Below are 57671 nucleotides of genomic sequence, written 5' to 3'. Positions count from 1 at the left end.
AGTAATCAATACTGGATAGTACCTGATGCCAAGGGGGATAGCGGTATCCTCTATGTCATGTCGCCAGTTTATGCGTCAGGGAAATTTATTGCACTCATTGGTATTGAAAGGGCGATCCGATTGGAGTATTTTTCACCTACGAAAGATCGCGTTATCTCTATTCATCTTTTAAACAATAAAAATAATCCAGTCTTAAGTTATCCTGAAGAGAATAATTATCGCAGTGTAAGGGATGTACCGGATGTTAGTGCTCCTTACTTTGGTTTTGATGATGATTTTAGTGATTTAGTTGCAAAACGTAAGCTACTTCCTTCTTCTTTTAGTGTGGTCTATTCACTACCATTAAAACAAATTTTAAATGAATTTAAGTTTACTATTTTTAATGCCATTATTTTAAATATCATTTCGGCGATTGTTATCTTTATTTTCGTTTGGATTTTTGAGCGAAAAATATTTTCACCTGCAGAAAATAATGCTTCACGCTTAGAGGAGCATGAGCAGTTTAATCATAAAATAGTCGCGTCAGCCCCAGTAGGAATAAGTATCTTAAGAATACGCGATGGCATGATTATTTTAAGTAATGAGCTCGCCCATAATTATTTTCGCTTATTAAGCCATAGTGATAAACAAAATATTCTCTCTATTATTGCTGAAAAAAGTAGCAATATAGTGGATGTGGTCACTAATAATCATAATCATTTGCAAATTAGTTTTGTGAATTCACGTTATCAAAATGAAGATGTGGCGATTTGCGTATTAGTAGATATCAGCGCTCGTGTTAAAATGGAACGCTCTCTACAAAATATGGCAACGGCCGCAGAACAAGCAAACCAAGCTAAATCAATGTTCTTAGCGACAGTCAGCCATGAGCTGCGTACACCACTGTATGGCATTATTGGTAACTTAGAATTATTACAATCATTGACGCAAAATGAAGAGACTGCCAGATTATTAAAAACAATGGATAACTCTTCATCGCTGCTACTCAAAATTATCAGCGATATCCTCGATTTCTCGAAGATAGAATCGAAACAATTAAAAATTGACGTTAAGCCATTCAATTGTCGCCAAGTTGTCTCTTTTGTTATCTCTAACTATTTGCCGTTAATTGCTAAAAAAGATTTAGCTATTTACTGCTTTATTGAGCCGGATGTACCTAAAATCGTTAATAACGATCCGGTTCGTGTCCAACAAGTTATCTCTAATCTACTAAATAATAGTATTAAATTTACTACGACAGGATGTATTACTTTGCACTTGTATCGAGATGAATATTATCTCTATTTCGATATTCATGATACCGGCAGAGGGATAAATGAAAAAATGCTTCATCAGCTTTTTGAACCCTTCTTTCAGGTCTCGCAAAATACAGAAAGTGCTTCAGAAGGTACAGGATTAGGATTAGCGATTTGTGAAAAACTGATTAACTTGATGGATGGTGATATCAGTGTTGTTTCTCAAGAAAATGTAGGTAGTCGTTTTACTGTGCGGATCCCTTTATATGGCGCACTAAATTCGAGTGATGGACAAACCAAATATAATCTCTATAAAGAGAGTACTATTCGCTGCTTTATCAGTATTAAAAATCTCTATCTAGAAAGCTTTGTTGAACGATATCTAAGTTATGTAGGCTTACATTGTCAATTATTCACGGAAGTGACTCAGGTATCTGAGAATGATTTTATTATCACCGATCATGATGAATGTTTAGATAACTCTTGCCAATTTATCCGTATTTATGAACACTATTTTGAGCCTGCAAAGAAAATCTCTGAGAATAATTGGTTATGTAGTACATATAAATTAAATGAATTAATTAAGATTATCCTACAATTACCACAAACAAAATTAGAGTCTGATGACTCAGAGAATAATGCGTTAATGACGGATCACGATCTACAATTATTGACAGTACTCATTGTTGATGATCACCCTATCAATCGTTTATTGTTGACCGATCAACTGAAAAAAATTGGTTTTAATACCGCAACGGCAGAAGATGGTTGTGATGCTTTAGCCTTTATGCAAGAAAATCATGTCGATATTATTTTAACCGATGTCAATATGCCAAATATGAATGGCTATCAATTAGCGACAACAGTGCGTGAATTGAATCGCACTATTCCTATTATTGGCGTTACAGCAAATGCGATTGCCGAAGAAAAACAACGTTGTATTGATGCGGGAATGAATGATTGTGTCTCCAAGCCAGTCTCTCTTACTGTATTAAAAGACGTATTACTCACCTATGTGGCATAATCCAACGATTAATCTCGGAAAAGCGAGGTTTTTTCATGGTAGATCTGATTGAAAAATTTCGATATTACAGTGATAAATATTGTTGCTAGGTTGCCGGCTTAGGATGATAGGGGAAGAGAGGAAAACATTTTTTTGTTGCCAACGATGTGATGGCGAATAAAAAGTAATAAAAAAGCAGAGAAGCTCCCACAATGGGTATGAGCTTCCTGATTTTATCTATACAGCATAGAGAAGAAAAGTTAACGGGTTAGCTTTCTCCGTTAATTTCCTTATCAATAGTGACTGATGATAGGTAGTTAAGCAGAGCGATATCATTGTCGACACCGAGCTTCATCATGGCTGATTTTTTCTGACTACTGATAGTCTTGATACTACGATTGAGTTTTTTAGCAATCTCAGTGACAAGGAAACCTTCGGCAAATAAGCGCAACACTTCACTCTCTTTGGGGGATAGGCGTTTATCACCATAACCATTGGCATTCACTTTTTCTAACAGTTTAGCCACGCTTTCAGGCATAAATTTCTTGCCTTTTTGCAATGCTGCAAGTGCTTTAGGTAGATCAGCAGGTGCACCTTGTTTTAATACAATACCTTCGATTTCAAGGTCAAGAACAGCACTTAAGATAGCTGGGTTATTGTTCATAGTGAGTACAATAATAGACAAATTAGGATAATGTCTTTTGATGTACTTTATCAACGTAATACCATCACCATATTTATCACCAGGCATAGATAGGTCGGTGATAAGAGCATCTGCATTTAATTTAGATAAGTTATTGATAAGTGAAGTGGAATCTTCAAATTCACCAACAACATTAACCCATTCAATTTGTTCTAAAGATTTACGAATGCCGAATAAAACAATTGGATGATCATCGGCAATAATAATATTAAGGTTATTCATGTTTAATTGTTACCTTGCTACAGCAACTGTCGGATCCATTTATCCAGTTGATTGATACGTTCTTTTATCTCTAATTCATTATGATTTTTTATGTCATCTTCTAAATATTCGCAGTTCTCTCTGAGATATTCTAAATCTAACATAGCAAAAACCCCTTTCAGACGATGAGCTGTCTGAGCTAGAGAATGAAAGTCTTTATTAGTTGCTTCTAAGTGTAGTTTTTCAACATCAATGGGAACAGTATTGATAAATAGTTCCTTATAATCACTATCATTCAACTTCTTCCTATAATTATTAAGAATTACTTCGTGATGATCAAGGTTATTATTCTCATTGCGAATACTCGTTTGAGTTGTTTCAAGAGAAAGTTGTTCATTTTCTTCAATCAAATAAGTAATAGCCTCAATTAATGGATCACCGAAGTTATAGTTACACTTTATTAAATTTCTTGCTATTTTTTCAAATCCGGTAATAGAGCTAACTAATAATACTGTTGCTGATTCAGGATTATTATCCGGAGTGTCTCTAAGTATGATATCGTATTCTGAGTAAAGATTCTCTTTATTTTTATCAAAGTATGTAGCGCCATATTTATCAAGCTGTTGGCAGATTATTTTTTCTATTTCAGGGTTTTTTATGGCGAGTTTTGCAGTTATACCCTCTAATAATATGTCAAAAGAGCGCTCTTCTGTATCTATATGCTGGTATGGAAGTACGATACGGAAATGAGAGCCAATACTTTCTTGGCTTGTAATGGTCAAAGTGCCTTGTATTTTGTTACACAACAAATGACATAAATAAAAAATAATACCCGAGTTGGAATAATATTTATCACCCATAGCTTGACCTAAAAATGGATATTTAATATTAGCCAGATCTTGCGCTGTTAACCCACTGCCACTATCAATAATATCAATTACTATTTCTTCTTTATCATTATTTTTTTCTAAATTTAGATTGACGGTTATTTTTCCATAATTAGTCGTACTAATGGCATAATTAATCAATGATAAAATAATCTTACTTAATGCTGGGCCATCATTAAATAAAAGTAAACTAGGTTTAATATTATTATGGAAATAAAGTGTTAATCCCTTTCTTATCATAAATGGTGATGCGGTTATTAGAATAGATTCAACTAGCGTTGAAAGTTCAAATTCATCTTGATGTATTTTCCATTCTTGATTTTCTAACTTATTAATTAGCGTAATGTTTTCTATCCACTCAGAAATATAATTCGTTTTTTCTAATAGCAGACTCAGTAATTGTTGGTGAGTATCGTTAGGAAGTAGATCTTTAAATTGATATACCATCTCATTAATATCTTTAATTGGTCGTATGAGTTCTAACGACATATTGGATAAGATCTTGCGGCGTGCAATCGTATTTTTTTCATATTCTTGTTGTGCTAGCTGCAATTTCTTATTGATTAATGCTTCGTTGTCTTTATTCAGAAAAATGAATAGAGCAGTATTATCGATATTGCTGTTGCTACTCGTGCGGATCTCATAAATTTCGTTATCAATGGCCGTTTGGATTAAACCATTATGTTCAATCGCCATCTGGCGGATCTTAGATAAATCGATATGAGGTAATAGTTTCTCTGCGTGGCTATTACTAATAATTTTGTGGTTTGATGAAAAATTATACACCAATAGACCAATAGGAAGATTAGAAATGATATCGTTAGTCATCTCTTCTTTGATGCGAAGATTACGCGTCATCGAAATATAAGGGAATACATATTTATTACGAATATAGATATGGCCAAACACTGAAATCGAGATAAAAATGAGTAGGCTGATAAGTAACCAGATATTTTTATACACAATCTCATTGAAAATCGATTTTAGTGGATACTCATAAGATAAAGAGTAGGGTATTCCTGCAATGGGCTGTGAGAAGATGAGTGAAGTCCCATCCGTTGATACCTCAATATTGTTTTTATCATAAACACTCTGCTGTCCTGTGGGTAATAATCTTAAATATTGAGGTGATAGCTCAGCAGGTAGAAAATTATTTATGGGTAAATCAAAGGCAATAACACTGGTCAGTTGCCCTGGCACATTAAACATGGTGCGGTAGGTATAGTAATAAATATTTTCTGTCGGCATTTTCCTAATGGGAGAAAGGCTCTCTTTTTCATCTAATGCCGTTGATTGCATTAATAGCTCAGAACGTTTGTTTTCAGCCGTTAGTGTTAAATAGCTTTCTTTATAGCGCAATTCTGGTTTTAGTATTGAGTGGGTAGTAATAAGGATAAGATCATTGCCTTTACCATTAAGATAATAGAGAGAGCTATAGTTATTACGTACCCCCCAAATAATTTCTAACGCGTTTGCAAAATAACCGGCTAACTGAAAGGTTTGTTCATTCGATTTACCAAAAACAATTGCGTCAACGGTCTGATCGCGTCCTTCAAGCCAATAAACATCAGAGCGTAGTTTGACCGGATTGATTTTTAAAGGCAGAAAGAGGGTTGGATCATTAATTTTGTTTGATAACTGGAATAGTTGGTTAGCGTGATAGCGGTAATCTTCAACTTGAGATGCAAACTTATTAGTCGTGTTGTTAATGGCATTTTTTTTACTTTCTAGCCAAGTATCAAAATAGCTATAAGCATATAGAAAAAGGGATATGGCCATAAACAGAAGAAACAGAGCATATAAGCGAGTTAATGTATTTGGCTTTAATTGGGTCAGTGTACGCATTCAGTTTGCGAGCCTTTAAGAAATTAAGTCAATAAAAAAGAAAAAATTGGCTAAACAACCATCAGTATTAAGTCATTATATTAACAGGTTATTACTTTAAAAGGGATATTCGGGTGAAGTTTGAGCAAATAAACAAAAAAAGTCATTTTTTTTACGCTGAATGCTAGACAGCAAGCTCAGAGATAGGCATAATTTCGCGCTATGGAAGGATGGCCGAGTGGCTGAAGGCAGCGGTCTTGAAAACCGCCGATGGGAAACCATCCTAGAGTTCGAATCTCTATCCTTCCGCCAGAATTCGCCGGCTTAGCTCAGTTGGTAGAGCAACTGACTTGTAATCAGTAGGTCACCAGTTCGACTCCGGTAGCCGGCACCATATAAGAGCCCGTTATCTCGTAAGAGATAGCGGGTTTTTTCTTACCTTTTTCTCGCCTTTATTCATCGCTTTTATCTGTAAAGCACCATCATCACAAAGCAAAAACTCACAAAATTTAACCACTAAATTAATAAGTTATCGTTTTTTAGGCAAAATTCGACTGAAGTTTAAGCAAACAAACAAAAAAAACATTTTTTTTATCATCAGGACTAGACAGCAAGCTCAGAGATAGGCATAATTGCGCGCCATGGAAGGATGGCCGAGTGGCTGAAGGCAGCGGTCTTGAAAACCGCCGATGGGAAACCATCCTAGAGTTCGAATCTCTATCCTTCCGCCAGAATTCGCCGGCTTAGCTCAGTTGGTAGAGCAACTGACTTGTAATCAGTAGGTCACCAGTTCGACTCCGGTAGCCGGCACCATATAAGAACCCGTTATCTCGTAAGAGGTAACGGGTTTTTTCTTGTATTCACTTGTTGGGATAATGATGATCTTAGGATAATTTTTCTTGATTGACTTATAGATAAAACTGCTATACAACTAAATAAGTTAATAAGGAAAGATTGTGAATACAAGACCTCGCTCATTAAGATCAATTCAAAATTGGTGGCGCTTTATTTAAGCGGCACCTAGTCCTATTTATCTTTTATTTATATAAATAACACTATTGCCGCCAGAGCGCGGTGATGTTGTTTATGGCATTTCTCTGGCGGTATTTATCCCAACTAAGGAAATGCAATGAACAAACACCTCACTGAAAATAAATCGATAGTTTTAACAGGGGATCGGATCACTGGACCTTTACATCTTGGTCATTATATTGGTTCTCTTCAGCAACGTGTCGAATTTCAGAATAAAGCGACACAATATATCTTAATGGCTGATATGCAAGGGTTAACCGATAATGGCTCAACACCTGAAAAGGTCAGTAAATTTCTTTTTGATGTGGTGGCTGATTATTTAGCTGTTGGTATTGATCCGAAACTTTCCACATTATGCTTACAATCCGCACTACCGGCTTTATCAGAACTGACTATGCTGTATTTAAATATTGTCACAGTATCTCGCTTAGAGCGTAATCCAACAGTAAAACATGAGATTTTGCAAAAAAATCTTTCTCGTTCATTGCCGGCGGGATTTTTAACCTATCCTGTCAGTCAAGCGGCGGATATTACTGCATTTAGTGCAGATATTGTGCCCGCAGGAGAAGATCAATTGCCTATGATTGAGCAAACCAATGAAATCGTCACCAAAATAAATAGCTTAATAGGACAACCAGTATTGACAAGCTGTAAGGTCGTGGTAGGGCAAGTCGGTCGTTTACCTGGTACAGATGGTAGTGGGAAAATGTCTAAATCCTTAGGTAATACGATTAATTTATCATCCACAGCCGATGAAATTAAAAAAGCGGTTTATTCGATGTATACCGATCCGCAACATATTGATGTTGCATCACCAGGTCATATTGAAGGTAATGTGGTGTTCACCTATTTAGATGCTTTTTGCCAAGACAAAGCCATGGTGACAGCAATGAAGGCTCATTACCAAAGAGGAGGACTTGGTGATATGAAATGCAAAGCTATGCTTAATGATATCTTACAAGAGCTTCTGCAACCGATACGTGAAAAAAGAGCGCAACTTATTAATGATAAAGCTTATTTATTACAAGTGATCAAAGAAGGGAGCGATAAAGCGAAAGAAGTGACTCAACAAAAGCTTGATGAAGTAAAACGTGGTCTAGGATTATTGATCTTGTGAGCTATTGTATTTAAAAAAGCTAACATTAGGCTTAACGGTGAATGGCAGTAAGCCTAGTGTTAGCACTATTCACTTTTTCATTCACTTTTCCTAAAGCGATCACCAGCCCATCACCGACCAATTAAAAACACGCCCTAAGATTTTTACTTCTTCTAAGGTTGATTCTTCATCAGGATAATCAATCGTATTATAGCTACGAATAATGATTTTATTATTGGGTAAGCGGTGCAAGATTTTAACTCTTAACAAGTCACCTTGCTGAATAGCGTAAATACCACCATCAATAATCTTAGTATGCCCTGTACTGATGGTTACAATAGAGCTGTCAGGAATAACCGGTGACATACTGTCGCCATGCACTTTAAAAGCAACAGCATCACTTGGCTGTACACCATATTGATTAAATGTAGAACGAGAGAATCTCAATAATTCCACCTTTTGATTATCAGTGGTACAACTGCCAAAACCTGCGGCCAATTCAATTGTTGAATAAAATGGGATCTCCACTTCATCTCGCTCTATAGGAGTACTATTATCCCAATCATTAACAGGCATTATTTCATTAACTGAAATGCCATCATTTTTCTTGGCGCCTCTACCATATTCTAACCATTCAGCTCGAACATCTAGCCACTGACTTAAGGCTAAAATATTTGTTGAGTCAGGAACGGATTCACCATTTAACCATTTCCAGACAGCAGGCGCACTGACTTTTATTCCTTGTTTAGCCAATGCCTCTGTAATTCTTTTACCTAACCCTCTACCCGCAATCCCGGAGTCTAAGCAGGCTTCTTGTAGTCTTTTTGTGAATGCTAACTTATAGTCATTTTTAACCACTAGTTAATTTCCTTTTCTATCTTGACGTGACTTTAGTTACATACTAGCATTAACTAACAGTTAATAAAAGTATGTTAAACATATTTTGTTAACTAAATTAACCATGACGGATAGGTTGAGTATAAAATAGCATTGAGTGCATCAATACGCTAATGGTGATTTAAGCAGGCATGTAAGTGCCCCTAACTTGTTGTGGGATATGGATAAGCAAATAAGTCGTGACAGTAAATCAAAGGGAATATTGTATGAGATTAGCTGACTTACCTAAGTATTTTTCTCCAAAAAGTGTTGTATTAAGTGATGTTAGAACGCCTAAAGCTGTTGATTCATTATCCATTACTGATGTAATGGCTTCAATAAGCTTAGCGACACGTAAAGGGCGAATGGGAATAGAGCTATTTTTAGCGAAACACCACATTAACCGTCCCGAAGAAGCGATAGAAAGCCTGTATCAATGTGCATTAACTCAAGTTAACCAATATAAGATGATTGATAAGTTAGCTGAACATGATAAAGCTAAAGTTTTACATATTATCGCTGAATATGCTTTTCAGGATTATGCCAGAAGTGCAGCCAGCAAGAGAGCATGTCCTGATTGTGATGATGGCTTTATCGAAGTTGAAGTTTTTACCGCCAAATGCCATGGTCGAAAAACAACCCTGCAGGTTACTCAAAATGCCAAACCTCATCTAAAAACAACCTCATCAAATAAAGCTTCTTTTCGAGAGGTAAGGGAAGTAACACGCGTTATTTGCCCTACATGCAAAGGTAAAGCGGAAATTCGTTTAGCATGCCGTTGCCATGGACGAGGAAAAATTATTGATAAAAAACAGACTGAATTACAAGGAGTTGCCGTATTTAAACCTTGTCGCCAATGTGCTGGACGCGGTTATCCTCGCCTTAAGTTCAGCGAAGTCTTACAACAATTGCAACATGTGGTGAGTATTTCAAAAACGGCTGCTTATAGTCATTATAAACCGCTATTCGATTTTTTAGTGGCGGAATGCTTTAAAGAAGAGTCTTTATCAGATAAATTTCTACAAGAAGTTACTGTAAAATAATAATTTTCTATTTTTATTTATTTTCATGAAAAAATATTGTTGACTTAAAGGAAAAATAAGCATACTATAACTCCATAGTGAGAGATTTGTATCTAACAAGCTCTCAGCAAAATCTAAGAAGCCTCACTTTTGAAGTGGGGCTTTTTTGTTTTCAATATTTATCACTATCACACTGACCACTATATAAGCTTGGCGAGTTAATCGATCTCACTGCCAATAGGTTTATGTTATGGCATTTTTTATACTACGCTTTTATCTACATTTATTAGATAAATAAAACCGTCAATATATTCATATTAGCCTTGTGCTTAAAATTAGATATGAAGAATGAATATATTATTAATGACATTTCCTCTGATTGGAGGTAAGCCATAAGAAATAATGAAAGAAAATCCAGATCTATGGGAACAAATATGCATTGTTCTTTATTCAATGAAAGAGCAAGGTATATCAGCCTTACTCGCTGGGGGAATGGCTATTCTTCGAAGTTTATATAACGCAGGAGGATGGAAAAAAACTTTTTTAGATGGACTGATGTGTGCAATGTTTGCTTGGTTTATCAAAGATATTCTCCTTTTATTTAGTATTAATCATCAATTTGCTTACTTAGCCAGTGTCTTTATTGGTTATGTAGGCATTGAACCTGTAAGCAAACTTCTTATAAGGAAAAATAGGAGTTAAAAATGGCTAAAATAGCGCGGGGTGAACGTAATAATAACCCAGGTAATATACGCCATGGTGCAAAATGGCAAGGATTAGCAAGCACGCAAACAGATAAAGATTTTTGTCAATTTATTTCACCAGAATATGGCATCAGAGCGATTTATAAATTAATTCAAACCTATCAAAAAAAATATGGTTTAAATACAATTGAAACTATTATTTATCGCTATGCACCACCTAATGAGAATAATACATTAGGTTATATTGAGCGCGTATCAAAAGAAATAGGGGTTGAAAATAATAAACCTATTGATACCCAAATAAAAAATGTTTGTATATCTTTATCTATAGCCATTATTAATATTGAACTGGGTTATCAACCCTATGCAAAAAAAGTATTTGAAGATGCTTGGTTGTTATTATGAACCATCTTACAAAAATCATAATAATCATTATGTTATGTTTAATTGCTGGACTTTTTTGGGTTATTGATAGAAATAAAATATTAAAACAAAAATATGTGAAAATTAATGAAACACTGACGCAACAGATTGTAGAAAACAAAAACTATCAATTAAGAATAAAGCAATTATATCAAATGGATACTCAACGTTTACAGGAGTTAGCCAATGCTAAGAGCGAAATTAACCGGTTGCGTAGTTATGCTGAGCGTGATCCTGAGCGGGTGTACATCAGAGCCAGTTGTGCAAAAAACGACGCCAATTCCACCCCCCGCGTGGATGATGCAATCCGCGCCAGACCTACTGACGCCGCTATCCGAAATTATTGGATACTCAGAGAAAGAATTGCTCAGTCAGAGTCCATCATCTTAGGTCTACAAGATTATATTCGCCAAGAGTGTATTAATTAAAGTGATTAAAAAGGAGTGTAAAATAAAGGAGATGAAATGAATGATAATGATATTAATAAAGCTATTCGAGAGCAATTAACAAAACAATTAATAAAAACAGATATCAATGCTGACGTTATTACAGGATATCAACCGGAAGAAATCACTGATAATAATATTATTATGTTTTTTCCTATTAAGGAGGTGAGCCAAGGTTGGCAGAAAAGAAGTTATGATGTTCAAGGTAATAATGCCAATCACACTGAACAACAACTTGTTGAGTTAACTTATCAAGTTCAGAGCTTTACTAACAAACAATCTGATTTTACTGCAGGTGATTTAATTAGAACAACGCGAATGATCATCCATTCGCTGCCTTTTATTGAATCAATGAGAAAAAAAGGAATAGGAATACAACGTGCGACAGAAATTAGGCGTGCGCCAATAATTAATGAAGGAAATAGCTATGAACATAATCCTTCATTTGATTTTAATGTCACTTTTCCCAGCTCGTTATCTCTAAACACTGCAGCTACACATTTACTTATATCTAATCTATCTCGTATTTAAGGATAAATATGTCTATTAAACAAACACGCTATGTTGATATTGCGAGTGCGGTGATTGGTGCCTCTACTGCACCAATGCGTAAACTGACCGCACGTATTTTTTCAACAAACCCTAAAATTCCAGCAGGGAAAGTACTCGAATTTACTTCTGGTCAAGTTGATGCGTTTCTGGGAGCTGATTCTCCAGAAGCGCAATTTGCCCGCCAATATTTTAGTTATGTGAGTCCGGCTCCCGTCAGCAAGCCTAAAGAGCTACAAATTGCCTCTTATGAGCCAATGGGACGAGCGCCAACACTCTTTGGTGGGCCGGTTGCCACACTGGATAAATTAAAGCTGATTGAAGAGGGTGAGTTAACGCTGGTGATTGGCGATGTGACCAAAAAAATCAGTAAGCTCTCTCTTCAAGACGTGACGTCCTATAGTGATATTGCCTCTTTAATTCAAGCAAAACTCAATGCTGAAAGTGAGCCACAATTTGTCAGTTGTTATGTGACTTTTAATGCTATGGATAGTGCTTTCTTAATCAGTGGCGGTGTGCAAGAAAAAGCGCAGATTAGCGTCAACAACTCACCTCTTGCTGGTGCCTTAGGGTTAAGTCAGGGACAAACTTCTGAGGGTAATGCATCACAGACTGCCCTTGAAGCCTTTATGGCTGCAGAAGCTATTTCTGACTCATTTGGTAGTGCAACATTTTTAACCGAACTATCTATTGAGCAAAGTGTGGAACTGGCTGAATACGTAGCAGGTGAAAATGTCAAATACCAACTTTATTTATCGGTGCCAGATCAACAAGCTGAAATGTACAGCAAGGCATTAATGAATACAGCATCGACAGGGTTGAATTTAAAAACCGAGGAAAACTTTTTTGTGCAAGCGTTGCCTATGGCGATTATGGCAGCAACAGATTTTGAGCGTACTAATGCCACCACAAATTACATGTATCGACAATTTGGTATTACATTCCCATCGCAAGTTACCACAGATATGGTGGCCGATCGCTTAGATAAATTGCGCGTGAACTATTATGGTGAAACGGCGGTATCTGGCTCTGAGATCAGCTTCTATCAACGTGGCTTTTTATGTGGTAATGGTGCTAATCCAGTAGATATGAGCGTACATGCCAATGAGCAATGGCTAAAAGCGTATATTGCACAGCAGTGGCTTAGTTTACTACTGTCAACGCGCGGTATTCCTGCGAATAAAGATGGTGAAGCAAGAGCGATGATGATCATTGCTGGGGCAGTAACAAAGGCATTAAATAACGGCACTATTCAAACGGGTAAAGCATTAACAGAAGTACAAAAAATCGCAATTACAGATGCGGCAGGTGATGATTTAGCGTGGCACGATGTACAAAACAAAGGTTATTGGTACAACGCTGAAATCGTTGAACAAACAGGGCCAGGGAATTTACCGGAATACACCATGAAATATGTATTGATTTACGGTAAAGGCGATTGGGTTCGTAAAGTTGAAGGCTCACATAATTTAGTTTAAGGAACAAACAATGAACGATATTTCAGCAACAGGCTTAAGCCTTATTATTCAAGCAAGTAAAACATTTCCAGCGGGTATCCCGATCACCACCTTTTCTGATGAAGGTGATCCTTTAGATTTACCGACAGTTAATATTACACAAACAGCGGTAGATATTAATGGTAATTTGGTCAGTTGGTCTTCACCAACACCTCAAACGGTCACCATTAATGTGTTAGCGGGAAGTGAAGAAGACGAAAATCTAGCTATTTTGTTTGATGCTAATACTGCAAGACGGGGACGACGTCCTGCCAGTGATGTGATTACTTTAGTCGCTTCTTATGGCGATGGCTCTATTACCACGGCACGTAATGGACGTATTACTGACGGTTGCCGAGGTAATTCAGTCGCAGGGGCAGGACGCCTTAAATCTAAGCAGTACACTTTTATTTTCCAAGATTTTGACCGTGTTAGAGCGCGTTAATTATTAATCTTACTTTTTATCATGGCGACTTCGGTCGCCTTTTTTTATGGAGTTTTTATATGTTGATTAAGCCAAAAGAGATCACGGTGATTGATAGTGATCGTCAACAGCATACCTTTATTATTAGCCGGTTACCCGCCACAATTGGACGAGAGATCTTGGCTAAATACCCATTATCAAATGCCCCTAAAATCGGTGATTATGAAGTCAGTAAAGAGGCCATGTTAAAGATGATGGCGTATGTTGCTGTAGAAAAAGAAGGCCAAGAAATTTATTTAAAAACCAGTACATTAATTGATAATCACGTCCCTGATGGGGAAGCGTTAATTCGTCTTGAATTAGAAATGTTAAAGTACAACACCAGTTTTTTCGGCAACGGCGGGAGCCAAAATTTCCTTCAATACCTATTAGGCAAGCTCAGCGGTTCTCTCCCGTCGATTATAAAAACGCTGATGGCTTCTTTGCCGTCATCATCTCAGCCGGCTTCGCCTCTTTCACAGAACTCAAAACAACCATAGATTTAGAGGAAGCTTTTGATCTGTGGGAAATTGCGATTACCAATCGTTATAACGAGGCGCTAGCGGCGTCCAAGGAGAGATAATGTCGCTATTACCCGTATTTAGTCAGGTACTGACGTTAGACGCGGAGGTATCTGATAACGCATTAAATAATATCAGGAAATCGACCAACGAAATTCTTGAGGAAATGAAGAAAATAGAGCAGGGCGCATCAGCAGGTATTAATCGCTTTTTTGCCTTTGTTCAAGAAATAACCACCAGTTTTAACGAATTATCACTGGAGCCTGAAATAAACCTTTCGGTGGACAACCAAGAAATTATTCAAGCCTCTGAAACTGTTGAAAATTCGATACAAAAAATCGTTAAAACGGCACTTAGTAGTACTCAAGAATTTGATACTTTTTTACAAAATATCTTAACGGGGCTGACGAGTTTATCGCTTGATGAGCCCATAAATATTGAAATAAATAGTGGTGAAACACAAGAGAAGATCCATTCAATTACGTCAAGCATTGACGCTCTAAAAGATGCGATGTCAGTATTAAATTACACGAGAAATTTGCTTAGCAATGATGTGGATAGTGATGCAAATCATCTTGCGAATTTAAATGCTGAATATCAGGCAATGGAAGATCAGCTTGCTTCATTAAATAATGAATTAACTTTATTAACTGAGGCAGAAAAGAAAAATAAAGAAAATAAATTAGTTATTGATGAGGTGATTAAAAATCTAGGTGCCGATTACGATCAATTTATCAGCACCATGCAAACCCAAGGTATTAAAGCGGCAATAGAAGAAGCTCAAGCTCAACGTCGATTAAGCAGTAGTGTTGATGAAACCGGGAAAAGTTATCAGCAAACCGTCGATAAAATGAAAGATTTTATCCTAAACGCCATAGGTGCAACGGATATTATGGGGACGTTACAAAAGGTATTTTCTGCGTCACTTGAACGTTCTCAAGAAATCGAATCATTAGATAAACTCAGTAAAAAAATGGGTGTTGCGGCGATTGATATTGACGCTTTTTCAGGTGCGATGGCTGCAATTGGTGGCACGAAAGAAGCTGCTCAAGCGGATTTAGCCGCTATGGCAACTGCGTTTGATGATACGCAAGATCCCATAGAGCAGCTTTTACAGGTCGCTGATAACGTTAAAAATATGAGTTTTGATGATGCCCAAAAAGAGCTGGAAAAATTAGGTGTTGTTGATGATAAAACCATCGAATTAATGATGAAAGGTCGTCAAGAGCTAGAGCGTACGATGGGGGTACAAAAACAATTCTCAGGTATTAACGACGACAGTATTGAAAGTGCGATCCAACTCAATGCTACAATACATAAATTTAGTCAATTAGCGGCACAATTCAAAAATAACTTTTTAGATATGATTATTCCTACGCTGGCAAAAGGCATGGAATGGTTTGATAAATTAGTCGATTTTTGTGTGAAAAATAAAGATATTGTGATTAGCTTTTTCTCCGCCATCGGCGCCGCTGTTGCTATTTATTATTTACCCGTCATGATCTCTGCTGCCGCATCGACACTTGCCATGGCATTACCTATTATTGCTATTGCAACGGTGATTGGTTTATTAGGTGTCGCCTTTAAACTCGTCTATGACGATATTATGAATTTTATTAACGGTAACGATTCCATGATCGGCCGTATATTAGAAAAATACCCAGTATTAAAAAGTGTGATCATGACGATATGGCAGGCATGGCAATCATTCTTTGAATATTTAAAAGAGGCTGTCACTGTTGTTGCTGATTTTGTTATTGCTGCATGGGATTTAATATCTAACTCATTTAACCAATTTATACAGACTCTAGAAATAGGGATTAATAATCTTATTGCTTGGGGGCAATCCATTATTGATATCTTTATTTTTGTTTCTGATTCAGTGGTGAGCCTATTTGAATGGATGTGGGGCTGTGTTGAAAAGATATTGGATTTTGTCGATGAAAAAATCAACCTAATACAAGATATATGGCAATCAGCCAAAAGCTTTTTCGGTATGGACGACGAAGAAAAAGAAATTCGTGTGGTACAAAAGGTAGAGCGGCGATTAACAAATGAGGGTGAGCTTGACTATATCTTGCCACAATCTCAAACAGCGACACGATATTATAGTCCTATGCAGGAGGTTAAATCGTTAAATAACGGATTAGCAATATCGTCAAATAACAGTTTAAACCCGATGACCAGTCAAATGATCAGTAATCAATCAAGTATTAAAAATGAAAGTAATGTGCAAATTGGTGAGATCAAAATTGAAACTCAAGCCACAAATGGTGCGGAGGTGGTTAAAGAAATCAAGAAATCTTATACAGAGCAAGAGGCTAAAAATATATCGCAGAATCACTCTAGTGGCTGGAGGGTGTAATTATGATAACGGAAGTTAGAATTTTTGATTTAGCCTCTTTTACCACATTGTTTGATAGTGTTAACCCAACTCAAGTCACCATAGACGATAGCCACCAAGCGATTACATTTACGGTAGAAAATGGGGAAAGCCGCAGTGACCATGTGGTGATCAACCCTATCAGTATCAGTATCAGCTTATTGTTAACGGGCGATATTGCCAATGCTTATGCCACTATAAAACAGCTATATGACGAAAATACGTTAGTGGGTATTCAAACACGTGTTAGTACCTATCAACCAATGCTATTAGAAAGTCTTAGCCATGATGAAGATCCGTCAAAAGTAGACGCTATTGAGTTAAAACTGAAGTTTATTGAATGGAAAAGCATTGAGCCTGAATACAATAAAAAATCAGCTAAATCGACTAAAAAACCTAAGCAATCCTCAACGATTAATCGAGGAAATGTGAAAAGTAAAAAATCCATGCTAATAGAAAAAAAACAGGGCTAGGAGGTAGAAAAAATGCAAGAAATACCATTACAAGCCATTCCTAATCAACGATTTTCTGTAGCAATAGCCGGTGTGAATTGGCAATTAACGCTTAAAGTGGCTAATCAAACCATGTTTTGTGATATCGAGCGAGAAGGCGAAATACTTATTACAGGAATGCGCCTTGTTGCTAATACACCGATAATTCCTTATCGCTATTTAAATCAGGGAATTAATTTAATGTTTTTAACAGAGCATGATGCATTACCTTGGTATGAGGAATTTACCAAGACGCAATCATTAGTGTATTGGAGTGAGGAAGATGGATCTTCGACGAATAAGGCTCGGAATTGAAGTCGGAGAACGGCTTCAATGGTATGAAGGATTACGTATTTCAGCCAGTGGAACAAAGTATGCCAATCCATTACAAAATGAATGTAATGTCACTATCTCAGGGCTAAATGCACAAACAAGAGATTATCTGCTCACAGAAACCAGTCCCTATAATAACAATAAGCAAACGCGACGACTCTATTTGGAGGTCGGCCGAGTTAATACCGGATTACTCTCTTTATTTATTGGCGATATTGTCAGTGCTGAAATAGATTCACCTCCTGATGTGACGTTAACTTTATCGGCAAAAACCAGCCATCAAAGCGCGGGAAAAATTATTTCTTCCAGTGGCGGCACAATGCGCAGGCTGAGTGAAATAGCCTTGGCTATTGCTGATGATTGTGGGGTGAAACTAGATTTTCAAGCTACCGATAAGAATATTGCTAATTGGTATTATTGTGGCTCAGCATTGCATCAAATAGAACGTTTACAGGAAGCTGGGGACGTTAAAGCCTTTATTGATGATGATACGTTATTTGTAAAAGATGACGACAAAGCACTAAAAAGCCGTTTACGTATTTTAAATATGAATTCAGGCATGATTGGCATTCCCAAAGCGACAGAAAGTGGGTTAACCGTAAGTTACTTGATTGATAGCACCTCTGAGCTTGGTGGAATGCTTCGTCTTGAGAGTAAATTAAACCCTTCATTAAATGGTGATTATATCATTGAGCAATTGGCGTTTAGTGTTGCCTCACATGAGGCTGATTTCAACTATACCGCAATTTGTAAACGAGCTTAATTATGAGTAAACCCAATAACGATATTGCGAGTGTTGGTTCACTGGCAGGGGCTTTCTCGTCCGCATTTCGCCATTTGATGATGAATACGGATGATATGTTGCCCGCAACAGTCATTGATTATGATGAAAAAAGCAATCGAGCCGTGATCAAACCACTGGTGATGATGTTAACCACGGATAATCAAACTATTTCACGAGCACCCGTTGCAAATATTCCCGTATTTCGCTTTGGTGGCGGAGGTTTTTTTATTAGAGCACCGATTAAAGCGGGAGATTTTGGTTGGTTAAAAGCTAATGATCGTGATATTAGCCTTATTTTTCAACGCGGTGGTCTAGAGGATAGACCTAATACCACCCGATTACATACCTTTAGTGATGCGATGTTTTTTCCTGACACCTTAAAAGGTTGGGTGATCGACGGAAAAAATATTGATGCTTTGGTTATTCAGTCAATGGATGGTTCTGTCTGCTTTTCTCTTCATAACGATAAAGTTGTACTAGAAACCCCCAAGTATGAAATCAATGCCCCAGAAACGATATTTACCGGCAATGCCACAGTAAATGGTAATTATGCGGTAAATGGAAATAGTGATTCTCAAGGGGGCGTGATGCGTCACAACGGGAAAGATATCGGTTCAACCCATCGCCATAGTGGCATACAAGCAGGCAAAGATAACACAGGGAGTCCAATATGAGGACATTTGCTATAAACCAGCATAATGATCTGGTGATTGATGCTAAAGGTGATCTGCAAATTTGTGATAACGATGAAGCAGTAAAAAACCTTTGTCAGCATTTTATTAAAGCGGTTCGTGGTGAGATGTTGCATAAAAAAGATAAAGGTATTCCTTATTGGTCAGCAACATTTAGCCGTCAAGTTGATATTCCTTTATTTGAAATGGCTTTTCGACAACGTCTGGCTGAAATCGAGGAAGTTGTGGCTATCAGCCATTTTAATGCCTTTTTAGATAATGGCGTACTGAAATATCAGGCGGATATACGCACGATATATGGAGGATTTACATTACATGGCTGATTATCGATATATTAATAATAAAGGCGTTATTGTTCCTGATACGGCAGCGCTACGAAAGGAGGTAGAAGACGAATTTCGCACTGTCTTTGGGCAATCAATCAATTTATCGCCAGAAACGCCCCAAGGGGTTTTGGCAACAATGGAAATTGAAAATCGCGATGCCATTGTGCGTAATAATGCCGAACTTGCTAATCAAATTAATCCCGATATTGCTGGGGGGATTTTTCTTGATGCAATATGGGCGTTAATGGGAGGAGAGCGTATTAATGCCACACACTCCTATTTAAGTGATGTGGAATTTATGGGGGTGCCCGGCACCATTATCCCTAAAGGTTCACAAGCCCTAACGATAAATGGCGCAGTATTTGAAACATTAACCTCTCTTATTATCGCAGACACTGGAAAAATAACTGGGGATATGCGCGCTAAAGAGTACGGGCCTATCACTTGTGGTATTGGGCAATTAAATAAAGTGGCAAGTTCGGTATTAGGCTGGGAAAAAGTCAATAATACCACGCACGCTATTATTGGCCGTTATGCAGAATCTGATATTAAAGCCAGGCGTCGGCGTAAACAGACTCTCGCTAAAAATACCATCAGTGTTGCCCAAGCTATTACATCGTCCCTCTATGAATTAGCCGGGGTTAACTCTCTCTCTTTTCGAGAAAATTTCACTGATAAAACATTAACTATCGATGGTATTTCCTTATTGCCACATAGCATTTATGTCTGTGTTGAAGGGGGAGACAGCCATGAAATTGCCAATGTTTTATTAAGAACGAAAACAATAGGTGCGGCGTTTAATGGTGATATTGAAATAAATCTCTTAGAGCCAGCAAGTGGTCAAGCATATCCGATTAAATTTTCACGACCAAAAGAAGTGACGATTTTTTGCAAAGTTACCGTTAAAAAATCCTCTTTTGATGCACAAACCATTATTCCTGATGCACTAGAAAAATGGAGTCATGGAGAGATAGAGGGGGATAATGGGCTGGTGGTAGGGCGAGATGTCTCTCCTTTTGAGATTTCCGCTGCCGTCAATGCTGTGGAGCCACATTTATTTGTCACAAAAGTGGAGTTATCAACAGATGGAAAAAATTGGCATGTAGCATTAATTCCCATTGCCATTAATCAAATTGCCCGCTTACCTAAAGGGGCGATACAAGTGGTGATGGTATGAATATTCAACAGTTTGATTATCATTCCGATCTTTTACAAGCGATACTTTGGCAATATGAAAATGCCGATAAATTAAAATCACTGGCTCATTTTAAGGCAGACTATTTTCACCAATCCACCGTGTTATTTTGGCAAAATTGGTATCGCGATATATTTAATATTGATACCGCCAACGACTTTGGGTTAGCAGTCTGGGCGCGTATTTTAGATGTGCCTTTAGGCATTGATATTTCCCCAAGTGAGAAAACAAAAATAGGTTTTGGCTTTGGTAAAAAGAAAGCTAATTTTAACGCAAATTTTCGACGCAATACCGATTACACCTTATCACTGACGTTAGATCAAAAAAGAATGTTGATAAGAATGCGTTATTTTAATCTCACCCAAAGTCCGACGGTCACCAATATTAATCAATTTTTAAAACGTTTTTTCTGGCGAGGTGAAAGTAAAGTATTTGTACTTGATCCCTTTGATATGACGTATATGTATTACGTTTTTAATTTTAATCCCGATGAACGCTTACGTTTATTATTAGAAAACTTCGATTTAATGCCACGTCCTTCTGGCGTAGGCGTCAAATATCGCATCATAACTAAAAAAGCATTTGGTTATGGTTCATATCGTAAAAATTTCTTAAAGAGTAATTTCGGAGAATAAATCCTATGACTAAAATATTTAAAATCCCCTTTGCCACGCAAGGGGATAAAACAGTTGTGCCTGTTGAGATCCAAACAGATGGCTCAGTATCTTATACTCAAGGTTACGGTTATGATTATGAGCGTGACCAAGTCACTGATCCGGCTGCAAAAGATATTGAACGTGAAAAAATGAACAGCCTATTTCACGATATCACCGAGTCTATTGGTGAAATGCAATTACAAGGTTTTGCTAAATGGTCAGAAGCGGGCAAGCCCTATGCTATTCGTAGTGTGGTTTATCATAACAATAAGGTATGGCAGTCTAAAATTGAGAATAATAATGTTGAGCCTATTGCCGGTAATGCATGGGCTGAGTTAAAAGCTGATATCACCGCGAATGAAGTGGGTGCTTATAACAAAGCCGAGGCTGATAAGCGTTTTCAGCCGGTGGGTAAATATCAAGCGGAAGGTTATAGCTATGCAAAAGCGGAATCTGATACTAAATATCAACCCAAAGGCAATTATGCTCCTGCGGGAAATTATGCGAATAAAGGTGATAGCTATACCAAAGCGGAGTCTGATGGGAAATATCAACCTAAAGGCAATTATCAAGCTTCAGGAGATTATGCCACTAATACCAATTTAAAAAATGAGCTTAATAAAAAATTTGATAAGGGTAATATTTCTCAAGCGACCGGAACCTCAACGGCTCATGTTATTAGCCAAAAAGCCGCTACTGATGCTTTTCAGCCAAAAGGGAATTATCAACCCAAAGGGAATTATGCATTAGTGGGTGCATCCTATACTAAAACGGAATTTGATAATAAATATCAACCTAAAGGCAATTATTTGGCGACAGGTTATAGTTATTCTAAATCAGAGTCAGATGGTAAATATCAGCCTAAGGGGAATTATGCAATAGTTGATGCATCCTATACTAAAACTGAATCTGATAATAAATATCAATTTAAAGGAAATTATGTACCTACAAGTCGAAAAATTAATGGAAAGCAACTAAATACAGATATTAAATTAACAGCAGAAGATATAGGAGCTTTAACTCAAGCTCAAGCTGATGCTAGATATTTAATAGCAAGTAGTAATGATGTATTAGGTATAGGTAAATATGTTTTTGCTAAGTGTCATAATAGACGTAACGATTTTAAAGATAATTATTCGGGTTCTGAGTTAGAGTTGGCTACGCTTTATGTTGACACTGATAGTCACAGAGTGTCAACCAGTGAGTTAGGAATAAAAAATAGAATTGGCGTTGGAACTTGGAAATTATTAGGACCTTCGTATGATAGATTATTTTGCTCATTATTTATTAGAGTAGCTTAAGGGGGAATAATATGTTGTTTATAGAGAATATTAAAAATATAACAGAAATATATAATATAGATAAGAAAAAATCAGTTGATTGCGAGGTGAAATTTCAATGTTTTGATGAGTATTTACCCTACACAGCATCAATTAATGATAGTGAAGAGTTGGGGCGAAATATTTATAGACTCTGCCTATCAGGCAAATATGGAAAAATATATCCTCCAAAATTACCAACTAGAGATGATGAAGTAGTTAATTTAAGAGAGAAAAGAAAAATATTATTATTAGAATCAAATGAAATAATAGAACCTTTAAAAGATGCAAAGGAAGGTGGATATATAAATAAAGAAGATATTGATAAACTAGAAAGATGGAAAAAGTATCGTTATCAACTAACTAAAGTCAATGTTGAAGATGAAAATTTAGAATGGCCATCAAAGCCTGAGTAATAATTGTCATATAGATAGAAAGCCACCTATTACCTCTCTGGTGGCTTTAATTATTCAATTTAATACTATTTTATTGTAGTTTATATTGTTATTGCTAATAATTGTATTATTATATTTTATCTAAAATTACTCTAATAAAATATACTATGAAAATTACCCTCGCTAGCAACCGACATTTATCCATACTTGTTAAGCTTGATACCTATGCTCAACAAAATCCTTCTCGTATTGATGAGATCGACGTATGGTTAACTAATCAGGCCGTTTATCTGCTAGAGGTGAAAAGTGAAATTATTGGTTATGGTGTTGTCCATCGCCATTTTTTTGGTCAGCAATTTATTGAATTAGTGATGATAGCTAAAGAGCATAGGGGAAAAGGTTATGGCAAAAAACTAATTACTTATTTTCAGCAAAAAATAGCGACAGAAAAATTGTTTACTTCAGCCAATCAATCTAATTTACCCATGCAAAATTTACTTATTCAATTAGGCTTTGTTGAAAGTGGCTATATTGAAAACCTTGATGAAGGTGATGCTGAGCTTATTTTTTGTTTTATAAAAAATCATTGATAGCTTAGGCTAGAAACGCGCTAATAGATTAGTGAAAGACTAATATATTGAGTGAAATACATTTCAGTTTTTAGAATAGTTCTTAATTTTTAAGAGCCTCTCAATAAAGTGATTAAATAAAAATATTCTATATCAACCATCTTATTTTAATTTAATCAACCAAAAATAGAAAATATAATGGCCATTGGGAAACTCAATGGCCATGTTATTGCGATAAGAAAAGCACTCAGCAGGCGCATAGCTAAGCAGGGATCTTTAGTTAAAAAGAAGGTGATAATAAAAGAGAGTACAGCCCCAATTAGGTAGCCTATTCCAATAGTTGCAATAACAGACATAGTCGATCTTCAGTAAAAAAATTGCAGTAATTGTACGCTAATTTTGTTAAAGAAACAGACTAAGAAGAAAAAATTTTCAACAAATGTCATTAGCAATTGGTGTTTTTTTAGCATTTATTTCATTATTGATCGCATATTTTACTTAAGTAACATCCAACAAGCTTATAACAACTTTTCTTGTTTTGCCGCAGTCTTTGCTACTGTAAGTCTTTTTAATACCCTAACACTATTTTTTAAGCTTTATCCCTTTTAGGCTTTTATCTATTCTATTAACGATCCCAAAGGGGGTTATAGTAACAACATCCTTATTATATTGATTACTAAGTTACATATATCATTAACAACATTGTTTAGAGTATAACTTGCTCATGGATGGGTAACACTTAAAGGAGCTAAGTGTTAACTAGGACGTGATTAAAATCCTCTTGTTGCCTTTAAAGAGGATTTATTTTTTTGTTTTTTTAAAGAAGCTCGATCCCTGTAACCTTTTTCATACTATTCATAGGTTAAAAATCAGTATACTTTAGAGATAATATTTCTTATCAATTTATATAAGGTGGTTATCGCTATGGTTCCTTACCAACCCGTATTAACCTTTTGGTTTGAAGAATGTACCCCAAAACAGTGGTTTCAAAAGGATAGCGCTTTTGATAAAGAAATTAAGGATAGATTTGGTGAGCTATGTATTAGCGCAAGTCGTGCAGAGCTTGCCTCTTGGCGCGAGAGCATTGAAGGGCGGTTAGGGGAAATTATTATTCTAGACCAATTTTCACGTAATATTTGGCGTGATACACCAAAGGCTTTCGCCCAAGATAATATGGCGTTAATTCTTGCTCAAGAAGCCATTCGGTTACCCGAATATCTCACCCTAACACCAGTAAAACGCAAATTTCTGATCATGCCATTTATGCATTCAGAATCACAAAAAATCCATCAAGATGCTATTGCGCTGTTTTCACAATTAAATGATGACGACACTTATCAATATGAATTACGCCATAAAGAGATTATCGATAAATATGGTCGTTATCCTCATCGTAATGAAATTTTAGGCCGTACTTCCACACCAGAAGAGTTAGCGTTTTTACAACAACCCGGCTCCTCATTCTAAAAAGAAAAAATGCATATCTAAAAAGATATGCATTTTGTTTTTCGTTTCTTACCGATGACTATGCTTATGATGATAAATCAATAATGATAAAGCGTCATCGCACAGAAAACCCATATTACATGGTTATATGCCATAAGTTATAAAAGGCAATGCGACCAGATAATTCAGCAATTACGACCGCTGCGGCACAAGTTGCTAAGGTCACTTTTGAGGTTTGCGCTTTTAATGCACTAAACCCGACAACCACAATACCTAATGCTAATACTGCTAATTGGAAACCCCAAAACAGTGATTGCTCAGCACTTAATTCTGGGCCATTAAAGCTTAGGAAACTGACATAACCGGAGCGTGCGGCAAAGGTAATTATGGCACCGATAATAAAGGACAATGCCCCTAAACGTCTTGCACCACTGACCATTGCAAGTACTCCACCGCCAATTAATAGCGTCATCCAAAACTGTAACGTGGTGTAATCTGTATTCCAGTTAGCAATTGTTGGAATATGGTAAACTTGCGGAATTGACCAAACAAAAGCTAAACCAAAAATAACGGTAAATAGATTACAAATTTCACGTAATCCCCGCCATTTTTTCATAATAGTGAGTGCCACTGTTGCAAAAGCAAAACCAGTAAATACACCACTTAGAAAAGCTTCGTTACTCATTGGAGAACGGCCTACGCCTAATAACATATTGAAAAAGCGTAGTGGCTGACCTACGTGTAATCCACCAATACCTAAGCCCACAAGCATTAATATCAGAGCAAGAATATTGGCATTACGCAGTTGTTGTTCATCAATTTGACCTAACTTTTTACTGATATAAGCGATCAGAAACAGACCTGCTGCGCTAGAGCCTAAAACAGTAAAAAAGACAAGAGGAAGTTCATGCATGGTTTATACCTCCGCCGCATTTTGAACTGAGCCGGTTTTATCACCAGAAGGTTTTGCATCTTTATGTGCTTTTATCACGATATTTGGGTTAGTTAAGCTTGGATCTGGCATTGGTGCGATACCACACTCTGTACCATGTTTCGCTCTGATCACTTCAATATCATCAAAATCCAGTGCACGTTGTGGACAAGATTCAACACAGACCGGTTTCATACCTTGGGCGACACGCTCATAGCAACCATCACATTTTGACATCAATTTTTTCTTTTCATCAAACTGTGGTGCGCCATAAGGGCAGCGTAATTCACAATAACGGCATCCAACACAAACATCTTGATTAACAACCACTAAACCGTCTTCTTCACGTTTATGCATCGCGCCAGTAGGGCAACCTGCCACGCAAGTAGGGTTAGAGCAGTGGTTACAAGAAATTGATAAATAATAACTATAAATATTTTGTGTCCAGATACCGTCTTGTTTTGCCCAGCTACCACCGCCATATTCATAAACACGACGGAATTTAGGGCCTAAATCTAAATCTTTTTCGTCCTTGCAACTGACTTGACAGGTTTTACAGCCAGTGCATTTAGTGGAGTCAAAATAAAAACCATATTGCTTCATGAGTTAACTCCTTATGCACGTTTCACTTCAACAAGGTTAGTATGTTGTGGATTTCCTTTAGCAAACGGCGATGGGTGCCAGCTTGTTAATGTATTAATACATCCACCGGTATCTACACCTGTTGTATCAAGTGAACGCCATGCACCTTGTGGTACTGCTATCACACCAGGTAATACACGATCTGTCACTTTGACACGAATATGCAAGCGACCACGTTCGTTATAAATCTCAGCAATATCGCCAGATTTTAATCCACGCTGTGCCGCATCAACGGGGTTTAACCAAAATTGATGGGGAATAGCTTCACGTAACATTGCGACATTAAAATAGGTAGAGTGGACGTGACCTTTATCGTGGAAGCCCGTCATTTGCAGTGGGAACTTCTCTTTTAAGGTAACGTTTTCAACACCTTCTTCATTTTTACAATATTCTGGAATTGCAGGAATACGATCACCTTCTGGTAAGATCCAACCTTCAGTGTCTTGCATTAATTTCTCAGAATAGATTTCAATTTTACCTGATGCTGTTTTTAGTGGGTTGGCGATAGGATCTTGGCGAAATGCTTCTAATGCCACATAAGCGCTACGAGGAGGAAGTTTTCTATCCACAATCCCCATATCGTTAGTTTCAGCAAAAGAAGGAAGCGCTGGGTTATTTGCTTTTACTTGGTTATAGCAATACTCAATCCACTCTTGGTAGGTTCTACCTTCAGTAAATTTCTCTTTAACACCTAATTTTTCAGCGATATCTGCCAATACATCATAGTTAGGACGATTTTCCCATAACGGCTCAATAGCATTTTGTAAACGCACCATATAATGATACGCACCACTTGCATAAGAGTTATTGATAAGATCGTTAGTTTCCACAGTAGTGACATCAGGCAGTAAAATATCGGCATATTTTGCTGATGGTGTCATGTGGTTATCCCACACTAAAATAAATTCACATTTTGATTCATCTTGCAGTAATTCATGTGTTTTATTGAGATCAGCATGCTGATTACCAATCACATTACTGGAGTAACACCACATAAATTTAATGCCCGTATCCAGCTTATCTTTATTTCTGACACCGGCATTTTTACTGGTTAATTCTTCACCACGAGCAACCGCTTCAGACCACATAAACGTTGGGATCTGGGTTTTTACTGGATTTGGTATGGCAAAACTTGCGACAGGGTATTCAATGCTACCGCCCCAACATCCGGTATTAGTACCAGGACGACCAATATGACCAGACATTAATGGCAACATCATAATTGCACGGCAAGCTTGTTCACCATTACTGGTACGCTGAATACCCCAGCCTTGGGAGATCCACGCGGCTCTGGCATTACCAATTTCACGTGCCAATTGAATAATACGCGCAACGGAAATTCCGGTTAATTGACTTGCCCACTCAGGGGTTTTAGCAATCCCATCAGGACCATTACCGAGAATATAGTCTTTGTAAGAGCCATTTTCAGGTGCTGAGGCTGGCAGAGTTTGTTTATCCCAACCGATGCAATATTCACGTAAAAATGCCTCATCAGTGATACCCTCTTGGATCATCACATAACCTAACGCAGCCACCAATGCAGCATCAGTACCCGGATAGATAGGGATCCACTCTGCACCTAATGTTGTGACACTATCAGTACGACGCGGGTCGATAATAATCACTTTACTTTTACTCTTATCTAACGCATTCAGTGTTTCATAGAACTGACCACCGCCAGACATACGAGTTTCAGCAAGATTATGACCAAACATCACAACCAGATCTGAGTTTTCGATTTCTGTTAACAGAGATTCCAGCATATCACCATACACATAAGGGACGATGCCGGTTAATTGTGAATAAGAGTAAGTACCGTAGTCACTTAAGAAGCCACCGACTGTACTTAATAGACGTTTACAGGCCGTTCTGCCATGTAAATTAGCCCCAGTAGATCCAGTACCATATTGGTAATAAATAGCCTCATTACCATAGGTATCGATAGTATATTTTAGCTTATCCGCGATAATCGAAGTCGCTTCATCCCAAGAGATACGCTCGAATTTACCTTCACCACGTTTACCGACACGTTTCATGGGGTATTTTAAACGGTCTGGATTATAAGTTTTCCAACGAACGGAACGTCCACGTAAGCAAGGACGGATCTGATGAAGACCAAAGGTTAGTCATCAAACATGGTTTCATTGGAAATACGGCGGATCACGCCATCTTTAACATGAACTTTTAATGGGCAACGACTACCACAGTTCACTAAGCATGCACTGTATTTGATGGTTTCAGACGTCTCATCAGGACGAATACCCTGGGGTGTTTGAGCATTAGCAGAGAAAGGTAATGATACCGTTCCAGCTACAGCAGCAGCGCCAGAAAGAACAGCTGCAGACTGAATGAAGCCACGCCGGCTCATTTCAGTGATAGAAACATTATTTTTAATTTTTGACATTGACATTACCCTAACATTTTTCACAACAAATAAAGTTGTATATCTATGTTAAGTTATTACACCTATACCTATAATGATTTATATCAATATAAAAAATGTTAATAAGGTTATCTAAAAAAATAATTATTAAACAATTGGTTACATTTTGCGGTTAATACCACTTTAGTGGTAAATAAAATATCAAATATATAGGTGGAAACAGTGATTCGATATATAAAAAATAACATATCGATTTTAAAAAAATAGCCTAAAACAAGATTGTTAATATGATAACAAAGTCGCTAGTTATAAATATTTGTTAATATATTTAATGGAAAAAATTAATAGAAAAAAGGGAGAATTAATCTCCCTTTTAAATAATGAACGCTAGGGCTATGGTGTGTCGATATTGGCAGGGAATTTTAATGCTCTAACATCGCTACCTGTTGGTGATTGGTGTATCCGTAAACCAAACTGAGGAAGAATAGCGAATATATGATCAAAAATATCTGACTGAATAGCTTCATACTCTACCCACACGGTTGTATTGGTAAAGGCATAAATCTCGATAGGTAGCCCTTCAGAGGTTGGGGCAAGCTGTCTTACCATAATGGTCATCTGTTTATGGATCTTCGGATGATTTTTTAGATAAGCTTCCACGTAAGCGCGAAATGTACCGACATTCGTCATACCACGTTGATTAAGTGGCATTTGATGCTCATGACAAAGGCTAGCGTTATAGCTGGAGATTTCACCTACTTTGCTTTTTATATAAGGTTCAAGAAGCTGTGCCTTTTCTAATTTATCAATATTCTCTTGATCTAAAAAGTAAATACTATTGATATCAAGAGATAAACTGCGCTTAATTCGACGCCCACCTGATTGTGTCATCGCTTGCCAGTTTTTAAACGAATCAGAAATTAAAGAATAAGTAGGAATGGTCGTAACGGTATTATCCCAATTACGTACTTTTACTGTGGTGAGGCTAATATCCACTACGGCACCATCAGCACCATATTTAGGCATTTCTAACCAATCACCCAAGCTAATCATATTATTGGCGGAGAGTTGAATACCGGCAACAAGTCCCATAATTGGATCTTTAAATACCAACATCAACACCGCAGTCATGGCACCTAAACCACTTAATAAAATAAGCGGTGATTTACCGATCAGTAATGAAACAATCATGATACCAATCAGCACGCTGGCGACTAATTTTAAACTTTGGAAAATACCTCTAAGGGGTAATCGGCCAAAAGAGGGGGAATTTCTCATGATCTGCAAACAGAGATCCATAATTGAGAAAATCATCAATAAACCGAAAAGTAAACACCATGCTTGAGCTGTGGTGGTTAATATCTCCTGTGTTTTACCGGGTCCCATCCATAATAAGGCTTGGATATTAATGACTACACCTTGGATAAGAAAGGCAAATCGACTGAATAACTTATTAATTTCAAAAGAGAGCTGCCACTTTTGATCGTATTTACTGATAGCTTTTGAAAGCTTAGGGAGCACAAGTTTGTGCAAAATAAAGTGGAGAACAAGAGCAACAACAAAAATGATCAATAAAACAAGTAACAGAGAAGTGATTTGAGCGTACTCTTCATTAAACTGACGTATCCATGTAAGCAGTTGCTGCTGCATAAACTATCCTCATCATAAAAGGTGATTTAGTACTAGGGTACAAGAAGAGGGATTTTAGTTCAAACAAGTGAAATTTTTGTTACTAAAGATGCGCGAAGAGTAAGATAAGAAAAAATCAAAGGGATAGAAAATAAAAGCCAGATAGTGCCTCTTGCGATATAGAGTACATTTTCTGGCTTTATGTGCTAGTTATTCTTTTTAATACAAAGAATTACAATAAACGAGTTGAAGATAATTTAACAACAACTTGGTGCAGATGAGTAATAAAAGAAGTCATTGATTTCATATTAAGTATCCTATTAATAAAATGTGATTCTCGTCACAAATATTTTCTGATACTGATTCTAATCACATTTTCATAACAGTCAATAGCTTTATACAAAAATATTTTAAATTTTAAATTATTTTTTATATTGAAAGCATTTTTTGTTGGTAACCATAGCTTAAGAAAGTTTGAATTTAAATCTATCTTATTGTTTTAAAATTATTTTATGCTTATAGCGCTTAGTTGACTTTTTCTATTGCGCCTTTCGCGATATTGTCTTTTTAAACTAACTATTGCAGTAGAGAAATGAGGAAGTAAAAGGAAGGGCATTTGACAAGTAGTCTCGGTTGGCTTTGTCGAATTGGGATAAAATATATACATCGCTACTGTTAGAGCCACATTAAGTGGCTCTAATATTCAACTACAGCTTATAAACTAAGACGCAATTAACGAGTCATTCGCTTGATTGCACTGGCTATTGATAGAATAGTTATAGAACTTAAAATAAGTTGTATACCAATCAATGCCATCACCAGTGTTATAGAAGTTTCAGGGCCAAAAGCTAGTAAGAAATAGGCTAAAACAAGATCTAAAAAGCCCACTAAAATATTAAACCAGCCATAAAAGCTATCTTTAATTTGCTTAAAGCCGAGTACTAAGCGGAGTATTCCTGCAAAGATAAATAAATAACCGATAATAAATGCAAGGCTTAACATGCCATTTAAAGGATCGGTAATAAAAATATAACCTAAAAATAGATAGATAAAACCAGCAAGTAAAGTAATTAACATCGACCAACCAGAAGAGATCCGGCTATTAAAGGCCGCCATTATGCTGGTTATTGCACAAGCAAAAAACACCACACCGAGGAAAACACTGACCACGACCCCTGAAGAAAAAGGGTTAATAATACAGATAATACCCGCAAGTAATCCCAGCATGGCAATGATACTCATTAAAGTACACTGCTTTTTAACGAGTTTCTCTGTTAGCTGAGATAAATTATTTTTATTAATGTCTAACATAACAACCTCTTAATTTGTAATCCTTATCGCAAATTATAGCAATTTTTAGCTATATAACAGGAATTCTTTAAAGAAAAAGGCCATTAAAGATTTGTATTAGAAAGTCAGTAGCATTTGAAATAGTAATGTGAAAGAGTAGTGTGGTGAAAAGTTATCAAGGTTAATACAATTTATCACGGAGGTAAAATGTCTGAGATTGTGTATTTAAATAACCAATTTGTACCTAAAGAACAAGCTAATATCTCTGTTTTTGATCGAGGTTTCTTATTTGCTGATGCCGTTTATGAAGTTACCGCCGTTATTAACGGACAATTAATTGATTTTGAAGGGCATTTTCAACGTTTACAGCGCTCTTGCAAAGCATTATCAATGCCTTTTTCATTAACCAAAGAGCAATTAAAAGAGATCCACGGGCAATTGATAGATAAGAACCATCTGCATGAAGGACTTATCTATTTACAAGTCACTCGTGGCGCCGATTCATCACGTTTTTTTGATTTCCCGTCTTCATCCGTCGCTCCTACATTGGTGCTATTTGTTCAACACTCAACGGTGGTAAATCATCCTAATGCAAGCAAAGGAATTTCTGTCGTAAGTGTTGAGGATATTCGTTGGCAACGCTGTGATATTAAAACGGTGGCATTACTTGCTGCATGTCTAGCTAAACATCATGCGCATCAGCAAGGTGCTGATGATGCTATTTTTATCAAAGAGGGTTATATCACCGAAGGGAGTTCAAGCAATTTCTTTATTGTTAATCAGCAAGATGAAATTATCACTCGCCCATTAAGCCAAGATATTTTACCGGGGATCACGCGACAAGCGATTATTCAGTTAGCCAAAGAGCAAAAACTCACCATCATTGAGCGTTTATTTACACTCGAAGAAGCGAAACAAGCCAAAGAGGCTTTTATTAGTTCAGCGACTACCTTAATTTGGCCGGTGATCTCCATTGATAATGAAAAAATAAATCAAGGTAAGGTAGGGGCGTTATCACAACGCTTAAGAGAGATTTATCTTGAGAAAGCCGGTGTTAAACCATAGTAAATTTTTATCGCACTGATTTTGACTTTATCCGAAAAATCAGTGCGATAATACCATTGTCACTAATTGTGATGTTCAATGATCATGACAGCGGTAGTATCTGGCTCTAATGCACGTAGCACATGAGTAACGTCACCAGGGTAACAAATATAGTCACCGGGAGATAACTCTTGTTGATTATCTAAAGTACCGACAATGGCACGACCGCTAATTATAAGAATATGTTCTGTGACATTTTTACTATGAGGATCTGACACTCTATCTTTACCCGGTTGAGCAATAACCGTATAAATATCGCGCTTAGCACCATTGGGGCAAGATGACAATAAAAAGGCATGGTAATAGGCCTTTTCTGCACTAATTTTAAATCCATCACCTTTGCGGATCACTTTAACTTCTGGTTTAGGTGAGGAAATCAGTTGTGAAAACGGAATATTGAGTGCGACGCAAATAGCCCATAAAGTTTCGATACTTGGATTACCTTGTCCCGCTTCTAATTGGGATAACGTTGACTTTGCGATCCCCGCTCGCCTTGCGATTTCTGCAAGTGAAAGACCTGCTTTTTTTCTTTCTCTAGCAATAGATTGAGAAATAATTTCAATGGGTGCCGAAGGTGATGACATCATAGTTTCCTTCAAAAATCAGCTTGCAAAAAAATACATCGTTCAACATAATGAACAAATCGTTCAATAAATAATACGTTTTTTATGCATATTAACAGTCGTCTAGATAATAACGTACTTAGAGATATTCTGCTTGTTTCATTAGCGGATGGGATCGTTGGAATATCTTATGGTGCTTTAGCACATACTCAAGGTTTCGATTTTTGGGTACCTCTTTCGTTATCGATTTTTGTTTTAGCAGGGGCTTCTGAATTTCTATTTATCGGAGTGGTTGCGATGGGAGGAAGCGCCATCTATGCGGCACTCGCTGGTTTAATGGTCAATGCAAGGCACATCCCTTTTAGTATGGCAGTGAAAGAATTACCCGGAAAAGGGATTAAATCACTATTAGGCTTTCATATATTAAATGATGAAAGTGTGGTTTTTGGGTTATCTCAATCGACTGCTGAGCAAAATAGATTAGCATTTTGGGCTTGTGGATTAGGCATTTTACTGATGTGGCCGTTAGGTACTATGCTAGGTGTTTATTTAGGCTCTTTTATTGTTGATATAAAAATGCTTGGTTTAGATGCGATGTTTCCAGCGATTATTTTGGCACTAAGTTTACCGGCATTGAAAAATAAATTAACACGAAAAGCCGCTATTATTGGTAGTGTGATTGCCTTAGCAACGACACTGTTTCTCCCTGCGGGAATACCGGTTTTATTATCCTTGTTAGGCGTTTTATTTGTGGTGAGAAAAATATGATATCAACAACTTCACTTATCGCAGGTATCGCTATTTTAGCCGTAGGAACTTATGCCATGCGCATCTCCGGTATCTTATTAAATAATAAAACGGGGATGTCTGAGCGGGTCAAAGAAATGTTTTCACTTTCAGCAATCGTGATCTTATTTTCGGTTGCAATGACATCTACTTTTTTTGATGGTGACCAACTCGCTGATATTGCCAAGATTATTGGTGTGGGTGTTGCGGGCGTTTTAACTTGGAAAAAGAAACCTTTTATTTTGGTGGTATTAAGTGCTGCTATTATTACCGCGATGCTACGTTGGATAGCCACTTTGTGGGGATAAGCATAACTAATAGTTTTAACTAAAATTATAGGAGGCAAAGGCCTCCTATAATATATTTACTCATTATCTAGTGGTTTAATTTTTAACGGTAAGGTAATAATAAAACCAATACCTTTATTGTGTAGCCCTTCAGTAATGGAAATGGTTGCTTGAATTTTTTCAGCGAGATTTTGTGCAATAGATAAGCCTAAACCACTGCCCGTCCCTTGTGATCCCGGAACACGATAAAAACGGGAAAATAGTGAGCTAATATACTCAGGTGCAATTCCTGGTCCATTATCACGCAGAATAATATTGAGATGATGGGTATCTTTATGTTCAATAGTCACTTCGACTTGACTATTATTGGGGCAATATTTGATTGCATTATCCAATAAGTTATTAAAAATAGACAGTAGTGCTTGTTTATCTGTTTCTATTTTAAGTGACATACCTTCATTTAAAGATAGCTCAATATTTTTTGTTAAGGCATAAGGCACGCGCTGAGCAATAGCATTACCAATAATATTATAAACATCAAAGGGTTCTATTTTTATAGGGAAATCGTCACACTCTAATCTTGCTAAATCAATAAGCTGGTGGGAAAGTGCGGCGGCTCTATCCAGAGATTGTTTCATATCTTCAATAATTTCTTCTCGCTCCTGCTTTTCATCGACTAAAGAGAGAATGTGTAATTGGGCAATCACTGCGGCAATCGGGGTTCTTAGCTCATGAGCCGCATCAGCCATAAATTGTTTTTCTCTAATATTAGCCGCATCTATTCTTGCCATTAATTGGTTAAGCTCTTTAAAGATAGGGCGGATCTCTTTAAATTGTTGTCCGACATTAATTGGCGTTAAATTACGAGGTTTTCGATTAGAAATCAGCTCTGCGGCTTGTCTTAAAGGGCGCAAACTAAAATAAGCAGTAATTAAGATAGCCAAGATCACCGTCGCTAAAATAAATAGGAAGGGCACAAAAGTACCGGAAATAGGGTTACCAATGACATGCCCTCTATCTTCGACGGATTCACCAATAAAAACTTTAATTTTATGTTGTTTTCCCCAACTATAAGATAAATATCATTTCTCCCCAGCCACAGAGATTTTTTCAGAGGCAAGCGACAGTACCCGTTTAGGCAGAGAAAGTTCCGGTCTATTGGTATAAATCAGATCATTATCTTTATTTAAGACAATAAACCAAGGTAAATAGTGTAAATCATCATCTTCACCATTAAGCATGGTATCGATATACATGTTTTGTAAATGGTGAGCTATCTGTTTTACTGTCTCGGGTTGAGAGGAAACCGTTTCGAGTGTATTGGCAAATCCTTCAGCAATAATTTCTTGTTGCTTATTGTAGATAGTTTCAAAGTCAGCAAGATAATCAAATTCTATCCAAGCTAACCAAACGCCCCATAGCATCACGATAGATATCGTTTGTAGAAAGATAGTATAAATAAAGAAAGAGCGGATCTTCATTTAGTTCACTTCTTTTTTTAAGAGATAACCGATACCGCGAACCGTAATAATACGCTCTTTGCCTATTTTACGGCGTAAGTTGTGCATATGAACTTCAAGTGAGTTACTTTCAATTTTGTCATCTAAGCCAAATAAGCGTTGTTCTAAATCAGATTTACGTACTACATTATCTGTATTGCGCATCAGCTCATATAATAGCTGGTACTCTTTACCTGATAATAACAATAGTTCACCATTTAAAGTGACTTGATGATTCGAGGGATTAAGCTGTAAATCACCAATAGACCAAATCTGTGAAGAGAAACCGGCCATACGGCGACTTACGGCTTTTACACGAGAAATTAATTCAGGCATAGCAAAAGGTTTTGGTAAGAAATCGTCGGCACCTGAATCTAATGTTTGTACTAAGTTATCTATTTGAGTACGAGCCGTCAAAATAATAATGGGTATTTTTTCACCACTTTTTCTTAGTGCGATAAGTTCATCTTGACCATCACCATCAGGAAGACCTAGATCAAGCAACATTAAATCAAAGGCTTTTTGGTTTAATTGAACACGTGCATCCGCAAGCAATCTTACCCAGCAGGGCTGAAAACCAGCAATTTCTAAACCACGACAGAGCGCCTTTCCCAATTGCAGATCGTCTTCAACTAATAAAATATTCATAATAACACCTATCAAAATATGCTTTAAGAAAGTATAAAAGGCAAATAAAGTTTGAGCAATATAATAAAAGATAAAGCTAAGTGTGATTAATCAACTCTTAATATTAGATAATATAATATTAAATATGTATTTTTACTGAAAGTAAGGTGTTTAAGTAATAAAATAATCACTTTCTACATGAATCTTTTATAGAGGTGATAAATAAATACTTGCTTTTATGATGATGATGACATTTATTGCTGAACTGTATTGTTTTAAATTTCAATATAACCAAAGAGTTAACTCATAGAAAGTAATGCATTAACGTAAATTAATAATATTAATTCTATTAATAATAGAAAATAAAGGCATTAATTATAAATAAACAGATAATAAATATTTTGCATGAAAATGGATAATATAGAAAATATAATTTTATCATATTGAATATGAGATAAGAGGCGATCTTTTCTTACTATTAGATAAAAAACAATATAGTAAGATAAGTGTGTTGTATCAGAGTTAATTAATTTATTTACCCTATACATTTCAATATTCTAAATAAAATTATGCAATTTAATTGGAATAAACACTGTTATTAAAAGGAATTAATATGCAATTAGATGATCACTTTTAATATTAATTAAATCGTTCTGTGTCAGAAATGCTCCCCTCCTCAGGGAGCATTTCACCGATAAAATGTATTGGGTAAAAAATTAACTCAAAATATGAGTAATAATGTTTTACCCTTGGTGTAGTTCTGTTGAAAGATAAAGATTCACTTAAGTTATTCATGAATTCTATTGTTTTTATCAAATGATAATGATAATAGTTTACTTGACAAAAATACTTTCATTTATATACTAGCATCGGTCTAGTCTACAAGACTCGTAAGCGTTTACGTTAATCAACACATATAACTTAATTTTTTTACCTTTATGGGTATTCGCCTGTTGTATTGGCGGTTATATGACGTAGTACACGTTTTTATTGGGGTCTTTTCTATGTTTTTTCAAGATAAAAATAATATTTTGGGTATACCTAAATTGCCACCAAGAGCCATGATTTTTCTGGTTCCGTTTTTCCTATCTTTTGTGATGTGTGGCATTGTTTCTTTTATTAGTACAGCAAAAACAATGGGCTTAAATAGCCTTATGTTTGCACCTTGGTTCTCTTCATGGGGGGTATCTTGGATGATTGCGTTTCCAACCGTTTTATTCGTTTTACCCTTTGCAAGAAAGCTATCACTCTTATTAGTAAAACCACATTAATATTTCATATCCTATAATGCGTTATAACCTAATATGGCATCTAATACCGCTATTTTATTAGATGTTGTATTAGGATCAGCCATTGAAGTCTGTTTTTCTTAGCACACTGTGAGATAGGTTATCGCGTTATGTCATTTAATGCGTTAGCCTTATTAAGTTATAGTGATGGTTCATTTAAAACTAGATAGAGGGCAAATAATTATTTTTAATCGTAACCATAAGATAAAAATGATTTTTGTCTCATTGCTTATATAGCAGGAGGCTTTGCATGAGTTTGTTATTTACGCCTAATAAATTAGGACCTCATCAATTAGACAACCGTATTATTGTTGCACCAATGTGCCAATATTCTGCGCAAGATGGAATACCCACATCTTGGCATACAATGCACTATGGGCAATTAGCATTATCAGGTGCCGCTTTAGTTATTATAGAAGCGACGGCGGTAGAGCCTCGAGGTAGAATTAGTTATAAAGATCTCGGATTATGGTCTGAGGAACATGGTCGCGCATTAAAACAGCTTATTAGCGATATAAAACAGCATACTAATGCTAAAATAGGTATACAGTTGGCTCATGCGGGGCGAAAAGCATCAACATCGTTGCCATGGGAAGGTGGAAAATCATTGGCTCCTGATGATGAGAATGGCTGGCAAAAAGTAGCACCTTCTAGTATTGCTTTTGGTCAATATCATCAGCCTCAAGCATTAACAATTGATGAGATTGAAAAGATAAAAAACGCATTTGTTGAAGCAGCTAAAAGAGCTGAGTCAGCAGGCATTGATGTTATTGAGATACATGGTGCTCATGGTTATTTACTGCATGAATTCTTATCACCATTATCAAACCATCGCACCGATCAGTATGGCGGTGATTTTAATAATCGTAGTCGCTTGTTAATTGATGTTTTTACTGCAGTCAAAAAAGCAGTCTCTGACAAAATGTGTGTGGGAGTAAGAATATCAGCGACTGATTGGGTTGAGGGAGGATGGGATCTGGAAAGTTCTATCGCATTAACTCAACATCTTGAAGATCTCGGTTGCCACTATATTCATGTTTCTTCCGGTGGCTTATCAGACAAACAAGCCATCAAGCTAGGACCTAATTATCAGGTTCCTTTTGCTCAAGCCATCTATAATGAAACACAATTACCCGTGATTGCGGTTGGGTTAATTACAGAGCCAGAGCAAGCAGAAGCTATTTTACTGACTGAACAAGCTGATTTTATCGCATTAGGCAGAGGAATACTTTATGATCCTCGTTGGCCTTGGCATGCGGCTGAAAAGTTAAAGCAGACCATTAAAGTCGCTCCGCAATATTTGCGTTGTGCACCACATGGTAGTAAAGATTTTTTTAAATAGCATAGTTGATAGCTAGAAGATAATGTATTTTTAAAACCACAGAGTTGCTGGAAAAATAGTTAACAAGTTGCAACTTTGTGGTTTTTCTATGTCACATTATTATAGATATTCATAATAATGGTGAAGGAGTGTAAGAAATGGATAAGGTTCAAAATCCGTTATTGTTACAACCACGGATTGCTTAGTCATGATGTGTTTTGGAATGCGGACACATCATCAAAGAATACAGCATTCTTTGATGGCTCATTAATTTATAGCGAGTCATAGTATGAACACGAAACATTGGTCACGTGTCGAATATTTACACGAAACAGTAAAAAATAAGAATATTATTATTAAAGGTCAGCATAGCTATTACAGTGATTGTTGGGATAATGGCTTTGAAGCATCTGTAGTGCGTTACCTTTATGGCGATGAAATTAGCCTTCAGTGGGAACCCTTATGGGAAATCGATAAATTATATATCGGTGACTATGTTTGTATTGGTGCTGAAGCGGTTATTTTGATGGGGGGCAATCATACTCATCGTATGGATTGGTTTTCTCTTTATCCATTTTTAGACAATATTAAAGAAGTCTATATTGGTAAAGGTGATACTTATATTCACGATGGTGTATGGATAGGTATGCGGGCCATGATTATGCCTGGCGTTACTATTGGTGAAGGGGCTATTATCGCAGCAAATAGTGTAGTGACAAAAGATGTCGCTCCTTATAGTATCGTTGGTGGAATACCGGCTAAGCATGTTAAATACCGCTTTGAACCAAAAGTGATAGAGCAACTTTTATCTTTAAATATTTATAGTTGGCCAGAGAAAAAGTTTGCCGCATTAAAACCTTATTTATGCCAAGCTTCAATTGATAAGCTGTTAACTGCTCATACGCAATATAACCAAGATATGAAATAGAACTAAAGCCTTTAATAATATTGTTATTAAAGGCTTTTTGTTGATTATCATTGTGTTATCTAATTACATATAAACGGCCTTTATATCGACAGATATTGATGGGGTGTTTACATAGCAAAAATTAATTATTATTGATATTTTTATGAGGAAACGATGATCTATCTGCATTCTGGTGGCGGTGACTCCGCTAAACAACAAAGAGTTAATCAAGCCGCAACAGATAAAGCGCAACAAATTGCCCAAGATCAGCAATCTTTACTCTATACCATCTCCTCAGAGAGTGATTTTCCGACGACGGTTGAAAATATCGGCGCTATTTTATTAATTGAGCCCAGTATTGAATTAGCTCTAGAGGTGTGTCGCCGTTATCAATCATCAACAGAGATAGTGATGGCTGAAAGTGCAATCACGGGGGCAAAGTTGACTGTATGCCAAATTGAATTTGAAGTGATAAAAATTTGTGTTATTTAACGGCTAAAGTGGTTGCAACGTCTTTCTTGTTATCCACATTAACTGTGGATAACTCTTGCTTTACATGTGAGTAATCAATTTACCCATTGATTTTACTTGATATTTTCATGTGATTGAAAAGTATCCACAAAGATTTATCTGATCAAATAAAATCGGACGATATTAATTAACCCACAGCATAATAAAATCTGTCGTTTTTAATTTGAAGAATAAAACGACAGATTAGCGGTTATAAAAGCGATGGTTTATCGAATAAAGGGGTTGGCTTACCATGCTCATCAACGGCAACAAAATTAAATTGGCCGTGGATCACTTCTTCTCGCCCTTCGGCATACATATCTTCGAGAAAAATAGAAACATTTACCGTTAGACTGGTACGCCCGACACGTATTACCTCACCAACTAATTCAATAATGGTGCCAGAGGGAATAGGGTGATTAAAATTAATTTTCTCTGTAGAAACTGTCACTAAACGTTTACGGCAAAAGCGCGTAGCGGTAATAAAAGAGACTTCATCCATCCATGCTAATGCCGTTCCGCCAAAGAGTGTGGAGTGATGATTGGTCGTGGTTGGAAAAATAACTTTAGAGACGCGGGTGATTGAGTGTTTAATTTTATCTTGCAACTCTAGAGATAAATCCGTTGTGGACATAATAAAACCTTATCTTTCTATACAGTAGGGATGATCCTAAAGTATAAAATAGAGAAAAATGAAAGCAAAGGAGAGGAATAGATGATATTCCTCTTTAATTTTAAAAGGTTATTTCACCGGTTAAAAATAGTACAGCATCACCAGTAAGCAATAAGCGCTCTTGTTTGAGTTCACACTGTATATTGCCTCCCCTCGCGGAAACTTGTCTGGCATTTAATTTATCTTTGTTTAATTTTTTTGCCCAAATTGGTGCTAATACACAATGTGAAGTGCCAGTTACTGGATCTTCATTAACCCCTTTACGTGGTGCAAAAAAGCGTGAAATAAAATCAAAAGGCGCATAACCTTTCGCCGTCAATATTACACCGGGAAGTGGTAGTTGTGTTATAGCATTAAAGTCAGGTTGATAATCAATAACCTTGTTAGGATCAGCCACAAAGCAGGTATATCTGTCGTGAGATTGCCAAACTTCTTCAATATCTATGTTTAGTGCCGTTTCTAATGATGGTTTTATAGTTGGATTTAATGATGCAGGTACTTGAGGAAAATCGAGAGTAAAACTTGAAGAGTGACAAGATACCGTGAGCTCCCCAGACAGAGAATGGAATTTAAAGCTTGTCGCAGGTGCTTTGTTAATCGTTTTTAATACAAAAGCCGTGGCTAAAGTCGCATGTCCACATAGGGGAACTTCTACTTTAGGCGTAAACCAGCGAATATGATTGGCAACTAAAAAAGCCGTTTCAGGTAAACCAATCTCATTAGCTAATTTAAGTAGTGTGTCATCGGGTAGCCATTTATCTAACAAAATAACCGCAGCCGGATTTCCGGAAAAAGGTGTTGAAGTAAAAGCGTTAACATAATAAATGGGAAGCGTGTTCATAAAGTACCTTAATCGGAAAGAGGAAGAAGAAACAATTTAGCAGAGCAAAAGAGTGATAAAAAGTGGCTGGAAGTAAAAATAAGAAGTAGGGGATTGAGTAGGAGATTTATTTACAGAGGGGAAAATCAATAAAAAAGCCATATCATTATTTGATATGGCTTTATGAGAAAGGCTGGCTAATTATGCTTGCGCATTCTCTTTATCATCTGCACTTTGTAACAGTTTACGCACAGGAATAATTAATGCTGCAAGAACAACGGCACAAATAACCAATGCTATAGAGACGTGAGAGAAGAAATCAGGCATAACATCAAGTTTATCAGGACGAATATTTCCACCCATTAAACCTGCGGCTAAGTTACCTAATGCACTCGCACAGAACCATAAACCCATAACCTGTCCACGCATTCTTGCTGGCGCTAAAATGGTCATCGTCGCAAGTCCTATAGGGCTTAAACATAATTCACCTAGGGTCAGCAATAAAATACTGGAAATTAACCATAATGGTGAAACACCGCTACCTGTTGCAAGCACGCTTTCAGAGGCGTACATCATGACGGTAAAGCCACCTGCAGCGAATAAAATACCAATCACAAATTTGCTCATGCTACTTAAATTCATATTGTTGCGTGCTAGCATTGGCCATAACCAGCTAAATACAGGGGCAAGAATAATAATAAATAGCGCATTGACGGACTGGAACCAAACCGCAGGGATCTCAAAGCCCATAAAATTTAGATCAGTATAGTCGTTAGCAAATAAGTTAAATGAGGTTGGTTTTTGTTCGAATGCAGACCAAAACAGTGCCGCTGAAACTAATAATAGGAAGCAAACAAACAGGCGAGAACGGTCACTACTACTTAATCCTGCAAATAGGAATAAATAGATAAAGTAGGCGATAACACTGCCGGAGATCACATAAACCATAAAATTGGCAACAATAACCGGATTAAATGGAATAGTGCCTGAAATAATTAAACCAACAATGGCAATTAATATCACAGCAAGTGCTAATACCCATTGTCCGACATTACGACGCACAACAGTAGGGCGATCCCAACTTGAATCTAAGCCAACTTCTTTATCAAAGCGACGCATTGTCGGTACGGCATAAAAGCGGAAGATCAGTAGTGCAACTAGCATACCAATACCACCAATACCAAAGCCCCAATGCCAGCCATAATCACGGACTAAGAAGCCGGTGATCAGTGGTGCGATAAATGAGCCCATATTGATCCCCATATAAAACAAGGAGAAACCACCATCGCGGCGTGTATCATCTTTTTTATACAGGGTTCCCACCATAACAGTGACACAGGTTTTAAATAGGCCTGTACCTAATACGATAAGCAATAAGCCGATAAAAAATAGGTTCTGAGACCAAAACGCTGAAAGTGCGATAGAAAGGTGCCCTAATGCAATAAAGATAGAGCCATACCAAACCGCAAGACGTTGTCCCAACCAATTATCAGCCAGCCAACCTCCTGGCAATGATGTTAAATAAACACCACCAGCAAAAATTCCCACAATAGCAGATGCCTGCTCTCGAGGAATATCCATACCACCTTCATAAACGGTTGCAGCCATAAATAGGATTAATAATGGGCGAATACCGTAGAAAGAAAATCTCTCCCACATTTCTGTGAAGAACAGAGAGCTTAAAGGGTATGGATGGCCAAAAAAGGTTCGGCTTGATTTTGAGTGAGTAGATTGCATCTTAAATTCCCAAAAAAAACCTTTGCAGGTCGTTTGCAAGTAAAAAGAACAAAATATCAGTAGAAGGCAATACAGAATTATTTCATTCTGTTATCAATTGCTACTACATTTAATTAATATATTTTTAACACACTTTTAGTGAACTTCAGTGACTAAAAGCATATTTAATACTTTATAAACCATTTTTTAGTGCAAAAGTCGATAAAAATCTCATTTTGCAATAGTTAACCTTGCAATTTTTTGAAAAAAAAGGACAAGAAAAAGTAAAGAGGTGTAAACGTGGCGTGTAAATATTTTTCTTATTAAACAATAAATTATGAAAAATAAAATAAAAAAATTAACAATTAGACCTTTAAGAGAGAAAGTGTAATTTTTTATTGAAAAAAAACTATTAACTAAATCTATTGGTGGATTTTTTGACTATTTTCTTTGCGGGGTACGAAAGCTTATCCATGAGTAAATAAGATTAAAAAATACCACCGCAGCGGTGAAATAAAAAACAGCTCTAAATCCATAATTGGCCGCAACAAACGCGCCCATTAACGGTCCAGTAACATTTCCTACATCTCGTAAGGCTTGATTATAGCTGAAAATTCGACCAGCAATTGCAGGCGTAATATTGTATAAAATAAGCGTTTGTACCGCAGGTAACATGGCAGCGTTTACCGCACCCAATAAAAAACGTAATGCGCCTAGTTCCCAATAATTACTGACGAGTGCCATCGGAATAAGCATAAAAATAGATAAACCCAATGTGAAAATAAGCACCTTATCAGGGCCTATGCGATCACCTAATTTACCAAAACGAGGGGCACTAATTAAAGCGGCAATACCGGGAACAGATGCAATCACACCACTAATAAAGGCAAGATTACTGATAGAGCCGGCTAGATCACGGATATAAAGTGTTAAAATAGGCGTAACAGAGCCTGTTGCCACTTGGATAATCATGGTGGTAAAAAACAGGCAAATGACTAATCTTTTATTTTTGAGTGATGAAAAAACTTGCTGGGTGGATAATGCATCTTTTTTAGAAACAGGGGTAAAATTTTCGCTAACAAAAAATAGGGTCACTATAAAACAGATAAATAAAACCGCGGCTGTAATAAAGAAAACCGGACGTAAACCGTAGAGATCGGCAAGCATTCCACCAATTAATGGCCCAATTAATGCGCCACTTACCGCACCCGTAGAAAGGGTTCCTAACGCCCAACCACTTTTTTTAACGGGCACTTGCGTGGCGATAAGAGCATTAGCATTGGGCACAAAACCCCCTAATACCCCTAATAAAGCGCGTAAAATTAACAGTTGCCAAATATTTTGAGCAAAACCAATGAGTACCATGACGATCGCCATACCTAAGGCAGAACGTAATAGCATTAATTTGCGTCCTTTTCTATCTGACAATTTTCCCCAAAAAGGTGCCGCTATGGCAGAAAAGAGAAACGTAATACTAAAAGCGACACCAGTCCATAGGTTTAAGGACTCATGATCTTTAATGCCAAGTTCTTCTACATACAATGGTAGAAAAGGCATAATCAAGCTAAAGCCGGCACCCGTTAAAAAACAACCAAACCAGACAATGTAGAGATTTCGTTTCCAAGAATTGTTGCGGGGCTTTAGGTTCATGTCACTCCTTTATCTAAGAATGTAAACGAAGCACATAAAGTGAGAATAATGGTGTTTGCGTTGTCTTTTTTATCTCAATGTTGGTTATCTATTCTTAAATAAGAATATCGCCATAATACAAAATAACAACGATAGGTAGTGCTTTATAATGTGTTTATTTGCAGGAAATAATAGTAGTGAGTATGGCTAATTTTATGATTTTAGTCTTGTATTTTAATCTTGGTTAAGAGAGTCAATCTGTTTGTCAGTGACTGTTTTTTATTAAAACAGTCACTGATGGGGACTAGTGTACTTTCTTTATCTCATTATATAAAGAAGCTTCTCCAGGTGGGCGGGTTTTAAAACGACGGTGTAACCACATATATTGATCAGGAGCACGTAAAATTTCTTGTTCGACCACTTTATTCATTGCGATAGCGGTGTTTTCTTCACTATCGATGGGAAAATCAGCTACGGCAGGTGAAATAATCAGTTCATAACCTTTTGCTTCAGGTAAGCGCTTTGGTGTAAACGGGATCAAAGCCGGATGACTGGTTTTGACTAGAATATAGGTTCCTGTTGTTGTCGCTGCTTTATCTACGGCAAAAAGTGGGGCAAAGACACTCTTTCGTGGGCCGTAATCGTGATCAGGGGCATACCAGAGGATCTCTCCAGCTTTTAAATTGCGGATCATACCTTTGACATCTTTTCTATCTAACATAAATTTGTTAGAACGCAAACGACCCCAAGTTTGTAACCAGTCCATAACTGGATTGTCATTAGGGCGATACACACCAATACCGGGGTTTAGCATGCCAAATATACGTGCACCTAACTCTAGAGTTAAAAAGTGTATACCAACGACAATAATACCTTGGCCAGTTTCTTGTACTTTTTGAATATTTTCTCTACCACTGATTTTAAACCAACGTTTCACACGCCAATCAGGCCAAAACCAAGCCATTCCTGTTTCAAATAGCCCCATACCTACGGACTCGAAGTTTTTATTCACTAACGCTTCACGTTCATTTTTAGGCATGTCAGGAAAACATAGCTCAAGATTACGTTCTGCTATTTGTACACGTTTTTTTAAAAAGACTTTAGATAAACGACCTAGCCGTGTACCCAACCAGTAGATAACGGGATAAGGGAGCAGAACGAGAAGATAGAGTAATCCTATCCCCAACCATGTCAGCCAATATTTGGGCTGTAAAAATGATGTTTTAAATGGAGGTGACTTTATCATAAGCCTATCTATTTACTATTTTTCCAATGAATATTCTATATTGTGACACTTTTTACCGCAGATCAGAAATTTTGTCATAAATTTGGCGCTACAATATCAATTCCTTGTAATGCGGTAACTAATTCTGCGATATTTTTAACGGCCATTTTATCCATCACTTTTGCTCGATGTACCTCAACTGTTCTGATAGAAACACAGGCAGTTTCAGCAATTTCTCGATTCATTAGGCCTTGAATAACATAATATGCAATATCTTTTTCTCTTGGTGTCAGTGAGGCATAACGGCGACGGATATCATCAGCCGTAAAGCGTGTTGCAGTTTCAGTAAAGGCGGATTTCAGTGCAGAGAGTAATGCATTGCTATCAACGGGTTTTTGTAAAAAATCAATAGCACCTTTTTTTATTTCTTCAACCGCCATCGGAATATCACCATGACCCGTTAAGAAAATCACTGCTAGCGTACTGTGTTTTTCAATTAAATATTGATGTACTTGTCTACCATCTGCTTTAGGCATTCTCATGTCTAACAGCACAACCCCTTGCTGATAAAGGTCAATATTATGGAGAAAATATTCGCTGTCATTCCAAACCTGCGCCGCATAACCTAAGCTTTCTAATAGAAATTGGCAAGCATCGGTGACGGCGAGATCGTCATCAACCAGATGAATTGTTGGCATTTTTCTTCCTCTAATTATTGTTATTGGGGAAAATAAGGGTGATTTTTAATCCAACATTATTTTGCTTATCTTTTTGATTTTCTATGTGAATATCAGCACCTTGTGAATTTAATAAGCGTTGGCAAATCACCAAACCTAAACCAAGACCTTCTGTTTTGGTGGTTTGAAAAGGGGAGAAAGGTTGTTCAAGCTGGCTATGGCTCATTCCTCCCGCATCATCTTTGATCACAATTAACAACCTATCAGGCGCTTTATGGGTGCTTATCTGTAGCACTTTAGTACCCGCCTGTAGGCTATTGGTGATCAAATTAGATAATATTTGCTCTAATAATGTTTCAGGTAAGTATAGGGTATCATGTTTATCAATCTTAGTGATCAGAGTCACTTGTGGATATTTTTCATCAATACGTAATAACCGCCAAATATGTTCAATACATTGGGCAATATTTTGTTCTGACAGTGGCACTGTATCACTATTTGCTGATTGCTTACCTACCCATAAACGTAGATTGCGAATAATATCTGCGCCACGTTGGGCTTGTTGGTCTATCTGTCGTAAAGCGGGGAGTAATGGATGATTTTTGTTCTCTTTTTCTAGGCGGATCGCACTACCTTGGGCATAACTTTTGATCGCAGAAAGAGGTTGATTAAGCTCATGAGCAAAGCCTGACGCCATTTCACCTAAAATATTTAAACGCTGAGCTTGTTCTAATGCCTCTTTTTGCTCTCTTAAATGGATATGCGCTTGTTCTAATTGATGGCTACGTCTTCTGACCAAATAACTAATCCAGATTTGGTTGAAAACCAGTAAGATAATGGCACCCAATGATAATCCGATAATAAAACGGTGCTGGATAGCCCAAATTTTCGCATCTTGCCAAAGTTGTCGCTGCCTTGGGTGTTGGTTGACTTCTCGGAGTAAATTTTCCACTTGAGAATGAGAAGCGGGAGCCCCCCATTTCATGGCGTCGCTTTCATCATTGAGTAATGTTCGTGTTACTTTATCCACTAATGTGTCAGGAACAGTATCTAATGCAGCAAATGACCAATTAGGATAGAGCGGAGTACTGGTTAAACAAGAAGTATTGGTAGAATAATTTAATAATGGACGATAATCTTCTTTATTAATAAGACCTTCGTTATCCATATTTTCTAATAAGCAAACTGGGATGATCGCTGCATTAATATCGCCATCACGTAATAAGTAAAGTAACGCATCAGCCGGAAAACCACTAAAACGTAATGTAAAATCCTGTTCAGGATCAATCCCTTCTTCACGCAGTGCTTTGTAACCTAACAGATATCCACCAAAGGCATCTGGTGCAATGGCGCCAACACGCTTTCCGACTAATTCATGAATCGATGTGATTGCGCTGTCTTTGCGCACCAAAATAAGGCTACCAATCACATTTCTTGTTGTGTTATCCGGCTCATAACCCGAGCGTAAAGAGAGTAACCAACGTAGCGGATATGCACTATCAAGCTGGACAAATTGCGCTGGATTCGTCAATAGAAAATCTACTCTCTTGTCCGCCACGGCTTGCTTCATTTCTGACAAGTTAAGTGGTAACAGCAGAAAGCTATCTGTGGGTATTTGTTGATCTAAGGTATCGATAAGCGGTTGCCAATGTCTTTGTGTTGAGGCGTCGCCTCGCAACGCTAACACACCAATAGTCCACTCTTTGGCAACCGCAGAAGAAGAGAGTAGAAAAAAGAGCAGTAATAAGCTCAAACTAGCGATTTTTTTTATCCCAATTGTCTGTTTTATCGTCATAACTATCTAATGTTAAATATTGTTTTGGATCAAGTTCGCACCGAGTATGTGGTAAACCACAATAGGTGGAGGACTCAGTAATTTTTACAATGCCATAAATACTTATTTTCTATTCCCTTCGCTCAATGTGGCAGGTATTTACTGAGTGATACTGGAGACAAATATGGATCTTGGTAAACGAAAATTCTTACAACAATTAGGGGTCCTTACCGCAGGTGCTTCACTGGTTCCTCTCTCTCAAGCAGGCATTAAACTATCCCCAGAGCGCCGTGAAGGCTCAGAGGATAAACGTTATGGCATGCTGATCGATCTGCGTCGTTGTGTTGGGTGTCAATCTTGTACAGTGAGCTGTACGATTGAAAACCAAACGCCACAAGGACAATTTAGGACGACAGTAAACCAATATCAAGTTGCTATCAAGGGGCAAGAGGAGATAACGAACGTCTTACTCCCTAGATTATGTAACCATTGTGACGAGCCTCCGTGTGTACCTGTTTGCCCTGTTCAAGCAACATTTCAACGCAAAGACGGGATCGTCGTGATTGATAATGAACGTTGTGTAGGTTGTGCTTATTGTGTGCAAGCATGTCCTTATGATGCCCGTTTTATCAACCATTCCACTCAGACAGCCGATAAATGTACTTTTTGTGCTCATCGCCTAGAAGTTGGGTTATTACCTGCCTGTGTTGAATCTTGTGTGGGGGGCGCTCGTATTATCGGTGATATGAAAGATCCACACAGCACGATAAGTAAAATGATCCGCGAGCATGAACATGAATTAAAAGTACTTAAACCAGAAAGTGGCACCTTGCCACAAGTTTTTTATCTTGGTTTAGATGATGCATTTGTGCAGCCATTAGTTGGACAAGGGCAACCCGCATTATGGCAGGAGGTTCACTTATGATTTCATCCGTTTCGCAAATTCAAGAAGTGATAGCGATCCCCCAAGAATACTTTTGGTTACCTTGGGCAGTTCAATATTTCTTTTTTATCGGCATTGCGTGTTGCGCAACACTTTATGCATGCTGGCAATGTTGGAAAGGGCGTACAGGTAATCCTCGTTTAGAAGCTGTTGCGGTTTTTATTGCCGTTACGGCGGGGATCACCGCCCCTTTAGCATTAACCGCTGATCTCCATCAAACAGCACGTGTTTGGCATTTTTATGCTTATCCAACTCCTTGGTCGTGGATGGCATGGGGATCACTATTACTGCCACTCTTCTCTGCATTTAGTATTTTGTACTTTATTGCCATGGTCGTGCGTTTAGTGTGGAAACGTGAATATAAGTTAACGCGTTGGGTTGCTTTAGCCTGCGCCTTAACCTCGATAGGTTTATTGCTCTATACCGGCCGTGAAGCTTCTATTTTAAAAGCAAGACCGGTGCTTTATACCTACTGGCTGCCGATATTACTGTTTTTTAGTGCCATGCAAGTATTGCCTACGCTATTAGCATTAGGTACGCGACGAGAGCCTGTGTATCAGCGTGAACTGGCTATGTGGTTTATCGGATCTTTAATGTTACTTGCTGTATGTACAGGTTTTTGGATTGCGGGGGATACTATTTCAGGACAAGCCATTAGGCAACAATTGGCAATGGGAAGTTTAGGCTGGTGGAGTGCGATAGGGGTTATTGCCTTATGGATAGTGTCTGTTGCTATGGGCGGATTAATGGCAAAACAGGCTCGCTCAGTGGCATTTATTACCGTAATGGCTTTTATTTCAATGGGATTAGCGTGGGTATTACGTTGGCTAATGTTAATGGGAAGCCAATATATTCCCAAATATAACATTATTACCAATCCTTATCAGTTCCCGCTGGGTAATGATGGATTATTAGCGATTGTTGGAACATTTGGGCTTTGGATAGCGTTAACCATTATATTCAGAGAAAGTATTCGTTGGGTTGTCAGGAGAGTACAGCATGGCTAAGTTTACAAGACGTCAATGGCTTAAAGGTGGATTGGTTATCGGTGGTATTGCCGCATTTGCTGCCAGTTATCGCGATGTTGCTAAGCGTGCTGTCGACGGTCTCGTTGATGGGACTTCTGGTAAGGTTACTTTGGATAGGATCAACGGTAACTCTTTATTACCAGAAGGTAAAATCACGGCGAAAGCGAATTGGCAACCTAATACCAATCAAGCTGTTTGTATGACTCAATGCTTTGGTTGTTGGACTCAGTGCGGTGTGCGTGCGAGAGTCGATCGTAACAATAATCAAGTATTACGTATTGCAGGAAATCCTTATCACCCATTATCTCAGGATATCCATTTTGGTTATAACATGCCAATAAAAGAAGCCTTTGAAAAAATGGGGGGCGAAAGTGGTTTAGCTAACCGCTCTACGGCTTGTGCTCGTGGTGCGACAATGATGGAAAGCCTCGATAGTCCTACTCGTATTCTTGAACCCATGAAACGAGTGGGTAAACGAGGTGAGGGGAAATGGCAACGAATTAGCTTTGAGCAACTGATCAAAGAAGTGGTTGAGGGGGGCGATTTATTTGGTGAAGGGCATGTTGATGGCTTACGTGCTATCCGCGATTTAGCAACACCCATTGATCCTAAACAGCCAGCCCTAGGACCTAAAGCAAATCAGTTATTAGTTACTAATGCTGGGGATGATGGCCGAGATAGTTTTATTCGTCGCTTTGCTCAAAATGCCTTTGGTAGTAAAAATTTTGGGGCTCATGGCTCTTATTGTGGATTAGCGTATCGTGCCGGCTCCGGTGCATTAATGAATGATCTGGATAAAAACGCTCATGTGAAGCCTGATTGGGATCATGTTGAATTTGCACTATTTTTAGGTACCTCACCTGCGCAATCAGGTAATCCATTTAAACGTCAAGGTCGCCAATTAGCGAATGCGCGTATTCGTGGTTCGTTTAACTATGTAGTTGTGGCACCTGCTTTGCCATTAACCACCACGTTAGCTAATGATCATGGCCATTGGGTACCCGTACAACCGGGAACAGATGCTGCTTTAGTGATGGGTATGATCCGCTGGATCATTGAAAACAAACGCTATAATGCTGAGTATTTATCGGTGCCCAGTGAAGTGTCGATGAATAATGTTGGAGAGCGAAGCTGGACTAATGCGACACATTTAGTCATTAGTGATGAAAATCATCCACTGTCAGGGCAGATGTTAACCGCCGCGCATCTTGAGAATATTGCCGATGGCGAAGCGCAAAATATGGTTATAGCCCTTAATGGACAGCTTACAGCAGCGACGCAAGTAGACAAAGCACAGCTTTTTGTTACTCAAAAAGTGACATTAAAAACAGGTATTGAGGTTACAGTAAAATCAAGTTTCCAATTATTAACTGAGGCAGCAAACCGCATGTCATTGGCGGAGTATAGTGAACGTTGTAAAGTACCTGAAAGCACTATTATTGCCTTAGCGCGTGAATTTACTGACTACGGACGAAAAGCTGCGGTTATCTCACATGGTGGCATGATGGGGGGAAATGGTTTCTATACGGCGTGGAGTGTCATCATGCTAAACGCTTTAATTGGAAATCTAAACCTGAAAGGGGGGGTATCTGTCGGTGGAGGTAAATTTAATGGTGCGATAGATGGCCCTCGTTACAACATGGATAGTTTTAAAGGCAAAATTAAGCCTAAAGGAATGGTGCTATCGCGCAGTAAAGCGGCCTATGAACAATCTGATGAATATCGTGAACGGATCGCAAAAGGGGAGTCTCCTTATCCTGCTAAAGCGCCGTGGTATCCGTTTGCCGCAGGGCAATTAACAGAGCAACTGGGGTCGGCATTAGCGGGTTATCCTTATTCATTAAAAGCATGGATAACCAATATGACGAACCCGCTATACGGTATTGCAGGTATTCGCCAAGTTATGGAAGCGCGTCTTAAAGATCCACAGCATCTACCATTGATTATTGGTATCGATGCTTTTATGAATGAGACCACTGCACTGGCGGACTATATTGTGCCTGATACGCATAACTTTGAAAGTTGGGGATTTAGTGCGCCGTGGTCTGGTGTACAAGTCAAAGCCAGTACGGCACGTTGGCCGATTGTAGAGCCTCGTGTGGCGAAAACAGCCGATGGTCAACCTATATCAATGGAAACTTTCTGCATTGCGGTTGCTAAAGCATTAGACTTACCCGGCTTTGGTGAAAATGCGCTAGAAGATAAAGATGGGCATTTCCACGCAATTAATAGTGCTGAAGATTATTATCTGCGTGTAGCGGCTAATATTGCCTTTATGGGCGAGCAGCCTGTAGCACCTGCCAGCCATGAAGATATTTTATTAAGTGGTGTCGATCGTATTCTTCCTGCTATTACTGCCACTTTAAAAGAAGAAGAAGTTCTAAGGGTGGCGAATATTTATACTCGTGGTGGTCGTTTTGCCCCTTATGATAAAGCATGGAATGGTGATGCGACAGGCCCGCAATGGAAGAAACCATTACAGATCTGGAATGAAAATGTAGCGAAGAATCATCATGCTATTACCGGTGAGCGATATAGTGGTTGCCCAACTTATTATCCACCGCGTTTATCTGACGGTAGCGATATACATCAACATTTTCCACAAGAGCAATGGCCATTAAAACTGATGTCCTTTAAATCTCATGTGGTAAGTAGCTCAACGGGCATGATCCAACGTTTAAGAATGGTAAAACCAAGCAATTTAGTCGCGATTAATCCGCTAGATGGTGAAAAATGGGGGATCAAGCATGGTGATAAAGTGCGCATAGTGACCCCTGGAGGAGAGGTTGAGGCTGAAATTAGTTTATTAGAGGGGGTTATGCCTGGAGTGTTAGCGATTGAACATGGTTATGGACATAAAGAGCTAGGCTCACGTCAACACTATTTAGATGGGCAACCATTAGCTATGGATAAAGCAATAGGTAGTGGTATTAACTTAAACGACTTAGGCTTTGCTGATCCAACACGAGAAATAACGAATACTTGGTTAGATTGGGTTTCTGGTGCCTCTGTACGTCAAGGATTACCGGCAAAGATTGAGCGTATCGCCTAATAGTATGTAGCAATAGTGTCTTTTTGTTGTTGATGACTCTATTGGTGCTCACTTCACTCTAGGATAGCTGTAAGAGTGAAGTGAGTCATGCAATGACATATTGTGCTTATTAATATGTTTAGTGTCATATTGAATATGAAGAGGATTTTTTATGTTATAAAACGTTGCTCTTAGGTGATTAAATATTTTTAATTTTTGATATGTTCACCCATATTTATAATCCTATTATAGAGTTTAATGTTAAGTAATAGGAGTTTGTTATTTCCTCAATTAATTAAACTATTAGCTTCATAATTTCATTCCATAAAATATATCAATCATTAAACGATAAGTTTGTATTTATTTCTCATAGATATATTTTAATATATTATATATAAAGAAGAGTTCAATTCTATTTTTTACATTTATTTTTTCAGTAATATGTCTTTTATGCGAATAAACGGTGCTATTGCTAATTTTTAATTTTTTGGCAATTTGATAGTTAGGCAATTCTCCCATCCAGTAATTTATGATTTTTTGTTCTTGTATGCTAAATATTGAGCAAAGAGAATGTTTATAAGTGGGGAAAAAAACTTGGCAACGAGAAGTTAATGTTGATGTTCTCTCTAATACCCAAGGTAGTACTCGTTTGGCAAGGATAAAACAGTTATTTGTCAAGGCGATAGGTCTATCTTTGTCTGGATAGTTGGCATCAATATAGAGGTATAAACGACACTCTTGAGTCAGTGAAAAGAAATATTGTAAGTGCTGACAATGTGCCACTTCACGACAATATTTAGTGAGATCAATAAAAATAATATCAGGCATAGAGTTATTAATATAATGATTAGCTTCTTCAATAGAAGACATATCAATAATTTCATGCCTTACATTTTTTTTTAAGAAGAAATGCCGAATACCATTACGAGTAAAGTAACACTCATCAATAATTAATATTTTCACTAATAACTTCCTTGTGATATCTATTTTCAAGTTATTAAAATAAAGATAACATAGTTTTATGTCAATTCGGGTTATATATCATTTTGTGAAAGATATATCGAATAAAAAGAAAATTATAATAACTTAATTAAATATAAATTAATTTATAATAATAACTAATTAAAAAAACAGTATGAAAAATTGAAATGCTAGGGATAAGTAATAGAGATAAACGAAATAAAAATGAAAGGTGATTAACAATAAAAACGAGACAGGAGTACGAAAGTACTCCTGCTTGGTGTCTTAATGCTTTTCTCGAACTTATCTTTTTATCAATGCTTGGTGTTGTCTGATACAAAATCTTCAGATGATTCAATTTTATCAATACCTGCTTGAAGAATATAAATCAACTGTTTTGCTACATCAGTAGTAAGCCAAAGTGTTTTATCAACCACTGCATTGTCTGGATGGTGTTCGTTTTCAGGAAGATAATGTAAACGTAGCATCATCGCATCATAGATATCTACAGTGCTAATATCCCAGCCTACAACAGGATGTGTTTGAATAACTTCATTTTTTCTACTCATAATACCTCCTAATCATACAACCGGTTTTGACTAAGAGAGAAGCCCCCACTAAGTGGTTACTTTCCAGTATACGAAATTTGGCGCAATAAAAAAGCTAAATTTTGATGAAAAATGGAAAAGTACAACGAGGAATAGCAAAAAATATGCACCATAACTATCCCAGATAAGGGGTTATATGGTGCATAAAGAGAAGATATCAAGTCACTAATTGATTAATCGACACTAATATCCCAATGAATATCTTCATTTGCTAAGAAGGGGATTAATGCTTCATCACCACTCATAATTTTTGCAGGTGCAGTAACGGATTTTTCCGTTAAGGTAATAGTGCCTTCATTAACCGGTAAACCATAAAAACGTGGGCCATTGAGTGAACAGAAGGCTTCAAAGTGAGAAAGGGCATTGAGCTCTTTAAATACGCTAGCATAAGCTGCTAAAGCGGTGGGGGCGTTAAACACGCCAGCGCATCCACAAGATGATTCTTTGCGATGTTGTAAATGAGGTGCGGAGTCAGTACCTAAGAAGAAACGCGAATGGCCTGATGCAACGGCTTGCCTTAATGCCTCTTGGTGTACATTACGCTTAAGGATAGGTAAACAGTACAAGTGCGGTTTCACACCACCGACAAGCATATGATTACGGTTAAACATTAAGTGTTGTGGTGTAATAGTTGCACCAAGAAATTCATTTCCCTCTAAGACATACTGTGCCGCTTCTTTGGTGGTGATATGTTCAAAAACAATTTTTAAGGCAGGAAATTGTTTGCGAACGGGAGCCATCACGTTATCAATAAAACGAGCTTCTCTATCAAAAATATCGATATCTGATGCAGTAACTTCCCCATGAATAAGCAATGGCATACCTATTTTTTCCATCACACTGAGAATAGGATAGATTTTATTGATATCGGAAACACCATGACTAGAATTTGTCGTCGCATTGGCAGGATAAAGTTTACAAGCAGTAAATACGCCTTGTAGAAAACCTTGTTCAACTTCTGATGGCAGAGTGCTATCCGTTAAATAGCAGGTCATTAATGGTTCGAATTTATCACCACTAGGAATAGCTGCTTTTATGCGATCACGATAACGACGGGCGGCTTCAATGGTGGTGATCGGGGGAACAAGATTTGGCATTACGATAGCTCTGCCAAAATAACGACTGGTATAAGGAACAACGGTTTTTAGCATGTCATCATCACGAAAGTGAACATGCCAATCATCAGGACGGCGAATAGTGAGGGTGATAGGTTGTGCAGTGGTCATATACCGGCTCCGTGTGTCTTAGGAAAATCGAAAGATCAACGATTGGATTGGACTGGATAGTCAAGCCGGAAATGAATAGTAATACGAAAACGATTAAATAGCTACCTTTTTAATGGTATTTTTTTATTGTGTGTGAGGGAAAACAGAGAATAAAATCAAATAGTTACGATGGTAATACTAATAGAAATGGCTCCTCCAACTGGACTCGAACCAGTGACATACGGATTAACAGTCCGCCGTTCTACCGACTGAACTATGGAGGAACATCATTAAGTGGCGTGTATCATATAGTGGTAAAATTGAGATGTCAAAGGTCAATCGTAGATATTTGTTTAAATGGATAGATAAACAGCAAGTTGCATCAATTATCAGCGAATAATGAACAAGATGCCGGGATTTATAGGATGAAACAGGGAAAAATTTATTTTTCAGCATGCTAAGTGTGGGATGCTATTGGCTAAAAAGCAAAAAGCCCGCATAAAGCGGGCTTTTCTAAATTTGGCTCCTCCAACTGGACTCGAAC

52 protein-coding genes, 5 tRNA genes and 2 pseudogenes (1 of these 59 running past the window's edge) are annotated in these 57671 nt (G+C 37.4%); 36 read left to right on the top strand and 23 right to left on the bottom strand.

The window, feature by feature from the left end; all coding sequences use genetic code 11:
* Positions 1-2259 carry the 3' portion of a two-component system sensor histidine kinase RcsC gene (gene rcsC, locus GWI58_RS17015; protein WP_110229090.1) on the top strand. The gene continues 570 nt to the left of window position 1, outside the view, so only the last 2259 of its 2829 coding nucleotides appear in the window; its start codon lies beyond the left edge, outside the window; its stop codon occupies positions 2257-2259.
* A gap of 247 nt (positions 2260-2506) precedes the next feature.
* Here the strand turns inward: rcsC and rcsB are convergent, their stop codons facing one another.
* Both rcsB and rcsD read right to left on the bottom strand, forming a co-directional pair.
* A complete protein-coding gene (gene rcsB, locus GWI58_RS17010; protein ID WP_004243646.1) occupies positions 2507-3163 on the bottom strand; it encodes a response regulator transcription factor RcsB in 657 nt (218 codons plus the stop codon).
* 17 nt (positions 3164-3180) lie between these two features.
* Positions 3181-5874 (bottom strand): phosphotransferase RcsD, encoded by a 2694-nt coding sequence (gene rcsD / locus GWI58_RS17005; RefSeq protein ID WP_004243645.1) that lies wholly within the window; start codon positions 5872-5874, stop codon positions 3181-3183.
* A gap of 203 nt (positions 5875-6077) precedes the next feature.
* On the opposite strand from rcsD, the gene GWI58_RS17000 reads away from it, so the two are divergent.
* The 5 genes from GWI58_RS17000 to trpS all read left to right on the top strand — a co-directional run bounded on the left by GWI58_RS17000 (position 6078) and on the right by trpS (position 8002).
* A tRNA-Ser gene (locus tag GWI58_RS17000) sits at positions 6078-6165 on the top strand.
* 6 nt (positions 6166-6171) lie between these two features.
* Positions 6172-6247 (top strand) — tRNA-Thr (locus GWI58_RS16995).
* A 249-nt stretch (positions 6248-6496) separates the two neighbouring features.
* Positions 6497-6584, top strand: a tRNA-Ser gene (locus GWI58_RS16990).
* Between the two features lie 6 nt (positions 6585-6590).
* Positions 6591-6666: transfer RNA gene (locus GWI58_RS16985), tRNA-Thr, on the top strand.
* Between the two features lie 316 nt (positions 6667-6982).
* Positions 6983-8002, top strand: a complete 1020-nt coding sequence (trpS, locus tag GWI58_RS16980; protein WP_110229091.1) for a tryptophan--tRNA ligase — start codon at positions 6983-6985, stop codon at positions 8000-8002.
* Positions 8003-8101: 99 nt separating this feature from the next.
* Here the strand turns inward: trpS and GWI58_RS17985 are convergent, their stop codons facing one another.
* Positions 8102-8839, bottom strand: a complete 738-nt coding sequence (locus tag GWI58_RS17985) for a LexA family transcriptional regulator (RefSeq protein ID WP_004248370.1) — start codon at positions 8837-8839, stop codon at positions 8102-8104.
* A gap of 245 nt (positions 8840-9084) precedes the next feature.
* Here GWI58_RS17985 and GWI58_RS16970 point away from each other — a divergent pair, with 245 nt between their 5' ends.
* The 19 genes from GWI58_RS16970 (at position 9085) to GWI58_RS16880 (ending at position 23645) form a co-directional block, all read left to right on the top strand.
* On the top strand, positions 9085-9900 hold the full coding sequence (locus GWI58_RS16970; RefSeq protein WP_161769413.1) for an antitermination protein Q: 816 nt from the start codon (positions 9085-9087) through the stop codon (positions 9898-9900).
* A 381-nt stretch (positions 9901-10281) separates the two neighbouring features.
* Positions 10282-10581 carry a phage holin, lambda family gene (locus tag GWI58_RS16965; RefSeq protein ID WP_004248367.1) on the top strand — a complete coding sequence of 100 codons (300 nt, stop codon included), beginning with the start codon at positions 10282-10284 and terminating at the stop codon, positions 10579-10581.
* Between the two features lie 2 nt (positions 10582-10583).
* Positions 10584-10988, top strand: coding sequence for a structural protein (locus GWI58_RS16960; RefSeq protein WP_112843322.1), 405 nt, complete (start codon positions 10584-10586; stop codon positions 10986-10988).
* Positions 10985-11434 carry a lysis system i-spanin subunit Rz gene (locus tag GWI58_RS16955; protein WP_161769412.1) on the top strand — a complete coding sequence of 150 codons (450 nt, stop codon included), beginning with the start codon at positions 10985-10987 and terminating at the stop codon, positions 11432-11434. Before GWI58_RS16960 ends, GWI58_RS16955 begins: the two co-directional genes overlap by 4 nt.
* A gap of 36 nt (positions 11435-11470) precedes the next feature.
* Positions 11471-11983 carry a phage gateway protein gene (locus GWI58_RS16950; RefSeq protein ID WP_161769411.1) on the top strand — a complete coding sequence of 171 codons (513 nt, stop codon included), beginning with the start codon at positions 11471-11473 and terminating at the stop codon, positions 11981-11983.
* Positions 11984-11991: 8 nt separating this feature from the next.
* Entirely contained in the window at positions 11992-13479 is a 1488-nt protein-coding gene (locus GWI58_RS16945) for a DUF3383 domain-containing protein (RefSeq protein ID WP_161769410.1), read from the top strand.
* A gap of 10 nt (positions 13480-13489) precedes the next feature.
* Positions 13490-13942, top strand: a complete 453-nt coding sequence (locus tag GWI58_RS16940) for a phage tail fiber protein (protein WP_012368088.1) — start codon at positions 13490-13492, stop codon at positions 13940-13942.
* Between the two features lie 59 nt (positions 13943-14001).
* Positions 14002-14460: a hypothetical protein gene (locus GWI58_RS16935; RefSeq protein ID WP_004243627.1), complete on the top strand. Its 459-nt coding sequence runs from the start codon at positions 14002-14004 to the stop codon at positions 14458-14460.
* Between the two features lie 82 nt (positions 14461-14542).
* Positions 14543-16846 (top strand): hypothetical protein, encoded by a 2304-nt coding sequence (locus GWI58_RS16930; protein ID WP_161769409.1) that lies wholly within the window; start codon positions 14543-14545, stop codon positions 16844-16846.
* A gap of 2 nt (positions 16847-16848) precedes the next feature.
* Positions 16849-17337, top strand: coding sequence for a phage baseplate protein (locus tag GWI58_RS16925; protein ID WP_110229096.1), 489 nt, complete (start codon positions 16849-16851; stop codon positions 17335-17337).
* A 12-nt stretch (positions 17338-17349) separates the two neighbouring features.
* A complete protein-coding gene (locus GWI58_RS16920; protein ID WP_004243623.1) occupies positions 17350-17670 on the top strand; it encodes a phage baseplate plug family protein in 321 nt (106 codons plus the stop codon).
* A complete protein-coding gene (locus GWI58_RS16915) occupies positions 17639-18451 on the top strand; it encodes a baseplate hub protein (protein WP_004243622.1) in 813 nt (270 codons plus the stop codon). Before GWI58_RS16920 ends, GWI58_RS16915 begins: the two co-directional genes overlap by 32 nt.
* Positions 18452-18453: 2 nt before the next feature.
* Positions 18454-19146 (top strand): Gp138 family membrane-puncturing spike protein, encoded by a 693-nt coding sequence (locus GWI58_RS16910; RefSeq protein WP_161769408.1) that lies wholly within the window; start codon positions 18454-18456, stop codon positions 19144-19146.
* Positions 19143-19487, top strand: a complete 345-nt coding sequence (locus GWI58_RS16905) for a hypothetical protein (RefSeq protein ID WP_004243617.1) — start codon at positions 19143-19145, stop codon at positions 19485-19487. The genes GWI58_RS16910 and GWI58_RS16905 overlap by 4 nt, the downstream gene beginning before the upstream one ends.
* On the top strand, positions 19480-20667 hold the full coding sequence (locus GWI58_RS16900; RefSeq protein ID WP_004243616.1) for a baseplate J/gp47 family protein: 1188 nt from the start codon (positions 19480-19482) through the stop codon (positions 20665-20667). Before GWI58_RS16905 ends, GWI58_RS16900 begins: the two co-directional genes overlap by 8 nt.
* On the top strand, positions 20664-21320 hold the full coding sequence (locus GWI58_RS16895; protein WP_004243615.1) for a DUF2612 domain-containing protein: 657 nt from the start codon (positions 20664-20666) through the stop codon (positions 21318-21320). Before GWI58_RS16900 ends, GWI58_RS16895 begins: the two co-directional genes overlap by 4 nt.
* 5 nt (positions 21321-21325) lie before the next feature.
* Entirely contained in the window at positions 21326-22642 is a 1317-nt protein-coding gene (locus GWI58_RS16890) for a hypothetical protein (protein ID WP_237611721.1), read from the top strand.
* Between the two features lie 11 nt (positions 22643-22653).
* Positions 22654-23076, top strand: coding sequence for a tail fiber assembly protein (locus GWI58_RS16885; protein WP_161769407.1), 423 nt, complete (start codon positions 22654-22656; stop codon positions 23074-23076).
* A gap of 146 nt (positions 23077-23222) precedes the next feature.
* Positions 23223-23645, top strand: coding sequence for a GNAT family N-acetyltransferase (locus GWI58_RS16880; protein WP_237611720.1), 423 nt, complete (start codon positions 23223-23225; stop codon positions 23643-23645).
* A 155-nt stretch (positions 23646-23800) separates the two neighbouring features.
* On the opposite strand, the gene GWI58_RS16875 is transcribed toward GWI58_RS16880, so the two are convergent.
* Positions 23801-23980 carry a GhoT/OrtT family toxin gene (locus GWI58_RS16875; RefSeq protein ID WP_161769406.1) on the bottom strand — a complete coding sequence of 60 codons (180 nt, stop codon included), beginning with the start codon at positions 23978-23980 and terminating at the stop codon, positions 23801-23803.
* Between the two features lie 568 nt (positions 23981-24548).
* Here GWI58_RS16875 and GWI58_RS16870 point away from each other — a divergent pair.
* On the top strand, positions 24549-25091 hold the full coding sequence (locus GWI58_RS16870; RefSeq protein ID WP_004243612.1) for a DUF924 family protein: 543 nt from the start codon (positions 24549-24551) through the stop codon (positions 25089-25091).
* A gap of 115 nt (positions 25092-25206) precedes the next feature.
* On the opposite strand, the gene GWI58_RS16865 is transcribed toward GWI58_RS16870, so the two are convergent.
* From GWI58_RS16865 to GWI58_RS16845, 5 genes and pseudogenes are all read right to left on the bottom strand, one after another.
* The gene (locus GWI58_RS16865; RefSeq protein WP_004243611.1) at positions 25207-25983 is read right to left on the bottom strand and encodes a dimethyl sulfoxide reductase anchor subunit family protein; all 777 of its coding nucleotides are present in this window, start codon (positions 25981-25983) and stop codon (positions 25207-25209) included.
* A 3-nt stretch (positions 25984-25986) separates the two neighbouring features.
* Entirely contained in the window at positions 25987-26604 is a 618-nt protein-coding gene (locus GWI58_RS16860) for a DMSO/selenate family reductase complex B subunit (RefSeq protein ID WP_004243609.1), read from the bottom strand.
* A gap of 11 nt (positions 26605-26615) precedes the next feature.
* Positions 26616-29047 (bottom strand): annotated as a pseudogene (locus tag GWI58_RS16855) (DMSO/selenate family reductase complex A subunit).
* Between the two features lie 372 nt (positions 29048-29419).
* Complete coding sequence (locus tag GWI58_RS16850) at positions 29420-30676, bottom strand: mechanosensitive ion channel family protein (RefSeq protein ID WP_049207896.1); 1257 nt, start codon at positions 30674-30676, stop codon at positions 29420-29422.
* A gap of 711 nt (positions 30677-31387) precedes the next feature.
* Positions 31388-31966 carry an HdeD family acid-resistance protein gene (locus tag GWI58_RS16845; RefSeq protein WP_004243604.1) on the bottom strand — a complete coding sequence of 193 codons (579 nt, stop codon included), beginning with the start codon at positions 31964-31966 and terminating at the stop codon, positions 31388-31390.
* A 186-nt stretch (positions 31967-32152) separates the two neighbouring features.
* Here GWI58_RS16845 and GWI58_RS16840 point away from each other — a divergent pair, with 186 nt between their 5' ends.
* Positions 32153-33010, top strand: coding sequence for a D-amino-acid transaminase (locus GWI58_RS16840; RefSeq protein ID WP_041701181.1), 858 nt, complete (start codon positions 32153-32155; stop codon positions 33008-33010).
* A 62-nt stretch (positions 33011-33072) separates the two neighbouring features.
* Here the strand turns inward: GWI58_RS16840 and GWI58_RS16835 are convergent, their stop codons facing one another.
* Complete coding sequence (locus tag GWI58_RS16835; protein WP_004250737.1) at positions 33073-33633, bottom strand: helix-turn-helix domain-containing protein; 561 nt, start codon at positions 33631-33633, stop codon at positions 33073-33075.
* Between the two features lie 84 nt (positions 33634-33717).
* On the opposite strand from GWI58_RS16835, the gene GWI58_RS16830 reads away from it, so the two are divergent.
* Positions 33718-34380, top strand: a complete 663-nt coding sequence (locus GWI58_RS16830; RefSeq protein ID WP_004243600.1) for an AzlC family ABC transporter permease — start codon at positions 33718-33720, stop codon at positions 34378-34380.
* A complete protein-coding gene (locus GWI58_RS16825; RefSeq protein WP_004250741.1) occupies positions 34377-34706 on the top strand; it encodes an AzlD domain-containing protein in 330 nt (109 codons plus the stop codon). Before GWI58_RS16830 ends, GWI58_RS16825 begins: the two co-directional genes overlap by 4 nt.
* 56 nt (positions 34707-34762) lie before the next feature.
* Here the strand turns inward: GWI58_RS16825 and GWI58_RS16820 are convergent.
* Both GWI58_RS16820 and GWI58_RS16815 read right to left on the bottom strand, forming a co-directional pair.
* Positions 34763-36166, bottom strand: a pseudogene (locus GWI58_RS16820) (ATP-binding protein).
* Positions 36167-36832, bottom strand: a complete 666-nt coding sequence (locus GWI58_RS16815) for a response regulator (RefSeq protein WP_004243597.1) — start codon at positions 36830-36832, stop codon at positions 36167-36169.
* A 983-nt stretch (positions 36833-37815) separates the two neighbouring features.
* On the opposite strand from GWI58_RS16815, the gene GWI58_RS16810 reads away from it, so the two are divergent.
* The 4 genes from GWI58_RS16810 (at position 37816) to GWI58_RS16795 (ending at position 40820) form a co-directional block, all read left to right on the top strand.
* Complete coding sequence (locus tag GWI58_RS16810; RefSeq protein WP_012368076.1) at positions 37816-38082, top strand: DUF2798 domain-containing protein; 267 nt, start codon at positions 37816-37818, stop codon at positions 38080-38082.
* Positions 38083-38350: 268 nt separating this feature from the next.
* Positions 38351-39442, top strand: coding sequence for an NADH:flavin oxidoreductase/NADH oxidase (locus GWI58_RS16805; RefSeq protein ID WP_012368075.1), 1092 nt, complete (start codon positions 38351-38353; stop codon positions 39440-39442).
* A 268-nt stretch (positions 39443-39710) separates the two neighbouring features.
* Positions 39711-40349, top strand: a complete 639-nt coding sequence (locus tag GWI58_RS16800; RefSeq protein WP_161769405.1) for a CatB-related O-acetyltransferase — start codon at positions 39711-39713, stop codon at positions 40347-40349.
* A 153-nt stretch (positions 40350-40502) separates the two neighbouring features.
* Positions 40503-40820 carry a hypothetical protein gene (locus GWI58_RS16795; RefSeq protein ID WP_004243593.1) on the top strand — a complete coding sequence of 106 codons (318 nt, stop codon included), beginning with the start codon at positions 40503-40505 and terminating at the stop codon, positions 40818-40820.
* 229 nt (positions 40821-41049) lie between these two features.
* Here GWI58_RS16795 and GWI58_RS16790 read toward each other — a convergent pair whose 3' ends face one another.
* From GWI58_RS16790 to ttrS, 7 genes are all read right to left on the bottom strand, one after another.
* Positions 41050-41472: an acyl-CoA thioesterase gene (locus GWI58_RS16790; RefSeq protein ID WP_004243592.1), complete on the bottom strand. Its 423-nt coding sequence runs from the start codon at positions 41470-41472 to the stop codon at positions 41050-41052.
* A 100-nt stretch (positions 41473-41572) separates the two neighbouring features.
* Positions 41573-42352 carry a PhzF family phenazine biosynthesis protein gene (locus GWI58_RS16785; RefSeq protein ID WP_094959512.1) on the bottom strand — a complete coding sequence of 260 codons (780 nt, stop codon included), beginning with the start codon at positions 42350-42352 and terminating at the stop codon, positions 41573-41575.
* Between the two features lie 180 nt (positions 42353-42532).
* Positions 42533-44068 (bottom strand): peptide MFS transporter, encoded by a 1536-nt coding sequence (locus tag GWI58_RS16780; RefSeq protein WP_004250754.1) that lies wholly within the window; start codon positions 44066-44068, stop codon positions 42533-42535.
* A gap of 420 nt (positions 44069-44488) precedes the next feature.
* Entirely contained in the window at positions 44489-45697 is a 1209-nt protein-coding gene (mdtG, locus tag GWI58_RS16775) for a multidrug efflux MFS transporter MdtG (protein ID WP_094959510.1), read from the bottom strand.
* A gap of 283 nt (positions 45698-45980) precedes the next feature.
* Complete coding sequence (locus GWI58_RS16770) at positions 45981-46922, bottom strand: Kdo(2)-lipid IV(A) acyltransferase (protein WP_004243585.1); 942 nt, start codon at positions 46920-46922, stop codon at positions 45981-45983.
* Positions 46923-46996: 74 nt separating this feature from the next.
* Entirely contained in the window at positions 46997-47599 is a 603-nt protein-coding gene (ttrR, locus tag GWI58_RS16765) for a tetrathionate respiration response regulator TtrR (RefSeq protein ID WP_004243584.1), read from the bottom strand.
* 10 nt (positions 47600-47609) lie between these two features.
* Positions 47610-49373, bottom strand: coding sequence for a tetrathionate respiration histidine kinase TtrS (ttrS, locus tag GWI58_RS16760; protein ID WP_017628017.1), 1764 nt, complete (start codon positions 49371-49373; stop codon positions 47610-47612).
* Positions 49374-49536: 163 nt separating this feature from the next.
* Here ttrS and ttrB point away from each other — a divergent pair, with 163 nt between their 5' ends.
* The 3 genes from ttrB to ttrA are packed head-to-tail and all read left to right on the top strand — an operon-like array spanning position 49537 to position 54375.
* Positions 49537-50277 carry a tetrathionate reductase subunit TtrB gene (gene ttrB / locus GWI58_RS16755; protein WP_161769404.1) on the top strand — a complete coding sequence of 247 codons (741 nt, stop codon included), beginning with the start codon at positions 49537-49539 and terminating at the stop codon, positions 50275-50277.
* Positions 50274-51302 (top strand): tetrathionate reductase subunit TtrC, encoded by a 1029-nt coding sequence (gene ttrC, locus GWI58_RS16750; protein WP_017827842.1) that lies wholly within the window; start codon positions 50274-50276, stop codon positions 51300-51302. Before ttrB ends, ttrC begins: the two co-directional genes overlap by 4 nt.
* On the top strand, positions 51295-54375 hold the full coding sequence (ttrA, locus tag GWI58_RS16745) for a tetrathionate reductase subunit TtrA (protein ID WP_110229102.1): 3081 nt from the start codon (positions 51295-51297) through the stop codon (positions 54373-54375). Before ttrC ends, ttrA begins: the two co-directional genes overlap by 8 nt.
* Before the next feature lie 339 nt (positions 54376-54714).
* On the opposite strand, the gene GWI58_RS16740 is transcribed toward ttrA, so the two are convergent.
* From GWI58_RS16740 to GWI58_RS16725, 4 genes are all read right to left on the bottom strand, one after another.
* Positions 54715-55317, bottom strand: coding sequence for a response regulator transcription factor (locus GWI58_RS16740; protein ID WP_004243578.1), 603 nt, complete (start codon positions 55315-55317; stop codon positions 54715-54717).
* A 311-nt stretch (positions 55318-55628) separates the two neighbouring features.
* The gene (gene bssS, locus GWI58_RS16735; protein ID WP_004248355.1) at positions 55629-55883 is read right to left on the bottom strand and encodes a biofilm formation regulator BssS; all 255 of its coding nucleotides are present in this window, start codon (positions 55881-55883) and stop codon (positions 55629-55631) included.
* A gap of 212 nt (positions 55884-56095) precedes the next feature.
* Positions 56096-57148: a dihydroorotase gene (gene pyrC, locus GWI58_RS16730; RefSeq protein WP_094959507.1), complete on the bottom strand. Its 1053-nt coding sequence runs from the start codon at positions 57146-57148 to the stop codon at positions 56096-56098.
* A 187-nt stretch (positions 57149-57335) separates the two neighbouring features.
* Positions 57336-57411, bottom strand: a tRNA-Asn gene (locus tag GWI58_RS16725).
* Positions 57412-57671: the final 260 nt, after the last annotated feature.

The organism is Proteus sp. G2674 (assembly GCF_009915195.1).
Lineage (GTDB): Bacteria > Pseudomonadota > Gammaproteobacteria > Enterobacterales > Enterobacteriaceae > Proteus > Proteus mirabilis.
Note: the sequence above shows the minus strand (reverse complement) of the source record. Positions and strands in the feature narration are given on the sequence as shown.

Excerpts from the sequence above, each read along its gene's own strand:
- GWI58_RS16900 (WP_004243616.1), top strand. The coding sequence starts at position 19,480 with ATGGCTGATTATCGATATATTAATAATAAAGGCGTTATTGTTCCTGAT.
- GWI58_RS16880 (WP_237611720.1), top strand. The coding sequence starts at position 23,223 with ATGAAAATTACCCTCGCTAGCAACCGACATTTATCCATACTTGTTAAG.
- GWI58_RS16950 (WP_161769411.1), top strand. The coding sequence starts at position 11,471 with ATGAATGATAATGATATTAATAAAGCTATTCGAGAGCAATTAACAAAA.
- GWI58_RS16790 (WP_004243592.1), bottom strand. The coding sequence starts at position 41,472 with ATGTCCACAACGGATTTATCTCTAGAGTTGCAAGATAAAATTAAACAC.
- GWI58_RS16875 (WP_161769406.1), bottom strand. The coding sequence starts at position 23,980 with ATGTCTGTTATTGCAACTATTGGAATAGGCTACCTAATTGGGGCTGTA.
- GWI58_RS16930 (WP_161769409.1), top strand. The coding sequence starts at position 14,543 with ATGTCGCTATTACCCGTATTTAGTCAGGTACTGACGTTAGACGCGGAG.
- ttrS (WP_017628017.1), bottom strand. The coding sequence starts at position 49,373 with ATGACGATAAAACAGACAATTGGGATAAAAAAAATCGCTAGTTTGAGC.
- GWI58_RS16960 (WP_112843322.1), top strand. The coding sequence starts at position 10,584 with ATGGCTAAAATAGCGCGGGGTGAACGTAATAATAACCCAGGTAATATA.
- GWI58_RS16870 (WP_004243612.1), top strand. The coding sequence starts at position 24,549 with ATGGTTCCTTACCAACCCGTATTAACCTTTTGGTTTGAAGAATGTACC.
- GWI58_RS16785 (WP_094959512.1), bottom strand. The coding sequence starts at position 42,352 with ATGAACACGCTTCCCATTTATTATGTTAACGCTTTTACTTCAACACCT.
- GWI58_RS16810 (WP_012368076.1), top strand. The coding sequence starts at position 37,816 with ATGTTTTTTCAAGATAAAAATAATATTTTGGGTATACCTAAATTGCCA.
- GWI58_RS16795 (WP_004243593.1), top strand. The coding sequence starts at position 40,503 with ATGATCTATCTGCATTCTGGTGGCGGTGACTCCGCTAAACAACAAAGA.
- GWI58_RS16840 (WP_041701181.1), top strand. The coding sequence starts at position 32,153 with ATGTCTGAGATTGTGTATTTAAATAACCAATTTGTACCTAAAGAACAA.
- ttrB (WP_161769404.1), top strand. The coding sequence starts at position 49,537 with ATGGATCTTGGTAAACGAAAATTCTTACAACAATTAGGGGTCCTTACC.
- rcsD (WP_004243645.1), bottom strand. The coding sequence starts at position 5,874 with ATGCGTACACTGACCCAATTAAAGCCAAATACATTAACTCGCTTATAT.
- GWI58_RS16835 (WP_004250737.1), bottom strand. The coding sequence starts at position 33,633 with ATGTCATCACCTTCGGCACCCATTGAAATTATTTCTCAATCTATTGCT.
- GWI58_RS16920 (WP_004243623.1), top strand. The coding sequence starts at position 17,350 with ATGCAAGAAATACCATTACAAGCCATTCCTAATCAACGATTTTCTGTA.
- pyrC (WP_094959507.1), bottom strand. The coding sequence starts at position 57,148 with ATGACCACTGCACAACCTATCACCCTCACTATTCGCCGTCCTGATGAT.
- GWI58_RS16965 (WP_004248367.1), top strand. The coding sequence starts at position 10,282 with ATGAAAGAAAATCCAGATCTATGGGAACAAATATGCATTGTTCTTTAT.
- GWI58_RS16860 (WP_004243609.1), bottom strand. The coding sequence starts at position 26,604 with ATGAAGCAATATGGTTTTTATTTTGACTCCACTAAATGCACTGGCTGT.
- GWI58_RS16800 (WP_161769405.1), top strand. The coding sequence starts at position 39,711 with ATGAACACGAAACATTGGTCACGTGTCGAATATTTACACGAAACAGTA.
- GWI58_RS16955 (WP_161769412.1), top strand. The coding sequence starts at position 10,985 with ATGAACCATCTTACAAAAATCATAATAATCATTATGTTATGTTTAATT.
- ttrC (WP_017827842.1), top strand. The coding sequence starts at position 50,274 with ATGATTTCATCCGTTTCGCAAATTCAAGAAGTGATAGCGATCCCCCAA.
- GWI58_RS16895 (WP_004243615.1), top strand. The coding sequence starts at position 20,664 with ATGAATATTCAACAGTTTGATTATCATTCCGATCTTTTACAAGCGATA.
- GWI58_RS16970 (WP_161769413.1), top strand. The coding sequence starts at position 9,085 with ATGAGATTAGCTGACTTACCTAAGTATTTTTCTCCAAAAAGTGTTGTA.
- GWI58_RS16845 (WP_004243604.1), bottom strand. The coding sequence starts at position 31,966 with ATGTTAGACATTAATAAAAATAATTTATCTCAGCTAACAGAGAAACTC.
- GWI58_RS16780 (WP_004250754.1), bottom strand. The coding sequence starts at position 44,068 with ATGCAATCTACTCACTCAAAATCAAGCCGAACCTTTTTTGGCCATCCA.
- GWI58_RS16805 (WP_012368075.1), top strand. The coding sequence starts at position 38,351 with ATGAGTTTGTTATTTACGCCTAATAAATTAGGACCTCATCAATTAGAC.
- GWI58_RS16825 (WP_004250741.1), top strand. The coding sequence starts at position 34,377 with ATGATATCAACAACTTCACTTATCGCAGGTATCGCTATTTTAGCCGTA.
- GWI58_RS16815 (WP_004243597.1), bottom strand. The coding sequence starts at position 36,832 with ATGAATATTTTATTAGTTGAAGACGATCTGCAATTGGGAAAGGCGCTC.
- bssS (WP_004248355.1), bottom strand. The coding sequence starts at position 55,883 with ATGAGTAGAAAAAATGAAGTTATTCAAACACATCCTGTTGTAGGCTGG.
- GWI58_RS16770 (WP_004243585.1), bottom strand. The coding sequence starts at position 46,922 with ATGATAAAGTCACCTCCATTTAAAACATCATTTTTACAGCCCAAATAT.
- GWI58_RS16905 (WP_004243617.1), top strand. The coding sequence starts at position 19,143 with ATGAGGACATTTGCTATAAACCAGCATAATGATCTGGTGATTGATGCT.
- GWI58_RS16890 (WP_237611721.1), top strand. The coding sequence starts at position 21,326 with ATGACTAAAATATTTAAAATCCCCTTTGCCACGCAAGGGGATAAAACA.
- GWI58_RS16915 (WP_004243622.1), top strand. The coding sequence starts at position 17,639 with ATGGATCTTCGACGAATAAGGCTCGGAATTGAAGTCGGAGAACGGCTT.
- rcsB (WP_004243646.1), bottom strand. The coding sequence starts at position 3,163 with ATGAATAACCTTAATATTATTATTGCCGATGATCATCCAATTGTTTTA.
- GWI58_RS16945 (WP_161769410.1), top strand. The coding sequence starts at position 11,992 with ATGTCTATTAAACAAACACGCTATGTTGATATTGCGAGTGCGGTGATT.
- ttrA (WP_110229102.1), top strand. The coding sequence starts at position 51,295 with ATGGCTAAGTTTACAAGACGTCAATGGCTTAAAGGTGGATTGGTTATC.
- GWI58_RS16940 (WP_012368088.1), top strand. The coding sequence starts at position 13,490 with ATGAACGATATTTCAGCAACAGGCTTAAGCCTTATTATTCAAGCAAGT.
- GWI58_RS16830 (WP_004243600.1), top strand. The coding sequence starts at position 33,718 with ATGCATATTAACAGTCGTCTAGATAATAACGTACTTAGAGATATTCTG.
- ttrR (WP_004243584.1), bottom strand. The coding sequence starts at position 47,599 with ATGCCAACAATTCATCTGGTTGATGACGATCTCGCCGTCACCGATGCT.
- GWI58_RS16865 (WP_004243611.1), bottom strand. The coding sequence starts at position 25,983 with ATGCATGAACTTCCTCTTGTCTTTTTTACTGTTTTAGGCTCTAGCGCA.
- GWI58_RS16935 (WP_004243627.1), top strand. The coding sequence starts at position 14,002 with ATGTTGATTAAGCCAAAAGAGATCACGGTGATTGATAGTGATCGTCAA.
- GWI58_RS16910 (WP_161769408.1), top strand. The coding sequence starts at position 18,454 with ATGAGTAAACCCAATAACGATATTGCGAGTGTTGGTTCACTGGCAGGG.
- GWI58_RS16925 (WP_110229096.1), top strand. The coding sequence starts at position 16,849 with ATGATAACGGAAGTTAGAATTTTTGATTTAGCCTCTTTTACCACATTG.
- GWI58_RS16850 (WP_049207896.1), bottom strand. The coding sequence starts at position 30,676 with ATGCAGCAGCAACTGCTTACATGGATACGTCAGTTTAATGAAGAGTAC.
- trpS (WP_110229091.1), top strand. The coding sequence starts at position 6,983 with ATGAACAAACACCTCACTGAAAATAAATCGATAGTTTTAACAGGGGAT.
- mdtG (WP_094959510.1), bottom strand. The coding sequence starts at position 45,697 with ATGAACCTAAAGCCCCGCAACAATTCTTGGAAACGAAATCTCTACATT.
- GWI58_RS16885 (WP_161769407.1), top strand. The coding sequence starts at position 22,654 with ATGTTGTTTATAGAGAATATTAAAAATATAACAGAAATATATAATATA.